45 protein-coding genes and 1 tRNA gene (1 of these 46 running past the window's edge) are annotated in these 57,671 nt (G+C 47.2%); 38 read left to right on the forward strand and 8 right to left on the reverse strand.

Annotation, left to right across the window (positions count from 1 at the left end; genetic code table 11):
• The 6 genes from AC4OGX_RS13655 to AC4OGX_RS13680 form a co-directional block, all read left to right on the forward strand.
• A partial coding sequence (locus tag AC4OGX_RS13655; protein WP_493331306.1) for an EF-Tu C-terminal domain-related protein occupies window positions 1-82 on the forward strand: 82 nt, incomplete at its 5' end.
• A gap of 291 nt (window positions 83-373) precedes the next feature.
• The gene (locus AC4OGX_RS13660; protein ID WP_493331133.1) at window positions 374-2,227 is read left to right on the forward strand and encodes a putative bifunctional diguanylate cyclase/phosphodiesterase; all 1,854 of its coding nucleotides are present in this window, start codon (window positions 374-376) and stop codon (window positions 2,225-2,227) included.
• 410 nt (window positions 2,228-2,637) lie between these two features.
• Window positions 2,638-3,123, forward strand: coding sequence for a helix-turn-helix domain-containing protein (locus tag AC4OGX_RS13665; RefSeq protein WP_493331134.1), 486 nt, complete (start codon window positions 2,638-2,640; stop codon window positions 3,121-3,123).
• 110 nt (window positions 3,124-3,233) lie between these two features.
• The gene (locus AC4OGX_RS13670; protein WP_493331136.1) at window positions 3,234-4,409 is read left to right on the forward strand and encodes an iron-containing alcohol dehydrogenase; all 1,176 of its coding nucleotides are present in this window, start codon (window positions 3,234-3,236) and stop codon (window positions 4,407-4,409) included.
• Between the two features lie 194 nt (window positions 4,410-4,603).
• The gene (gene rpiB / locus AC4OGX_RS13675) at window positions 4,604-5,053 is read left to right on the forward strand and encodes a ribose 5-phosphate isomerase B (protein ID WP_493331137.1); all 450 of its coding nucleotides are present in this window, start codon (window positions 4,604-4,606) and stop codon (window positions 5,051-5,053) included.
• 252 nt (window positions 5,054-5,305) lie between these two features.
• Entirely contained in the window at window positions 5,306-6,067 is a 762-nt protein-coding gene (locus AC4OGX_RS13680; protein WP_493331139.1) for a DeoR/GlpR family DNA-binding transcription regulator, read from the forward strand.
• A 103-nt stretch (window positions 6,068-6,170) separates the two neighbouring features.
• On the opposite strand, the gene AC4OGX_RS13685 is transcribed toward AC4OGX_RS13680, so the two are convergent.
• Complete coding sequence (locus tag AC4OGX_RS13685) at window positions 6,171-6,968, reverse strand: HAD family hydrolase (protein WP_493331140.1); 798 nt, start codon at window positions 6,966-6,968, stop codon at window positions 6,171-6,173.
• 317 nt (window positions 6,969-7,285) lie between these two features.
• On the opposite strand from AC4OGX_RS13685, the gene AC4OGX_RS13690 reads away from it, so the two are divergent.
• Both AC4OGX_RS13690 and glmM read left to right on the forward strand, forming a co-directional pair.
• Complete coding sequence (locus AC4OGX_RS13690; RefSeq protein ID WP_493331141.1) at window positions 7,286-8,689, forward strand: NAD(P)/FAD-dependent oxidoreductase; 1,404 nt, start codon at window positions 7,286-7,288, stop codon at window positions 8,687-8,689.
• Between the two features lie 120 nt (window positions 8,690-8,809).
• Window positions 8,810-10,159, forward strand: coding sequence for a phosphoglucosamine mutase (gene glmM, locus AC4OGX_RS13695; protein WP_493331142.1), 1,350 nt, complete (start codon window positions 8,810-8,812; stop codon window positions 10,157-10,159).
• A 178-nt stretch (window positions 10,160-10,337) separates the two neighbouring features.
• On the opposite strand, the gene AC4OGX_RS13700 is transcribed toward glmM, so the two are convergent.
• The 3 genes from AC4OGX_RS13700 to AC4OGX_RS13710 form a co-directional block, all read right to left on the reverse strand.
• Window positions 10,338-12,920 (reverse strand): PEP/pyruvate-binding domain-containing protein, encoded by a 2,583-nt coding sequence (locus AC4OGX_RS13700; RefSeq protein ID WP_493331143.1) that lies wholly within the window; start codon window positions 12,918-12,920, stop codon window positions 10,338-10,340.
• Window positions 12,921-13,216: 296 nt separating this feature from the next.
• Entirely contained in the window at window positions 13,217-13,981 is a 765-nt protein-coding gene (locus AC4OGX_RS13705) for an N-acetylmuramoyl-L-alanine amidase (protein ID WP_493331144.1), read from the reverse strand.
• A 128-nt stretch (window positions 13,982-14,109) separates the two neighbouring features.
• Window positions 14,110-15,432, reverse strand: a complete 1,323-nt coding sequence (locus AC4OGX_RS13710; RefSeq protein WP_493331145.1) for an HlyC/CorC family transporter — start codon at window positions 15,430-15,432, stop codon at window positions 14,110-14,112.
• Between the two features lie 282 nt (window positions 15,433-15,714).
• On the opposite strand from AC4OGX_RS13710, the gene murB reads away from it, so the two are divergent.
• From murB to AC4OGX_RS13740, 6 genes are all read left to right on the forward strand, one after another.
• Window positions 15,715-16,620, forward strand: a complete 906-nt coding sequence (gene murB / locus AC4OGX_RS13715; RefSeq protein WP_493331146.1) for a UDP-N-acetylmuramate dehydrogenase — start codon at window positions 15,715-15,717, stop codon at window positions 16,618-16,620.
• Between the two features lies 1 nt (window position 16,621).
• Entirely contained in the window at window positions 16,622-17,500 is an 879-nt protein-coding gene (gene rapZ / locus AC4OGX_RS13720) for an RNase adapter RapZ (protein ID WP_493331147.1), read from the forward strand.
• Window positions 17,501-17,514: 14 nt separating this feature from the next.
• On the forward strand, window positions 17,515-18,477 hold the full coding sequence (whiA, locus tag AC4OGX_RS13725; RefSeq protein WP_493331148.1) for a DNA-binding protein WhiA: 963 nt from the start codon (window positions 17,515-17,517) through the stop codon (window positions 18,475-18,477).
• A complete protein-coding gene (locus AC4OGX_RS13730; RefSeq protein WP_493331149.1) occupies window positions 18,470-18,730 on the forward strand; it encodes an HPr family phosphocarrier protein in 261 nt (86 codons plus the stop codon). Before whiA ends, AC4OGX_RS13730 begins: the two co-directional genes overlap by 8 nt.
• A gap of 128 nt (window positions 18,731-18,858) precedes the next feature.
• The gene (locus AC4OGX_RS13735; RefSeq protein WP_493331150.1) at window positions 18,859-19,809 is read left to right on the forward strand and encodes a diacylglycerol/lipid kinase family protein; all 951 of its coding nucleotides are present in this window, start codon (window positions 18,859-18,861) and stop codon (window positions 19,807-19,809) included.
• 291 nt (window positions 19,810-20,100) lie between these two features.
• A tRNA-Glu gene (locus AC4OGX_RS13740) sits at window positions 20,101-20,172 on the forward strand.
• A gap of 161 nt (window positions 20,173-20,333) precedes the next feature.
• On the opposite strand, the gene AC4OGX_RS13745 is transcribed toward AC4OGX_RS13740, so the two are convergent.
• Window positions 20,334-20,918, reverse strand: coding sequence for a TetR/AcrR family transcriptional regulator (locus AC4OGX_RS13745; RefSeq protein WP_493331151.1), 585 nt, complete (start codon window positions 20,916-20,918; stop codon window positions 20,334-20,336).
• Between the two features lie 255 nt (window positions 20,919-21,173).
• On the opposite strand from AC4OGX_RS13745, the gene AC4OGX_RS13750 reads away from it, so the two are divergent.
• The 3 genes from AC4OGX_RS13750 (at window position 21,174) to AC4OGX_RS13760 (ending at window position 26,734) form a co-directional block, all read left to right on the forward strand.
• Window positions 21,174-23,222, forward strand: coding sequence for an FAD-dependent oxidoreductase (locus tag AC4OGX_RS13750; protein ID WP_493331152.1), 2,049 nt, complete (start codon window positions 21,174-21,176; stop codon window positions 23,220-23,222).
• A gap of 222 nt (window positions 23,223-23,444) precedes the next feature.
• Complete coding sequence (fba, locus tag AC4OGX_RS13755; protein WP_493331153.1) at window positions 23,445-24,311, forward strand: class II fructose-1,6-bisphosphate aldolase; 867 nt, start codon at window positions 23,445-23,447, stop codon at window positions 24,309-24,311.
• A gap of 308 nt (window positions 24,312-24,619) precedes the next feature.
• The gene (locus AC4OGX_RS13760) at window positions 24,620-26,734 is read left to right on the forward strand and encodes a glutamine synthetase III family protein (RefSeq protein WP_493331154.1); all 2,115 of its coding nucleotides are present in this window, start codon (window positions 24,620-24,622) and stop codon (window positions 26,732-26,734) included.
• Window positions 26,735-26,848: 114 nt separating this feature from the next.
• Here the strand turns inward: AC4OGX_RS13760 and AC4OGX_RS13765 are convergent, their stop codons facing one another.
• A complete protein-coding gene (locus tag AC4OGX_RS13765) occupies window positions 26,849-28,693 on the reverse strand; it encodes a CocE/NonD family hydrolase (protein ID WP_493331155.1) in 1,845 nt (614 codons plus the stop codon).
• A 512-nt stretch (window positions 28,694-29,205) separates the two neighbouring features.
• Here AC4OGX_RS13765 and AC4OGX_RS13770 point away from each other — a divergent pair.
• The gene (locus tag AC4OGX_RS13770) at window positions 29,206-29,457 is read left to right on the forward strand and encodes a hypothetical protein (protein ID WP_493331156.1); all 252 of its coding nucleotides are present in this window, start codon (window positions 29,206-29,208) and stop codon (window positions 29,455-29,457) included.
• Between the two features lie 37 nt (window positions 29,458-29,494).
• Here AC4OGX_RS13770 and AC4OGX_RS13775 read toward each other — a convergent pair whose 3' ends face one another.
• On the reverse strand, window positions 29,495-30,127 hold the full coding sequence (locus AC4OGX_RS13775) for a Crp/Fnr family transcriptional regulator (RefSeq protein WP_493331157.1): 633 nt from the start codon (window positions 30,125-30,127) through the stop codon (window positions 29,495-29,497).
• A gap of 261 nt (window positions 30,128-30,388) precedes the next feature.
• On the opposite strand from AC4OGX_RS13775, the gene AC4OGX_RS13780 reads away from it, so the two are divergent.
• The 20 genes from AC4OGX_RS13780 (at window position 30,389) to AC4OGX_RS13875 (ending at window position 56,630) form a co-directional block, all read left to right on the forward strand.
• Window positions 30,389-30,562 carry a hypothetical protein gene (locus tag AC4OGX_RS13780; protein ID WP_493331310.1) on the forward strand — a complete coding sequence of 58 codons (174 nt, stop codon included), beginning with the start codon at window positions 30,389-30,391 and terminating at the stop codon, window positions 30,560-30,562.
• A complete protein-coding gene (locus AC4OGX_RS13785; RefSeq protein ID WP_493331307.1) occupies window positions 30,492-31,778 on the forward strand; it encodes an APC family permease in 1,287 nt (428 codons plus the stop codon). Before AC4OGX_RS13780 ends, AC4OGX_RS13785 begins: the two co-directional genes overlap by 71 nt.
• Before the next feature lie 143 nt (window positions 31,779-31,921).
• Complete coding sequence (locus tag AC4OGX_RS13790; RefSeq protein WP_493331158.1) at window positions 31,922-33,742, forward strand: CocE/NonD family hydrolase; 1,821 nt, start codon at window positions 31,922-31,924, stop codon at window positions 33,740-33,742.
• A 292-nt stretch (window positions 33,743-34,034) separates the two neighbouring features.
• The gene (locus tag AC4OGX_RS13795; RefSeq protein WP_493331159.1) at window positions 34,035-35,369 is read left to right on the forward strand and encodes an MATE family efflux transporter; all 1,335 of its coding nucleotides are present in this window, start codon (window positions 34,035-34,037) and stop codon (window positions 35,367-35,369) included.
• A gap of 161 nt (window positions 35,370-35,530) precedes the next feature.
• On the forward strand, window positions 35,531-36,982 hold the full coding sequence (locus tag AC4OGX_RS13800) for an aspartate ammonia-lyase (protein WP_493331160.1): 1,452 nt from the start codon (window positions 35,531-35,533) through the stop codon (window positions 36,980-36,982).
• Between the two features lie 75 nt (window positions 36,983-37,057).
• On the forward strand, window positions 37,058-38,221 hold the full coding sequence (locus AC4OGX_RS13805) for an NAD(P)-dependent malic enzyme (RefSeq protein ID WP_493331161.1): 1,164 nt from the start codon (window positions 37,058-37,060) through the stop codon (window positions 38,219-38,221).
• 134 nt (window positions 38,222-38,355) lie between these two features.
• Entirely contained in the window at window positions 38,356-39,588 is a 1,233-nt protein-coding gene (locus AC4OGX_RS13810; protein WP_493331162.1) for a hypothetical protein, read from the forward strand.
• Between the two features lie 210 nt (window positions 39,589-39,798).
• Window positions 39,799-40,101, forward strand: coding sequence for a metal-sensing transcriptional repressor (locus AC4OGX_RS13815; RefSeq protein ID WP_493331163.1), 303 nt, complete (start codon window positions 39,799-39,801; stop codon window positions 40,099-40,101).
• Between the two features lie 10 nt (window positions 40,102-40,111).
• Window positions 40,112-42,634, forward strand: a complete 2,523-nt coding sequence (locus AC4OGX_RS13820; protein ID WP_493331164.1) for a heavy metal translocating P-type ATPase — start codon at window positions 40,112-40,114, stop codon at window positions 42,632-42,634.
• Window positions 42,635-42,874: 240 nt separating this feature from the next.
• Window positions 42,875-44,431, forward strand: a complete 1,557-nt coding sequence (locus AC4OGX_RS13825) for an ABC-F family ATP-binding cassette domain-containing protein (protein WP_493331165.1) — start codon at window positions 42,875-42,877, stop codon at window positions 44,429-44,431.
• Window positions 44,432-44,467: 36 nt separating this feature from the next.
• A complete protein-coding gene (locus AC4OGX_RS13830; RefSeq protein WP_493331167.1) occupies window positions 44,468-46,171 on the forward strand; it encodes an ABC-ATPase domain-containing protein in 1,704 nt (567 codons plus the stop codon).
• Window positions 46,172-46,201: 30 nt separating this feature from the next.
• Window positions 46,202-47,368, forward strand: a complete 1,167-nt coding sequence (locus tag AC4OGX_RS13835) for an exonuclease SbcCD subunit D (RefSeq protein WP_493331168.1) — start codon at window positions 46,202-46,204, stop codon at window positions 47,366-47,368.
• Entirely contained in the window at window positions 47,365-50,019 is a 2,655-nt protein-coding gene (locus AC4OGX_RS13840) for an AAA family ATPase (protein WP_493331169.1), read from the forward strand. Before AC4OGX_RS13835 ends, AC4OGX_RS13840 begins: the two co-directional genes overlap by 4 nt.
• Window positions 50,020-50,076: 57 nt before the next feature.
• Complete coding sequence (locus AC4OGX_RS13845) at window positions 50,077-50,913, forward strand: SGNH/GDSL hydrolase family protein (protein WP_493331170.1); 837 nt, start codon at window positions 50,077-50,079, stop codon at window positions 50,911-50,913.
• Window positions 50,914-51,151: 238 nt separating this feature from the next.
• Window positions 51,152-52,216: an ABC transporter ATP-binding protein gene (locus AC4OGX_RS13850; protein WP_493331171.1), complete on the forward strand. Its 1,065-nt coding sequence runs from the start codon at window positions 51,152-51,154 to the stop codon at window positions 52,214-52,216.
• Entirely contained in the window at window positions 52,200-53,066 is an 867-nt protein-coding gene (locus AC4OGX_RS13855) for an ABC transporter permease subunit (protein WP_493331172.1), read from the forward strand. The genes AC4OGX_RS13850 and AC4OGX_RS13855 overlap by 17 nt, the downstream gene beginning before the upstream one ends.
• Window positions 53,067-53,078: 12 nt before the next feature.
• Window positions 53,079-54,476: a Gldg family protein gene (locus AC4OGX_RS13860; protein WP_493331174.1), complete on the forward strand. Its 1,398-nt coding sequence runs from the start codon at window positions 53,079-53,081 to the stop codon at window positions 54,474-54,476.
• Between the two features lie 10 nt (window positions 54,477-54,486).
• Window positions 54,487-55,395, forward strand: coding sequence for a DUF4340 domain-containing protein (locus AC4OGX_RS13865; RefSeq protein WP_493331175.1), 909 nt, complete (start codon window positions 54,487-54,489; stop codon window positions 55,393-55,395).
• Between the two features lie 119 nt (window positions 55,396-55,514).
• Complete coding sequence (locus tag AC4OGX_RS13870; RefSeq protein WP_493331176.1) at window positions 55,515-55,922, forward strand: TFIIB-type zinc ribbon-containing protein; 408 nt, start codon at window positions 55,515-55,517, stop codon at window positions 55,920-55,922.
• A gap of 54 nt (window positions 55,923-55,976) precedes the next feature.
• Entirely contained in the window at window positions 55,977-56,630 is a 654-nt protein-coding gene (locus AC4OGX_RS13875) for a J domain-containing protein (RefSeq protein ID WP_493331177.1), read from the forward strand.
• 110 nt (window positions 56,631-56,740) lie between these two features.
• On the opposite strand, the gene AC4OGX_RS13880 is transcribed toward AC4OGX_RS13875, so the two are convergent.
• Window positions 56,741-57,671 carry the 3' portion of a uroporphyrinogen decarboxylase family protein gene (locus tag AC4OGX_RS13880; RefSeq protein WP_493331178.1) on the reverse strand. It continues 86 nt past the right edge of the window, so the window shows 931 of its 1,017 coding nt (coding positions 87-1,017); the start codon falls outside the window, past its right edge; its stop codon occupies window positions 56,741-56,743.

Below are 57,671 nucleotides of genomic sequence, written 5' to 3' on the forward strand. Positions count from 1 at the left end.
TATGGAAGAGGGTCTTGGATTCGCTATCCGTGAAGGTGGACGTACAGTTGGATCAGGAAAGGTTGCTAAGATCATCGAGTAATCGTTGGTTTACAATATCCTAACAATATAAAATACCGCAATCCTTGAGGTAATCAGGGATTGCGGTTTTTTTGTACAAATGCCCCGCCAATTTTTAAAAGTGTATCAGTATCGTATTAAAGCAAAAAGCGTGATTATAGTGCGACTGCGCAAATCCATTATCCGTGGTTTGGGTGGAATTAAGTGGAAGAGTGTGATATAATATTTTCAGAAAAATGCATACTATTTGAGGAAAGGACGGTCTTTCGGATGAATCTGTGTGTGATTGTCAGAAAGCCTTAAGGATACGGGGATGAAGAGAAAGTGGAGGTACGCTCTCCTGGGATTTTTCCTTGGAATGATATTTTTGGTCGGATTTGTATTTCATTCGGTGTACAGTACACAGTCATACGGACGTTTAATTAATTATGTGGGAATCGTTCGGGGAGCTACGCAGCGGCTTGTTAAACTGGAGCTGAACGATATCCAAAGAGACGATCTGATCGTATATCTGGATGAGATCATGGATGGGCTGAACAGTGGCGGAGGAAAATACGAGCTTCTTTTGGTGGATGAAGAGGAGTATCAGGATTGCTTAGCCAAGCTTGACAAGGAGTGGGAAGTGCTTAAGGAAGAGATTTATGCCTACCGCAGCGATCCTTCTACCAAAGAGGCGCTGCTCGAGAGCAGTGAGGTTTATTTTGATCTGGCAAATGATACGGTATTTGCGGCAGAGGGCTTCTCAACACACCGGGTCCGCACGCTGCTGCTCATGACAATCGTACTGACCGGCTGTATCATTGTAATATGGCTTGTATACTTCTGGTCGAACATCAGGAAGATCCTGAACCTTGAGAGTGTGAATCGAAATCTGGAGGATAAGGCGGGAAGGGACATCCTGACGAATGCCTATACAGTAAGCCGTTTTAAAGAGCTTGCACAGAATCTTTTAGATCACTGTGGAGATAAGAAGTATGCGATCTTCTACGCTGACTTTGCCGATTTTAAGTATATCAATGATGTATTCGGTTATGAATGGGGAGATCGGATTCTCAAAGAGTATGCCGCGATCATTGACCGGGAATTAGAAGAAGGTGAGATATTCGGGCGCGTTAATGCAGATAATTTTGTGATCCTGCGCCAGTATACATCAAAAAAAGAAGTTTTAGACCGCCAGAAGAAGGTCGACAGCCAGATTACAGAGTACATGCATCATTCCAACGAAAAGCACGTACTTTCGGTATGCTGCGGAGTCTGCTGTATAGAAGATGCGGTAGAAGATCTTAAGATCGAAGGTTTAATGGACCGGGCCAATTTTGCCAGAAAATCTGTAAAGACTGGAAGATATGATAAGTACCGTTTCTATAATGAGAGTATCCGAAAGAAGCTGTATCTGGAGAAGTCCATTGAAAGCAGCATGGAATCGGCTCTGGAGAATCGGGAATTTCTGGTGTATTACCAGCCCAAGGTGGATCTTGCAACGGATAAGATCGCATGTTCCGAGGCTTTGGTACGCTGGAGGAAACAGGATGGCACGATCATCTCCCCGGGGAGTTTTATCCCTGTTTTTGAGAAGAATTATACCATTCCTCTTTTGGATAGATATGTCTTTGAGGAAGTCTGCAGATGGCTCAGGCATCTTATGGATGAAGGGCATGAGCCGCTGCCGGTATCAGTTAATGTATCAAGGCTCCAGTTTTATAATAGTGATTTTGTTAAGATCTATACGGAAATCCGCGACCGCTACCGGATTCCCGCGAGACTGCTGGAGATCGAGTTTACAGAGACGATTCTGTTCGACAGCTGGGATATCCTGTCCAGGATCGTAGAAGACCTGCATAATGCAGGTTTTTCCTGCTCGATTGATGATTTCGGGAAAGGATATTCTTCCCTGAGTACGGTTCAGAATCTGAATATCGATGTTTTAAAGATCGATGCCACCTTTTTCCCGAATATCGTTGAGAAGGAAAAGGACAGGCTCATGGTCAAAGGGATCATCAACCTGGTCAAACAGTTCGGCGTGATTACAGTGGCAGAGGGTATTGAAAGTATGGATCAGGTGGAGTTTCTTAGAAGTGTCCACTGCGATATGATACAGGGGTATGTATACTACCGTCCAATGCCCCAGGAAGATTATGAAAGGCTGCTGTTTTCTGAGACAGAATAGAAGTAAATATATAGAGCGGATAATAGGCTGCCGCAGAAGGCAGGATTCTTTTAAATAAGAACTTACATTCTTATTACCGTGATGGCTGTAGAAGACGTGGAAAACTACGTGAGGCAGCTGATTAAGAGTACCATAGAAAGAGTGACTGGAGGTTTATCTGACATAGATGCCTTAAGGTCACTTTTTTGCTAATGAGAATGATCGTGAAAAGTTTGTAAGTCCATGCTTTTTACTCTAGATTGAGGTAAAATGAGTATAGAAGAAAACAGTGCAACTGGCAGTTGCGGAGATGCAAATAAGAATTGGTAGTGTGTTTGTGGTGGAGATAGTATATTAAGGATAAAAAAATTGGTTTGAAAAATCTGCGTGAAAGAGCACAAAGCCAAATTGGAAAAGCAGGAGGTGTGAGTATGACGATCGGTGAGAAGATTCAGCGTTGCAGAAAGGCTCAGAGGATGTCTCAGGAAGAGCTGGCAGGGAGACTGGGGGTATCCAGACAGGCAGTTTCCAAATGGGAACTGAATGAGTCCATACCGGACACAGAGAATGTGATTGAGCTGGGACGGATTTTTGGGGTCTCTTTGGATTACCTTCTGAAAGTGGAGATAGAAGAACCGGACTATGAACGTGGGAAAGCTGGCGGTGATCAGATAAAACAGGAATGGGAAACAAAGCTTATAGAGGGGGAAAGGGAGGGAAGGCGACAAGAAAAGTCGGGAAGGTTTCCGGTAATTATTTTTCTTATGGTGTTGACTGCTTTGCCTTTGATGTGGGGATTTTGGGGAGGAGATCTGATTGGCGGATTGGTTATGGCGTTGAATCTTGCTATACTTTGGGGGATGGTGTATCTCGCATTCCTCATTGCCCGAGCGTTGAAGAAGTATATTCAGAGGTAAGAAAGCGGCTTTTGATTGTGGATATCTTGGGTGTGTGATAAAATTTATGTGTATAAGTATTGGAGTAACTGTCATGGTTTATGAGTTCATCAAAGAAAGAAGGAAGATTTATGCAGGGTTTTACGTTTTATAGTCCGACGTATTTTGTTTTCGGGAAAGGGAAAGAAGAGGAAGCGGGGCACTATGTAAAACGTTTTGGCGGCAGCAAGGTGCTGATCCACTATGGCGGTGGCAGTGTGAAGCGTTCAGGACTGCTCGACAGGGTGAAGACGTCTTTGGAGCAGGAAGGTTTAGAATATGTGGAGCTGGGCGGTGTAAGACCTAACCCAAGAAGCGGGCTTGTTTATAAAGGGATTGAACTGTGTAGGAATGAGGGGGTTGATTTTGTACTGGCCGTAGGAGGCGGAAGCACGATTGATTCTTCCAAGGCCATCGCGGCAGGAGCGATCTATGACGGAGATTTCTGGGATTTTTATCAGGGAAAGTTGATCGAGCGGGCATTACCTGTCGGGACGATCCTCACGATCGCGGCAGCCGGCAGCGAAGGATCACCGGATTCTGTGATCACAAAGGAAGAGGGCATGTTTAAGAGAGGCGCCACCGGGGAAGGGATCCGTCCGGCATTTTCTATCTTAAATCCTGAATTGACACAGACACTGCCCGCTTATCAGACGGCGTGCGGGGCAACGGATATCATGGCACATGTATTTGAACGTTATTTTACCAACACAAAAGAAGTGGAGATCACAGACCGGTTTTGCGAGGCGGTCCTTTTGACAATGGTCAAGGAGGTGCCAAAAGTACTTGAAGATCCCAATAATTATGAGGCCCGTGCTAATATTATGTGGGCGGGGATGACTGCTCACAATAATATCTGCGGAGTCGGGCGGGAACAGGACTGGTCCAGCCATGATATAGAGCATGAATTAAGCGCTGTATATGACTGCGCCCACGGAGCCGGACTCGCAGTGGTATTTCCGGCATGGATGCGTTATACTGTGGAACATGCTCCGATGAAATTCGCACAGATCGCAGTCAGGCTGTGGGGATGCCAGATGGATTTTGAAAATCCGATGAATACGGCTCTTGCGGGAATCGATGCGTTTAAGAACTTTCTGCGGTCCATAGGGATGCCGGTATCATTTGCAGAGCTTGGTGCCAAAGAAGAGGACATCCCCGCAATGGCACAGAAGTGCTGTTACGGGGATAACAGAGGAGGCAGTGTTGGTAACTTTGTGAAATTATCTCAGAAGGATGTGGAAAACATCTATCGTCTGGCATTATAATGTGAAAAACGTTAATTGAGCCGGAAATGGAAGGGACAGAGGAGTTGAGTGTCAGCGCAGCAGGCACTGCCGGCACAGGAATAGTGTAAGGCTGTCCTTGACATTTAGAATCTGATGTTGGAAAATGATAAGTAGAGCTTTAATTGAAGTTTTACTTTGATATGTAAGAATGACAGGATGGAGGAGAATATAACATGAAAATCGGTATTGGAAATGACCACTCAGCACTAGAGTTAAAGGCAGAGATCATTGAGTTTTTAAAGGAAAAGGGACATGAGGTCGTAGATTACGGGACAAATTCAACAGAAAGCTGTGATTACCCGGTATATGGGGAGATCGTTGCACACGCGGTTGTGAATAAAGAAGTAGACCAGGGGATTCTGATCTGCGGAACCGGACTGGGGATCTCGCTGGCTGCAAACAAGGTAAAGGGAATTCGTGCGGCAGTGTGCAGCGAGCCATTTACAGCAAAGATGGCGAGACAGCATAATAATTGTAATATCCTGGCATTTGGGGCAAGGGTTGTCGGCGGTGAGCTTGCAAAGATGATCGTTGAGACATGGCTGGATACAGATTTTGAAGGTGGACGCCATCAGAGAAGAGTAGACCTGATCTGTGCGATCGAGGAAAAAGAACAGGATTAATGGAAGACCTATAAAGAAGCATTTCAGAAGCTTTTTGAAAAGAAAATTCCATAAGACGAACAAAATACACAGCCTGAGTGTAGTCTCAGTCTGTGTATTTTTTATAAATTCTAAAAAAATGGAAAAATATGGTAAAATTATCCCTTGTCCGGAGCAAAATGTGCTAAAATATGGGCATAGGAAACCTTTGGGTTTTCTTACATGTGGTGTGTTGATCGGGGTACTTTTCTGAAAATGCATAGGGAGAACGATATGGAGGAACGCAGAAGAAAGATATTACAGGAACTGGAAGAAAAGGGGAAGGTTCGTGTAAATGAATTGAGTGCAGAGCTTGGGTGTTCTGAGGTTACGATCAGGAATGACATCAAATGTATGGAGCGCGCAGGACTTCTGATCCGTACTCATGGCGGTGCTTTAAAGATAGAGGAAACCCCGCAGAAGAAGTATTCCGCTGAGAGTATTTACAGAAATGCTGACAAGAAAAAGGCCATTGCAGCTTGTGCATATGGCACGATCGAAGAACGGGACACGATTATCATCGATGATACTTCCACAGGATTTTACCTGGCGCTGTACATTAAACAGCATCCGGAAAAAAGAATTGCCGTGGTGACGAACTCACTGCTGGTAGGCAATGAGCTTGCAGGTGTAGACCATGTTGAGCTTTATATGGTAGGCGGACCGGTGGGCGGTTATCTGGCCTCAACTGTGGGAGATGAGGCGATTGCCGATATTTCGAGGTTTCATGTGGATAAGGCTTTTATAGGCGTGCATGGGATCAATTTTGATGTGGGGATCACATCAACGGTGTCCACGCAGACTCAGATAAAACAGGCAGAGATGAAGGTGGCTGACAGGGTGATCGTGCTGGCGGACAGCACAAAGTTTGGCGGCGGCTATCTGTCGGTGATCTGCCCGATGGATGAAGTCCAGCAGATCATAACGGATGGTGAGGTAGAAGAAAAGTATATAGAACGGGCCAGACAAGAGAATATCCCGCTTGTCATTGCATAGCAAAAATTCCCCGGCAGCTTAAGATGATGATCTAAGCCGCCGGGGAATTTTTTGTTTTAGTTATGATAAAGCGCTACGAGACTGGTCTTTAAGCATCTACATTTTACGATTCGATCTCTTGGATCAGGTCTTCCAGAACGTCCTCCACGGAGTCGGTCACATAAGTGGAATAATAGGCGATCCCCGGTGCCGCATTGGACATAGAGTAACTGGTTTTGACGAGCTGCAGCATTTCTACATCATTATACTGGTCGCCGAAAGCCATGCATTCCTCTGGCTTTACATGAAGCAGATCCATCAAGCCTTTTAGCGCAGTTCCTTTATTGGAGCCCGGAGCGATAAAATCGATCCAGAGATTCCCGGAGGTGACGACTTTGATTTCGTCCCCGAACATGTTCTGTAAATGTTTCAGATATTTATCGATGATATGTGGACCGTCAGTCATATTGCAGATCGCGATCTTTAAGATAGGACCCTCCACTTTGGTGATATCCTCTACGATCTGGGTTGTGTTCTGCATCACATTGACGATGTGGTTGACGAAGGCCGGATGGTTATCTTCGATAAAGCAGGAATCCTCTCTGGAAACGACAACTTCGAAATGGTTCTGTTTCTTGATTTCTGCAAGTATTCTGGATGCAAGTCCATCGTCAATAGCAGCACGGGAAATAACATTTCCCTTATGAACACAGATCGATCCGTTTTCAGCAATATAGGATATTTCATCCTTGATTTTTTCGAAAACTCTGCGCTGATTATCATATTGTCTGCCGCTTGCAGAAACAAAGTGAATACCTTTTTGTGTTAATTGGTGGATCAATTCGATGGCACGGGGCGTGAGTTCCTGGGCACCGCCCAAAAGGAGCGTGCCGTCTAAATCACTGGCTACTAATTTAATCATAAAAACCTCCAAATTCATACGTGATCCGGCAGGATAAAAATATCCTTATAAACCACGGTCATATTATATTTTGTAAAAAATACGGGGTAGTGTTTTAGACTAGACTCCTTATATCTTACCCCAAAAATAGGGGAATGTATAGCCTTGTACTGTGAAAAATTGTGTGCTAGTATGGGTATTGTGGGAGTTGTGTGGGAATTGCAAGGGGGTCAGACCCCTCTGCAGAGGGGTCTGACCCCCTTGCAATTCCCACACAATTTCCACAATAAAAGTTTCTATAGAATGATCCAGGATTTCAAAGAAAGCTGAGGGATAATATGAATAGGTATGATGTCATTATAATAGGTGCCGGGCCGTCTGGTATTTTCTGCGCATATGAATTGAAGAGGCAGAATCCGGACATTCGTGTATTGATGGTTGAAAAGGGACGCTGCATTGAAGAACGCCAGTGCCCGAAACGAAAGACAAAGGTATGTGTTGGCTGCCAGCCATGCTCCATTACGACAGGATTTGCAGGGGCCGGGGCATTTTCAGATGGAAAATTATCCTTGTCTCCAGATGTGGGAGGAACACTGCCGGAGATCCTCGGATATGAGAAGGCAACTCAGCTGATCCATGAGGCAGACAGTATTTATCTGGAATTCGGTGCCGACAAAAAGGTATATGGCATTGAGGACCAGCAGGCGATCACAGACATCCGCACCAAGGCCATCCGTGCCAACCTAAAGCTGATCGAATGCCCGATCCGTCATCTGGGTACAGAAGAGGGCTATAAGATTTATACCCGTCTGCAGCATCATCTGCTGGATGCGGGAGTGGAGATATTATTTAAGACCATGGTGACTGACATTATTATAGAAGATGGTGTGGCAAAAGGAGTCACTACAGATAAAGGGGATACCTATTATGCCCCGGAGATCGTGGCCGGAGTCGGCAGAGAGGGGTCTGAGTGGTTTTCTCATATCTGCAAGGGACATGAGATCGAGACCAGAAACGGTACCGTAGATGTGGGAGTCCGTGTGGAGGTCCGCGATGAGATCATGAAGGAGCTGAATGAGAAGCTCTACGAGGCTAAATTAGTATACTATACCCCCACGTTTGATGATAAGGTCCGTGTTTTCTGTACGAATCCGTCTGGAGAGGTGGCGACGGAATACTATGAGAACGGACTGGCTGTGGTGAATGGACATGCATACAAATCGAAAGATATGAAGACGAATAATACGAACTTTGCGCTGCTTGTTTCCAAGAACTTTACTGAGCCGTTCAAATCTCCCATCGAATACGGCAAGCAGATCGCTCAGCTTGGAAATATGCTGTGTGACGGTAAGATCCTTCTGCAGAGATACGGTGATTTCCGCAGGGGCCGCCGTACCACAGGAGAACGTCTGATCCGCAATAATATCACTCCGACTTTAAAGGATGCAGTGCCTGGAGATTTATCATTAGTCTTTCCGCACAGGATCATGGTCGCGATCGATGAGATGATCCAGGCATTGGATAAAGTAACCCCGGGAATCGCAAGCGATGAGACACTGTTATATGGCGTAGAGGTAAAATTTTATTCCAATAAGGTTCTGGTAAATGAGGACTTTGAGACCAACGTAAAAGGACTGCGTGCCATGGGGGACGGCGCTTCTGTAACCAGAGGGCTGCAGCAGGCCTCCGCAAACGGACTATGCGTGGCACGTGCAATTGTACGCGATCATGCCTATGCATGACACTTATGACAGATGAAAAAAATTGTTGTATCTTGGGCCTGATGAGAATATAATGTTAATGGATGTTGTATCCTATGCAGCATTGTAACTGAAAACTAGATGATAAGAGGATGAAGACATATGGGTAAATATTTTGGAACAGATGGATTTAGAGGAGAAGCGAATGTTGTCCTGACGGTAGAACATGCCTTTAAAGTCGGACGTTACCTGGGATGGTATTTTGGCCGTGACCACAAAGCAAGGATCGTGATCGGTAAGGATACGAGAAGAAGCAGCTACATGTATGAATATGCGCTGGCTTCCGGACTGACGGCTTCGGGTGCAGATGCATACCTGCTTCATGTAACAACAACTCCAAGTGTGTCATACGTTGTACGCACGGAGGATTTCGACTGCGGCATCATGATTTCTGCAAGCCATAACCCATTCTACGATAATGGTATCAAGGTCATCAACGGACAGGGACATAAGATGGAGGCAGAGGTAGAGGAGAAGATCGAAGCATATATTGATGGTGAGATCGAAGAGCTGCCGCTTGCAACTAAGGAAGATATCGGACGCACGATCGATTATGCTGCGGGAAGAAACCGTTATATCGGCCACCTGATCTCCCTTGCAACCCGTTCCTTTAAGGATATGAGGATCGGCCTTGACTGTGCGAACGGAAGTGCATTCAGTATTGCGAAAAGCGTTTTTGATGCACTGGGAGCGAAGACATATGTGATCAACAATGAGCCTGATGGAACGAATATCAATACGAACTGCGGTTCTACACATATCGAAATATTACAGCAGTATGTAAGGGACAAAAAGTTAGATGTAGGATTTGCATTTGACGGGGATGCGGACAGATGTATTGCGGTAGATAATAATGGGAATGTAGTCGATGGAGACTTGATCCTTTATGTCTGCGGAAAATATCTGATGGAGCAGGGACGCCTTGCCGGCAATACCATCGTCACAACGGTAATGTCTAATCTTGGACTTTACAAGGCCTGTGATAAGATCGGAATGAACTACGAGCAGACAGCTGTAGGTGACAAGTATGTCTACGAGAATATGCTGCAGAACGGTTATGTATTAGGCGGTGAGCAGTCCGGCCACATCATTTTCAGTAAACATGCAAGGACAGGTGACGGGATCCTGACCTCTCTGATGATCATGGAAGTTATCATGGAGAAAAAGCAGACACTGGCTAAGCTGTGTGAAGACGTAAAGATTTATCCGCAGCTTTTGAAAAATGTCCGTGTGACAGATAAGAAGACTGCAAGGGAGAACCCGGCTGTAGTGAAGGCTGTCGAGGATGTGGCTGCTGCACTGGGGAGCGACGGAAGAATCCTTGTGAGAGAGAGCGGGACGGAACCTGTGATCCGTGTGATGGTAGAAGCTTCTTCTGATGAGATCTGTGAGAAATATGTGAATCAGGTCGTCGAGGTGATGGCAGAAGAGAAGCTGATCATCGAAGGTTAGATCCAGCTTCACTGGCTGTCTGAGTCATTGAGGATAGAGTACAGGATAATAAAAGGGGATTACATCCATGCTGGTTAGAGGCATGGTGTAATCCCTTTTCTGATAGCCGTATTTCGCGTTTCTCTGCCCGATAGAGCGTGTTTGGGTGCACGCTGCATACTTTATCGCTGGACTGCATTTAGGTGCAGATAAGGCGCTGTGTGACAATATCGGAGTATATCTCAATATTTTCGTTACTGACATCGATGACATGTATCACATCGGAGTAAATCTCTTCTTCGGTGCTTCCACTGAGTAGTTCTGTTAAAATATTCTTCTGGCTCAATATTTTTTCTTCATTGAAGACCACATCCCGTTCACTTTGGAACAGCGCAATATAGAAGATATTGGATTCTACGATATCCTGGAAGAAATGGCTTCCGTAGGAGAGCTCCGGCATCAGTCCAAGCTTTTCATAAGAAATCTCGCAGATGGCATTCATATTGCACAGGTCCGTGAAGCGTACCGGAACACCCAGGGCAGGAGTAGTCGTCCCCCATCGTCCCGGCCCGGCCAGGACAGCGTGTCTGCCCTTTAAGATGCGGTTGAGAGAGCCGATCTGGTTGGCGATGGCGTACTTCTGCGGTTCGGTCAGGGCCAGGTATGGTTTAATCTTCACAAAGATGAAATAGTGGACAGGGAGGCGTACATTACCACCCATGAAATTCCCTTTGGAAGCAAAATAGCACTGATCCCTGTCTACCCTTTCCGGAAATTCGATCTTCCTGCCAAGGCCCTTTGTCTGCAGCGGGCGGCATTGGAGGAGGCTGATGCGGTAGTGCTCCTCTTTATCAAAGTTACAGGTGAATTCGATGTCCACCGGATAATCATAGGTATGTGATAAAACAGCCAGTACATTTTCCAGTGCCTTCGGAAAATCTGTATGCCGCAGCAGCCTGGTAAAGCTGACGATATCCGGTACATTCCGGCTGCGGTGTCCAGTTTCGCGGAAGTATCTTGCCAGTTCAAAATCCGGTTCCATGAAAAGTCGCACGTTTGTTTTCAGCGGAAGGCCCTTTACCGCCTCTATGGGGATCGTCTGAAATTCATTTTCCTCCAGATCGATCACGTCTACATAGTGCTGTGAAAACTTCCTCTCATCTCCGTAGGCTAACAGAGGAGGACGCTCCGGCTTGTCCAGGGCTACGATACGCGGATAATCAGAGTTGACCCTGTCCACGGCCCGCGTTCCCATGCCGAATACCAGACGGAGCATTCCTTTGGAGGGATCGGTGTTCTTATCCCAGACAAATAGGTTGGAGGAATTGCCCACACCTGCACAGTGGGGGAAGAAGTATTTTCCGTGATAGTCCCCGGAAACTCTCTGTACAAGCAGTGCCATCTGTTCATCCTTATCTGCCAGCCCGCGGTTGAGGCGGTATTCCAGTGCTTCCCGGCTCATGGTGCTGGCATAGACCTTGCGTACCGCATCCAAAAAGGCATCATAGCGCTCTTCCGGTGTGCCCTGGTTTGGGCAGAAGAAGCTGTCATATTTTCCGGCAAAGGCATTTCCAAAATTATCCTCCAGAAGGGAGCTGGAGCGTACAATGATGGGGGATTGTCCATAATATTCCAGCATGACCATGATCTGTTCCTTGATGGTCGTGGGGAAATGTCCGGTTAAGAGGATTTCCCGCAGCTCTTCGGCCGCGGTAAAGTATCCTTCTCCGGTCTTCTGCTGCATACGCAGGCGCCATCCTCCATTCTGCACGATGTAGGTGTAAAAAACGTCTGAACCAATATAATAGGAGTCATGCCGCTCCATATGTTCTTTATAAAAATCGGGATTTTTCGTCTCCAGGATCTTGCGGGCGAGCAGCATCCCTACAGATTTACCGCCGATATAGCCCGTACCGATCTCGCGGCTTCCGATCTGGATCAGATCCTCCAGCCGGAAAAATTCCCTGCTCAGAGAAGCGATACGGGAACGCTTTCCGATCAGGAGGTTCAGCAGGTTTTCCTTGACGTAGGCCTGTTCCTGCAGGGGGGCATTCAGGTATGGTTTTGCCTCCTCAAAGCGGATGTCCCAGTAGTCCAGCTTCTTTGTATGGATCTGCAGCCGGGAGAAGAGCTCTGCAGAACTGGCACTGTCCGTAATACACTCCGAGCCCTCAGGTGTGAGCAGATGGGGCAGGAACATGACGGGGGAGTACCGATGCCAGACTTTGAGCGGGTGCAGGTAATATTGATTGTCAATGCGGTACAGATTTAAAAGGAGCTGGGTAACCTCACGTATCCTGGCGATGGTGTCCTGAGTATGTGCATTGCGGTACAGCGCAAAATAAGTAACATTTTCCCTTTCCCGCAGATAAGGGCATGTGACTTGAAAGAAGTTCCCGGTCATCAGATCAGAGCACCAGTGTTCCTGCAGCTCGCTTAAACAGTCGAATACAAAAAAAGTTCCTTTTTCCTCGGCGGCAATGATCTGGTAGACACGGCTTGTAAAGGATTCAAATCCCATTCCCACATCTAATGTGTGGATCGTAAAATCCGCGTTCTGCTCCTTTAAGGATGCCTCATCCACGAGAGGGGTATGGCATCCGAAATGAAGGTAGACCAGACGCCTGCCCTCTGCCGCGGCCTGTTTTACAAATTGTTCCACCACAAAAGAATAGGCTTCAAAAGAATCTACCTGCCATATGATATTATCTCCGGGATAGAGTGTCTCGATCACTTCGTCGATCCCCTGTAATCCTGTGCTTATATACTCCATACTCTCCATTTTGTTCCTCCGATCCCTGATACGCTGCAAGGTTATGAAATGCCGGAGCATCAGGCCTGCTGACTGTTTTTACGTTGTCACTCCTGTCTCACCAAAAGTATAAGGATGAGACAGAACATGAGTTGTAACAACAGTTTACCACAAATACCGGAAAAATCAAAATACGGCTTCAAAATAAAAAGTATCCTGCGTGATATTTTGGGGTTTCTGTTAAATACACAAATATATGACACAGGATACTTTGATATGCTTAGATGTGAAGCGGCATATTAGGTAAGTAGAAAAAGGGGCAGAATTTACCGGCTGACAATAACGGTAGGGTATCCTGCTCTTTTTAAACGCTGTTCCATGGCAGCAGCGTCATCGAGTGTCTCGAAATTCCCCACCTGAACCCGGAAGAATCTGTCTTCATCCACAATAGAAGCCGGAAAATCCTGTTCCAGCAGCTCATTCAGCAGCCGGTTGGCATAAGTAGGATTGCGGAATGCACCCACCTGGACCCGGTATCCCGGCGGATCGATCACGTCATTCATTTCCAGCGTATCCAGGATCCCGGAAGCGATCGCCTGTGCGATATCATCGAAATTATTATCGAACAGCAGGTTATCCGTATCGGAATTAATAAAGCCTACCTCCACCAGTACGGCAGGCATTCTGGTTCGGCGCAGTACGACCAGATTTGGGCGGGCCTTTACACCGAGATTTACGAAGCCCACAGCCTCCAGCTGTTCATTGATATTTTCCGCCATCTCCAGTTTGATGCCGGAAAGGTCATACACCAGTGATTCCACGCCGGATACGACATTATCGGTGGGGAAGGAGTTCCGGTGTATGGAGATAAAGAAGTCCACGCCTGCATTGTTGGCCTTCATTGCTTTCTGGTAGGGGGACTCATAGACATCGGTGGTCCGTGTATACTGTACATCAATACCGTTATTTTCCAGGATCTCTCCGATAGCCAGTACAAGGCGCAGATTGTCGTCTTTTTCCTGGCGTCCGTTAAAAACGGCTCCGGGATCGCGCCCGCCGTGTCCGGCGTCTAACATGATTGAATAGGGCATAAGTTTCATTCCTTTCAGATTGTTCTACTTTATGATATGTGAAAAGGGGAAAGAAAGTGACTTGTCCTTGGGGTGTAAAAAAATTCCCCGATCGTCTGTATCCTGCGATCAGGGAATGCTGATAAATCTTATGCTTCTTTGGAATCATTCGCCGGATCCTCATCTGATCGGCTGTCTTCCTCTTCATTTGAATCTTTCTCTTCCGGGAGATAGACATGAACGCTTTCTACACGGTTCTTATCCAGCTTTTCAACAACAAGCCGGATTCCATTCTCCTCCGTAACCTCGTCGCCCACTTCAGGCAGCCTGTCGAGGTGTTCGATGATAAATCCGCCGAGGGAATCGTAATCCTCGGATTCCAGTTCCACATCCAGACGGTCATTCACATCATCCAGGCTCATGGAGCCTTCAATAATATATTCATATTCGTTGATCTGCCTGATGAATTCCTCTTCATTCTCATCATACTCATCATGGATCTCACCGACGATCTCCTCCAGGATATCCTCCAGAGTGATCAGTCCGGCGGTCTCACCGTATTCATCCAGAACAATGGCGATATTGAAGGAGGCATCTCTCATCTCTACAAGCAGCTCCGAAATATTCTTGTATTCATAGGTAAAATAAGCTTCACGCAGGATATCCCGCACACTGAAATGTTCTTTGTTATCGAACAAAAGCAGGTCCTTCATGTTGATCGTACCTATCACGTTATCCGTTGTATCTTCATAGACAGGGAGACGTGTGAACTTATCTTCTTTGAAAATATCAATCAGTTCTTTATAGGTACTGTTTACATCGGCAAATGTTACATGCACACGGGGGACCATGACATCCTTGGCGCGCGCATCTCCCAGGTCAAACACATTGTAGATCATCTCTTTTTCTTCCGATTCGATGATCCCGTCCTCGTGGCTGACATCCACGATCGTACGGAGCTCGTCCTCTGTCATGGTGTCATTCTTCGCATTCGGGTCGATCCGGAATAAAAACAGGATCCCGCGGGAAAATACATTAATGATAAAAATAAATGGCGTCATAATAGTCATAAACGGCCGTATCACACGTATATAAGAAAGAGAAAGCTTATCTGAATTCAGGGTAGCGATACTCTTAGGGGTAATCTCACCGAATACCAGGATCGCGACTGTCAACAGTGCGGTTGCGATACTGACCATATATCCGCCAAAGCTGTATGCTAATGTAGCTGCCAGTGATGAAGCGGAGATATTGACGATATTGTTGCCGATCAAAATGGCGCTCAGCATTTTGCGTGAATGTCTTTCTGTCACGTCTAACACAGCCTTCGCGCGCTTGTTGCCGTCCTCTGCAAGGGAACGCATGCGGATCTTGCTGACCGTAGTCAGTGCTGTCTCCGCAGATGAAAAAAATGCAGACAGTAGTAATAATACGATTAATATAACAAATTGTATGGCATCACTCGAGTCCAATTATCTGTTCACTCCTTTATTTCTTTAATTGCTCTGTTGCCAAAAGCATGTACACGAAATAAATATACATCATTTAACAGAAATTTGCAAGTATACCGGGCATTTTCGGCTATTTTCGGGCACATGGCAATGGACTTTTACATGTGCAGCAGGCCGGAGGACAGGACAGAAACTTTGAGAAAGGATGGTATGCAGCGGTGGGCTTCGTATCCCTGGTTGAATTTAAGCCTGGTTTGTTGTATGATTGGGAAAAGAATAGTTCAAAAGAAATGGAGAACATTTATGAGTTTATATGAAGAATTATGTAATGTACTGGGCAGTGAGCAGGTACTTTGTGATGAGGCAATGAGCAGACATACGACATTTCGGATCGGCGGTCCTGCCGATTATTTTGTGATACCCCGCAGTATAGCGGAGATAAAAGAAACGATTGACATATGCAGGAAGGCAGAGATCTCTTACTATATTCTGGGGAATGGCAGCAATCTCCTGGTGGGGGATAAGGGATACCGGGGAGTGGTCATCCAGGTCTATAAGAACCTGAATGATATTTACACGGAAGGAAACCAGATCCATGCTCAGGCAGGTGCGCTGCTCTCAAAGATCGCTGCGGAGGCACTGGGACACGGCCTGAAAGGCTTTGAATTTGCCTCAGGCATTCCGGGAACACTCGGGGGTGCTGTGATGATGAATGCAGGCGCTTATGGCGGAGAGATGAAGCAGGTGCTTTTAAACGCCACGGTATTGATGCCGGATGGGGAGGTGAAGACCCTGGGCGTTGAAGACCTCAAGCTGGGTTACCGGACCAGTATTATTGCAAAGAATGGATATGTAGTCCTTGAGGCGGTGCTTAGCCTTGAACAGGGCGATCCGGAGGCGATCCGCACTTATATGGAGGAATTAAAAGAGAAGCGTGTAACAAAGCAGCCCCTGGAGTACCCAAGTGCAGGAAGTACGTTTAAACGTCCGGAAGGGTATTTTGCAGGAAAGCTGATCGAGGACGCAGGGCTTCGCGGATTCCGTGTGGGGAATGCCCAGGTATCGGAAAAGCATTGTGGCTTTGTCATTAACCGCGGAGGGGCGACAGCGGCAGAAGTTGTCTCTTTGATGGAACAGGTCGCAGACAAGGTGGAGGCCTATGCCGGCGTCAGACTGGAACCGGAAGTGAAAAGGATAGGAGAGTTTTAAGATGAGGTTTGTGATCGTGACCGGAATGTCCGGTGCAGGGAAGTCAACAGCACTTAAAATGCTGGAGGATATGGGCTACTTCTGCGTGGATAACCTGCCGATCCCGCTGATGCCTAAGTTTGCGGAGATGATGTCGACTCCTGACACAGAGGTCACTAATGTGGCTCTGGGGATTGATATCCGGGGCGGCCAGGCATTCCAAAGCCTGGAAAAGAATTTAAGGCAGATCGATGAGATCGGGATACATTATGAAATTCTGTTTCTGGACGCAGGGGATGATATCCTCGTAAAGAGATATAAAGAGACCCGGCGCCAGCACCCATTGGGCGGAGGCGGACATATAGACAGAGGGATCGCAAAAGAACGGGAAAAAATAGCGTTCTTAAAAATGCAGGCAACGTATATACTTGATACAAGTAAGATGCTTACCCGGGAACTGCGTCTGGAATTGGAAAAGATTTTTGTGGAAGGAAAGGATTTTAAAAATCTGTACATTACGGTGATGTCATTCGGGTTCAAATATGGAATCCCACAGGATGCTGATCTGGTGTTTGATGTCCGTTTTCTTCCCAATCCCTATTATATAGAAGAACTGAAACCGAAGACCGGCAATGATGCGGAGGTCCGGGAGTATGTGATGGAGAGTGAGAAGGCCCAGGAGTTTCTTTTGAGGCTGACGGGGATGATCGAATTCCTGATTCCGAATTATATACTGGAAGGAAAAAACCAATTGGTGATCGCGATCGGCTGTACAGGCGGGAAGCACCGTTCTGTCACGCTTGCGAACGCTCTGTATGAATTTCTGGGGAAAAAGGAAAATTATGGGGTGCGTATTGAACACCGTGATATTGGGAAAGATGCAATAACGAAGGCAAAATAGTACAGGAGAGAGCGATGTCATTTTCAGGAAATGTAAGAGAAGAACTTTCAAAGCAGTGGAGTAATGCAAGGCACTGTCAGATCGCTGAATTGGCGGCCCTGATCAGCATGTGCGGTTCGATCGTTATCAATAGCTGCGGGCGCTACAGTGTGAAAATCCATTCGGAAAATTTAGCTGTTGCAAGAAAATGCTTTACATTAATAGAAAAAACATTTAATATAGAAGCTGATATCTCTATCCGAAGGAATATTTTGAAGCAAAGTGTCACTTATGCTGTGGTAGTAAAGAAGCATGAAGATGCTCTGCGTATCCTTCAGGCAACGAAGCTGATAGACGAACATCAGGCAGGATTCGAAGAGGTTCATATCGTGAATCCGCTTGTGGTACAGCAGATCTGCTGCAGACGTGCCTTTATCAGAGGCGCATTCTTAGCAGCCGGATCGATGAGCGACCCGAAGAAGTCCTATCACTTTGAGATCGTCTGTGCATCTTTAAAGATGGCACACCAGATACAGGAATTGATCTGCGGCTTTTCCATGGATGCGAAGATCGTCCAGAGGAAGAAGTCCTATGTCGTGTATCTGAAAGAAGGCTCCCAGATAGTTGATATCCTGAATATTATGGAGGCGCACATTTCGTTAATGGAACTGGAGAATGTCCGTATCCTCAAGGAAATGCGCAACACCGTAAATCGTAAGGTAAATTGTGAGACTGCCAACATCAACAAAACCGTATCTGCTGCGGTTAAGCAGGTAGAGGATATTACATATCTGAGAGATACAATAGGTTTTGAAAAATTGTCCGAAGGGTTGGAGGAAGCAGCGCTTGCCCGCCTTTCCCATCCTGATGCGACATTGAAAGAGTTAGGAGAACTCTTATCCCCGCCCGTCGGAAAGTCTGGAGTGAACCACAGACTTCGCAAGCTGAGCGAGATGGCAGAAAAGGTTAGGCAAAACAAGGAGGAATATTATGATTGAAACACCGGTTGTTGTAAGACAGGAGAAAGGTCTTGATGGAAGACCAATCGCATTGTTAGTACAGGAGGCAAGTCAGTACGCAAGCAAAGTCTATATCCATGTAGGCGAGAAGAAGATCAATGCAAAAAGTATTATGGGAATGATGAGCCTGAACCTTTGTGAGGGGGAAGAGCTGACAGTAGTAACAGATGGTGAGGATGAAAAGAAAGCCGCAGAAGGAATTAAGACCTTTTTTACGAAGGTAGATAAATAAGCGGATAGACTTTATGATAGAATAAAGAGGTGGGAAAAGAGGTTGTACTTTTGTGCGGCCTCTTTTATAATGAAGGGGCATAAGTAAGAAATAAGGAAAGATTTTACATAAAACGGAGGGCGTATGGTATGAAGAAAATGCTGTTTATTTATAACCCCAATGCAGGGACCGGGCTGCTCAAACCAAGGCTTGCAGATGTATTGGATATCTTTGTGAAGGGTGGATATGAGGTAACAGTATATCCCACGCAGTGTTACCATGATGCACTGACCAAAACAGTTTCCTATACAGAGGAATATGATGTGGTTGTATGCAGCGGTGGTGACGGGACTCTTGACGAGGTGGTCACAGGAATGGCCATCAGGAACGAACAGATACCGATCGGATATATCCCGGCCGGAACAACCAATGATTTTGCAAACAGCCTCCATATCTCCAAAGACATGCTGGAGGCGGCAGATACGGCAGCGAATGGAGTTCCCTTCCCATGCGATGTGGGCGTATTTAATGACGATTATTTCGTCTATATTGCAGCGTTCGGCCTGTTCACAGACGTGTCCTATGAGACGAAGCAGAGTATGAAGAATGTCCTTGGACATCTGGCGTATGTGCTGGAGGGAACTAAGCGCATCTTTAATATCCCTTCCTATCATATCAAGGTGACCTATGACGGGGAGACTCTGGAAGACGATTTTGTATTCGGAATGGTGACAAATTCCCGTTCAGTAGGTGGGTTTAAAGGGATCATTGGGAAGAATGTTATATTTGATGACGGCGAGTTTGAAGTTACATTGATCAAGACCCCGAAGAATCCAATTGAGCTAAACGAGATCATTGCATCTCTCGTGATCAAGCAGATCGATTCTAAGCATATGTATTCCTTCCGTTCAGGCAATGTGAAGTTTGAATCCGTGGAGGAGATCCCCTGGACCCTGGACGGTGAGTTTGGCGGTGAACATGATGAGGTCGTGATCCGTAATAAGAAGCAGGGACTTCGGATCATGGTATCACCCAAGGCGATCGAGCGGCTCTCTGTGAAAGGAAGGATCGCAGGGGCGATCGAATTGAAGGAAGATTAGAGGCATTCAGTGAATAGATCTTAAGAAAGTACAGATCTAGGAAGGTGAAGCCGTTCAGGAAATGAAATACAGGCATCTGTCCTTCGCCTATGAGGCGGATCTAAAAGGGCAGGTGCCGTTATATGAAGCAGCCAGGTGAGAGAAGGAAGAAATTGCCTGTGTGATATTGGGGTTATTATGGTGCAGAAAAGGCCTGTCGAAAAAAAGATGAAAAAAGTTGAAAAAAGTACTTGCATTATTAAAAAAGGTATGGTAAGATAAAACTCGCTTGAGAAAAGCGAAAACAATTAAGGCTCCGTGGTCAAGCGGTCAAGACGCTAGCCTCTCACGCTGGAATCAGGGGTTCGATTCCCCTCGGAGTCACTAAGTGAGTACCGGATATCCTAAGTTCAGGATATCCGGTATTTTTGCGCTTCATCGTATTTTACCCGCTCAGCGAATTTGAGCCTGAATACCTGTTTGAAAAAAGTAAAACAGCTCCGAAATTTTCGGAACTGCTCGTTATCACATTTTTATCCTGTCTTTTATTTTCTGTAATACTTAAGGGTCATATCTAATACTCTCTGTGACCGTTCCGATAGAATATAAGATCCCCCATGCAGACACCAGTCATAGATCAGTCCTCTTGTGAGGCTTAAGATATCTTCTGTGATGACAGTAGGATCCCCAGTTAATCTTCCAGAGGCTGTCTCTTCTTTCACAGCGCGAAGAATGGTCTGGTAGAAAAAACGGTCCGGGTTAAGAATATATTTTTCACTGCTGGAGAGCTGATGTTTAAAATATTGGAGTGCAGCCATTGCTCCCATGTTCTCCATGGAACGGGCCTGTTCCAGGATCAGAAAATGAACTGCCTCAATGGGGTCATCGGGATGTCCCTGGTTCCATGCTTCCTCCGACTGTTGGTCAAAGAGGCGGTAGCCCTCGTCAAGGATGTTCTCTTTGCTTTGAAAGTGGTGGTAAAAGGCGCCCACAGATACTTCTGCTTTTTGGCAGATATCCTGGACAGTTACATTTTCATAGGACTGCTGCGCGAAAAGTGTTACTGCACAGGAAAAAATCTTTTGTTTGGTTGCCAGAGCCTGTTTCTGGCGGTTGGTCTGTGGTTTCATCGAATTTCCTCCCTATTTTCTTCCCTATTCTGGCAAAACTGCAGCGGGTAGTTTCGATTCGCAGATGATTCGTGATTCCGTATCTCTAAGCATAACACGCTGTCTTATCTTTTGACAAGAGTCAGGAAGCTGGCATATTTCACAAAATATCATTCGCCGAATTGTATTCTGTGTCAATAGATTTCCACTGTAAATCATGTTATTATTTTAACAGAATAAAAACAGAGCAATCCGAAAGGATGGAAGGAGAGGTCTATGTCTACAAAGTATGAACATTTATTTTCCCCGATCAAGGTTGGAGGAATCGAACTGCCGAACCGCATCGCGATGATGCCGATGGGAGTATTTTCCCCTCGTCTGATGAACCAGAAGACAGCTGCATATACGAAGGACGGTGCAGACTATTATATCGAAAGGGCGAAGGGCGGCACCGGACTGATCATTTCAGGTGTTGTGCCGATCATTCCGATCCCGGTGCGTACGCCTTTATGTTACCCGGAGGAATATGTTAATGAGATGAAGTACCTGATGGACGGTGTTCATGAGTATGGATCCAAGATGTTTGTCCAGCTGACCGCTATGACAGGCCGCGCGGCCCATATCGAGAGTGAGACGGACCGGAAGATCCTGCCTGCTCCTGCGCCGATCCAGAATGTATGGGATCCGACTATCAAGAACCGTGGAATCACAAAGGAGGAGATCCACAAGTATGTGGAGAACTTTGCGGAGGCATCTTACCTTGTGAAGCAGGCAGGCGGCGACGGCGTAGAGATCCATGCCGTTCATGAAGGGTATCTTCTCGACCAGTTTGCCATCGGCTTCTATAACAAACGTACCGATGAGTACGGCGGCTGCCTGGAGAACCGTTTGAGATTTCCGAAGGAGATAGTAGAAGCGATCAAGGCAAAATGCGGGAAAGACTTCCCGGTATCGATCCGTTACAGTGTACGCAGTTATGTGAAGGATTTCAACCGCGGGGCACTTCCGGGAGAAGAGTTCGAAGAGAAGGGACGAGACCTGGAAGAGGGAATTACCGTTGCTAAGATGCTGGAATCGTTTGGCTATGATATGCTCAATTGTGACAACGGCAGTTATGATTCCTGGTTCTGGCCGCATCCTCCGGTTTATATGCCGAAGGCATGTAACTTAAAGGATGTGATGCAGGTCAAGAAGGCAGTCAATATTCCGGTGGTTTGTGCAGGACGTTTTGATGATCCTGATCTGGCTGAGAAGGCCATCGCAGAAGGACAGATCGACATTATGGGAATGGGACGCCCTCTGCTTGCAGATGCAGAGCTTGCGAATAAGTTCCGTGAGGGAAGATTGGATGAGATCCGTCCGTGTATTTCCTGCCATCAGGGCTGTCTGGGACGCATCTTCCAGGGCAAGGACATCAGCTGTGCCGTAAACCCGGTATGCGGGCGCGAGAAGAGCTATGCGCTGACTCAGGCTGAGACGAAGAAAAAGGTCATGGTCATCGGCGGAGGACTGGGCGGTATGGAGGCTGCAAGAGTCTGTGCACTGCGCGGTCATGAGGTCGATCTGTATGAGAAGAGCAATGAGCTGGGCGGAGTATTTATCGCTGCGGCAGCGCCGGATTTCAAAGAGGATGATAAGAACCTTCTGAAATGGTACATCAAGCAGATGAACGATCTGCCGGTCAACATTCATCTGAACACGGAAGTGACAGAGGAGATGACGGCTGGATATGATGAGATCTTCGTGGCAACAGGAGCGAAGGAGAGAAGACTGGATACTCCTGGATTCGATTCAGAAAATGTAACATATGCGGTAGATACGCTCAGAAATATTGAGGTCAAGGGTGACAATGTGATCATCGTAGGCGGCGGCCTGACAGGCTGTGAGATCGCATATAAGCTGGGACAGGAAGGAAAGAAAGTCACGGTCGTGGAGATGACAGAGACGATCCTCAATGCATTTGGACTTTCCGCAGCCAACTATAATATGCTGATGGAGCTGCTTGATTACTATAAAGTTAAAGTGATCAAGAATGCAGTCGTAGAGAGCTATCAGGATGGAGTTGCGACGGTCATCGAGACAGAAAAGAACTATCCGAACGTGGCGAACAGGGCGAAGCGCATGTTTGCGGTTGGTCCTCAGGGCCTGAAGGTAAAACATGAGATCCCGGCTGACCATATCGTCGTATCTGTCGGATATATCCCGAACCAGTCTCTCTATGAGAAGATCAAAGGGGAGCACGTGTATCTGATTGGAGATGCCAAGCAGCCGACGAATATCATGGATGCGATCTGGGCGGCTTATGAGGTGGCAAAAGATCTGTAAAGATCTGTAAAAAAAGAGGGTGCCAGGTACTGTAATGACTTATTTTGCAGGACCCGGCACTATTTTTATTGGAATTTAGTAGCATAGAAAAGATTCTGTCCTTTTAATTGTGACAATTGCGGATTGTCTTTTTTTCGTGGATAGGCTATAATAAAAAAAGATTTTATTAACAAGCATGCCGGACGGTGAACAGCCGTCAGGATAGAAGTGGAGGAAGAAAGTATGTTAGTATCAGCAAAAGAAATGCTTCAGAAAGCAAAAGCTGGCCACTATGCAGTAGGACAGTTCAACATCAACAACCTGGAATGGACAAAAGCTATTTTGACAGCTGCTCAGGAGTGTAACTCTCCGGTCATCTTAGGTGTATCCGAAGGTGCAGGAAAGTATATGACAGGATATAAGACTGTTGTAGGCATGGTGAACGGAATGATGGAAGAGATGAACATTACTGTTCCGGTTGCTCTTCATCTGGATCACGGCAGCTACGAAGGATGCTTAAAGTGCGTGGAAGCAGGATTTTCTTCCATCATGTTTGACGGATCTCACTATCCGATCGAAGAAAACATCGCTAAGACAAAAGAACTTGTAGGAGTTGTAAAAGAGCACGGAATGTCTCTGGAAGCAGAGGTTGGTTCCATCGGCGGTGAGGAAGACGGAGTCATCGGAAAAGGCGAATGTGCAGATCCTAACGAATGCAAGATGATCGCTGACCTCGGAATCGATTTCCTGGCAGCAGGAATCGGCAACATCCACGGAAAATACCCGGCGAACTGGGAAGGCTTAAGCTTCGAGACTCTGGATGCGATCCAGAAGCTGACAGGAGATATGCCGCTCGTACTTCACGGTGGTACAGGTATCCCGGAAGATATGATCAAGAAGGCAATCGATTTAGGAGTTGCTAAGATTAACGTAAATACTGAATGCCAGTTATCATTTGCTGCAGCAACACGTAAGTACATCGAAGCAGGAAAAGACCTGGAAGGAAAAGGATTTGACCCACGTAAATTACTCAAACCAGGCGCAGATGCAATTATAGCTACAGTAAAAGAGAAGATGGAATTATTCGGATCAATAGGAAAAGCTGAATAAGAAATTTATAGATTTTGCTTGCCTTTTTGAACCGATTGAGGTATACTGACAGCGCAGATTCGAACAAAGGCGTTCCAAGAGAGCTTGGAGTGCCTTTTTCATGATACAGGAAATTCCAGAGGAATTTCCTGTATCATGAAAACCCTCCGGGGGATGCACACGCCGCGATAAGGTATATAGCCGCTTTTGCGGCATCGCGGCGGCGTCAAAGCATGCAAGCCTCTCATGAGTGGGGGGCTGGGAAGTTGAAGTGGGCTTGCCCACTTTGTTATGATACAGGATAAGATGCAAAGAGGAAGGAAGGAATTATGAGCACTGAACTTGTGAATGTTGCAGATATTTTTGGAGAAAACGTATTTAACGACACCGTGATGCAGGAACGTTTGCCGAAAAAGATCTACAAGAACTTGAAGAAGACGATTGAGGAAGGTAAAGAACTGGATCTTGAAACAGCCGATGTCATCGCCCACGAGATGAAGGAATGGGCGATCGAGAAGGGAGCCACACATTACACGCACTGGTTCCAGCCGCTGACAGGTGTTACGGCAGAGAAGCATGACTCTTTCATTTCAGCTCCACTCCCAAGCGGTAAAGTGCTGATGAGTTTTTCCGGTAAAGAATTAATCAAGGGCGAGCCGGATGCGTCTTCGTTCCCGTCCGGCGGGCTGCGCGCTACCTTTGAGGCGAGAGGGTATACGGCATGGGACTGTACCTCACCTGCGTTTGTAAGGAAAGATGCGGCAGGGGCAACACTCTGTATCCCTACGGCATTCTGCTCCTATAAAGGGGAAGCGCTGGATCAGAAGACTCCGCTTCTTAGGTCCATGGAGGCCGTTGGCGCACAGTCTCTCAGACTTCTTCGTCTGTTTGGCAATACGACCTCGAAAAAGGTGACACCATCCGTAGGACCGGAGCAGGAGTATTTCCTGGTGGATGCGGAGAAGTTTAAGCAGAGAAAGGACCTGATCTACACGGGACGTACCTTATTTGGCGCGATGCCTCCGAAGGGACAGGAGCTGGATGATCACTACTTTGGTACGATCCGCCAGAGGATCGCTGCTTTTATGAAGGATGTCAATGAAGAGCTGTGGAAGGTCGGCGTTTCTTCCAAGACCCAGCATAATGAGGTGGCTCCGGCACAGCACGAGCTGGCACCGATCTATGCTGAGGCGAACATTGCGGTCGACCACAACCATCTGGTGATGCAGACATTGAAGAGAGTTGCCAGCCAGCACGGTATGAAGTGCCTGCTTCACGAGAAGCCGTTTGCAGGCGTGAATGGTTCCGGTAAGCACAACAACTGGTCTTTGACGACGGATGACGGGATCAACATGCTGGAACCGGGGAAGACTCCTCACGAGAATACCCAGTTCCTTCTTGTACTGACCTGTATCTTAAAGGCAGTCAACAGACATGCAGACCTGCTGCGTGAATCCGCAGCAGATCCGGGAAATGACCACAGATTAGGGGCAAACGAGGCTCCTCCGGCAATCATTTCCGTGTTCTTAGGCGAGCAGCTTGAGGATGTATTGGAGCAGCTGATCAGCACCGGTGAGGCAACACACAGCCTCAAGGGCGGTAAGCTGGAGACAGGTGTTAAGACACTGCCTGATCTTGCAAAGGATGCCACAGACCGCAACAGGACTTCCCCGTTTGCATTTACCGGGAATAAGTTTGAGTTCCGTATGGTCGGTTCCCGCGACTCTGTTGCAGCGCCGAATGTGGTGATCAATACGATCGTGGCAGAAGCATTTGCAGAGGCGTGCGAGGTATTGGAAAAGGCTGACGATTTCGATCTGGCAGTTCATGACCTGATCAAGGAATATGCGATCGAGAACCAGCGGATCGTATTTAACGGTGACGGATACTCCGAGGACTGGGTGGAAGAGGCAAAGAGAAGAGGGCTTCCGAACATCAAGTCCATGGTGGAAGCCATTCCGGCCATGACGACAGACAAAGCAGTGGAGCTGTTTGAGAAGTTCAATGTCTTTACAAAGGCAGAGCTGGAATCCCGTGCAGAGATCCAGTATGAGTCCTACGCAAAGGCGATCAATATTGAAGCCCGTACCATGATCGACATGGCGAGCAAGCAGATCATTCCTGCGATCATGCGGTATACCAAGACTCTGGCAGATACCGTGATCTCAGTCAGAGAGGCAGGAGCGGATACGTCCGTCCAGTCAGAACTGTTAGCAGAGGTTTCCGGTCTGCTAGTGGAGACGAAGAATGCGCTGAACGTACTGATCCAGGTGACAGAGGCCGCAGCAGAGAAGGAAGAAGGAGAGGTTCAGGCGAACTATTATTACTCCGATGTCGTGCCTGCAATGGAAAACCTGCGTGCGCCTGTGGATAAACTGGAGATGATCGTGGATAAGGATGTATGGCCGATGCCTTCCTATGGTGATCTGATCTTTGAGGTGTAATTGAAACCAAAAGGGATCGTAAAGGACAGATGAACAGCATAGAACAGAAAGGGCCTCCTGATGGCAGTCAGGGGGCCCTTTCCTTTGAAAGAAGGAATTATATAAGGTAAGAGATTAATGGGTATTTCCTCTTCCGCTTCCGCCTACTACGATATCATCATCACAGATCGGCTGTAACCATAATTCTGGTGGTGTCGTAGGAATATAAGGCATAAGAAGATAGGAAGGATGGTCCTTATCTCTGTAAATCTTGTAGTTGATCGTCTTAACACTTGGGATCGGTCCAAGGTGGTCCATCTTGGCCTGCCAAGCGCCGCTCTGTGGCTCGAAGTTATCCATAGCCTTGATCTCAAGCTCAATAGCAGTGCCAGGTGCAAATACCATACCGATCGGATTGATCTCGATCACGTATTCTTTAATCTCACCCGGAACAACAGGTACTTTCTTGGTATAATCATGTACCGGACGTCCGATCTGGCTCTTTTCTTCATCAAGCGGATAGCATGCCTTTAAGGATCCTGAACGGGAAACAGGCATTCTTGTTCCGCCGGCTGTGATCTGCCATACTTTTGTAATAAAGTTAGCATTGTCACTGTCGATAGAAGCCCACAGATGCAGCTCGATCGGTCCTGTGAATTCTGTAGGACGGCTGAAGCGGTCTGTACGGTAAGTAAGCTTCTCTACCTCTGTTGTAATGAACGGAGGACGGTGTGTAAAGCTGTCCGGTGCCAGATTGCCTTCTACTACAGGCTCCCAGCGCAGATTGCCGAATGTATGCAGATATAATTTCTTCCAATGTGTTCTTTCTAGCGGGTACTCGTATTCATAACGATAACCAGCGCCCAGAATATTCATCTTCATCGGAGGCTCGTCAACGATACCGGTGTCAACACCCTTCATCCAGTAATCATACCAGCGGAGCATTTCTTCATTCATGAAACGGTATGGAAGTTCCATTCCGTTGTAGCCTTCCATAACGCCGCAGCGTTTGTATACGTTGAGTTCCTTGCTGTTCATTGCATTGAATACAGGAGCTGACCAACGTCCCTGAGGAGCCCATCCGCACTTGAAGTATACAGGAACCTTAACCTGGTCATATTTGTACTTCATAGAACGTGGACGCCAGAAATCATCCTCCTGTGGATGAAGCAGGTAATCCAGATAGAAGGTATGGTACTTCGGCGGCCATACATTGAACATCTTGTTGAAATAGGTGTTCATACCGATATCCGGGTCTTTCTGTACCTCTTCGATCAGATCTTTCATCTCTTCTTCAGACATCATCTTACTCGTCCAGGTGGTTGGGTTGTTAGCCGGGCAGAGTTCCCAGTACATGTTCATATATGTATCTGCAACACCGCCATAATATCCATGCTGATAATAGTCATCTGTATAGCTTAATGGCATGATACATACCAGGTGTGGAGGCTGAAGTGCTGCAACAAGTGTCTGGATGATTCCAAAATATGAGTATCCAAGTAATGCAACCTTCTCTGTACTCCATTTACAGTCTGTTCCTGCCCATTCTACATAGTCATATACGTCTTCCTGCTCCTGCGGATTATAAACACCGAGGTACTCGCCCTCACTTCTTCCGATTCCGCGTCCGTCAGGAATAATAAATGTATAACCTCTCTCTACAAAGAAATCGATGTCGCCGGCTTCCAGGCTGTGGTCAAAATAGTTGGAAGATCCCGGAAGTGCTCCGTGGCGCATTCTCTGCATCTTCTTTCCATATGCGGAATAAGCGATCAGAGAAGGAGCTGATTCTAATTCTGCCGGATGGTAAACATCAACATAAGTTTTTGTGCCGTCTCTTAAAACAACTTCTACGTCTTCTTCAAGTTTAACAGTATAGATCGGTTTTGAAAGCTTGTCGAGGTTTTTTGTATATCGTCTGTCCCAATAAACCGGTACCTTCTCCAAACCTGTTACTTCGCAAAATTCTTCTTGGTTCATAAATCGTACCTCCTACGTTTTTGATAGGCTAAGTATAATCAAAAAAAATATATCTGTCTGTCTATAAAGTGACACAAGAAGAAAAATCTGACAAATAAAGGGGGGGAAGGGCGTCCGCCCCGGAGAATCCGCCCATATCCTGCCTGCCGGGGGCGGGCGGAGGATGGGGAAGCGGCTAAATAAAAGTTTGAAGGAAATGGCGGGGAGCGCGGACACTCGGAAAAAATCCGGATGATTTTTTCCTGCGGGTCCGCTTAAACTTTGGACTGGTGGTCCAAAGTTTACCCCTTATTTCCTTCAAACTTTTATTGAAGCCGCTTATCCCATCCTCCTTAACGCCCCCGGCAGGCAGGATATGGGCGGATGCTCCGGGGCTGCGTGCTTCAAAGCGGGAAAAAATTAGCGGGAGGGTGCAGCAGGGAGGTGATGAGGGAGAGAGAATCGAGGAAGGGAAGGGTGTTGAGAAAGTGATACTTTTTTGGACGGGGGATGCATATCTTTAGATAGACTTGATGGAGAGCGCGGAGTGTCGGGGAAGAATTTTGGGACAGCGGGAAGAAGAGAAAAAGGAGAGAGAAAAGAAGGGGGGAGTGAGAGAGCGGATAGAAAGGGATGAGGAATTAAGGCTGTGTATAGAAGGGGAGGAGATCAGGAAGTGGAAGGAGGAAGATGAGGAGGTAAAAGAGGGAAGAGGAGGAAATAAGAGGAGGCAGAAGGAGAGGGATCGGAAAATGCAAGGAAGATCCGGAAACGAGGGGTGGTAGAAGAAAGGGAGCCGAGGAGGCCCCGGGTCCCTTCCTTTTAGTCTCCGATCTCGCTGTTGAGGATGATATCCAAAAGTTTGTTGAAGTTAAGGACGGACAGCTTGCCGCGCTCAGTGGAGATGATTCCATCCTTGCGCCAGTCGCTTAAGATCTTAGCGGCGGTCTGGCGGGCCATGCCGGATGAGAAGGCAAGGGCGCTCTGCGTGATACGGATGTTCATGCTTTTCTGTTTGCTGTTGGTGGTCAGGTTGACGATGGTGGACGCCAGACGGCCGGGAGCGTCTAAGTACATGGCATTGACCATGTGCTGCGCAGAGTTCAGCAGGCGGTCGATCAGTTCCTGGATAATGACTTTGCAGACACAGGTATTGCCCCAGACAGTCTCCAGAAAGTAGTTCTTAGGGATGGAGATGAGCTGGCAGTCTTCCAGGGTCAGGGCAGTGTTGGGATAGGGTTCGTTGGTGAGCATTCCCATCTCCCCGAAGTATTCTCCGTCGCTTCTGACCTTTACGATAATATCGGCACTGGTGCCGTAAAATACGGATTCCATGATGTAGCCGGATTTGATAATATATAAATGATTGGACGATTCATCTTTTCTGTAGATAGTCGCACCTTTTTTCTTGTGTGTGATCCGACAGTGGGTCGAAAGCTCGATAAGTTGTTTCACGGGGAGATTTTCGAATAGCGCTGTGGATTTCAGGGCCTGGAAAATAGCCTGTTCTTCTTTGCTTAGGTCTTGGAGTCTGGTAGTTTTGTCCATATTGGCAGCAGTCCTTTCTTTAATTATGTCCTAAAGAGATTTTAACATAATGCACAAAAAAAGAAAAGAAATAACTCAAAATAGGTTAAATGTCACATACATGACACTCCAAGCGTCAGAAATTGGGTATAGTAAACTAAAAATAACAGAAAGAAAAGAGGTAAGTAGATGAAAAAACAGAAAATGAATTTGTTGTCCTGTATCTTAATGGGTATCGGAAGTATCATAGGTGCCAGCGTATTTGCCACAACACCTATCGCCATTAAGATTATTGGGGGGGAATGGGATTGTTATCGGTTTCATCTGTGCGGCGCTGTTCGTATTCTTACGCAGTATCCCTGAGATGTTACTGGTATCAGCATTACCTGCCAACGGCGGTTCCTACATGTACCTGACCAGATTGGTTCATCCGATTATGGGAGCATGGGACGCATTCAATGAGTTGGTTGTAGGTGTTATGAAGATAGCGACCATGGCATTGACGTTTTCTACATACTTTTGCATGTTAGTACCGGCATGTCCAGAAAAAGCTGCAGCGGTTGTCTGCATTATTATCTTCACCATTATTTCCTGCTTCGGAATCAAGCTTTCATCCACAGTACAGAACGTCTGTGTAGCAATTCTTCTTGTTGCATTAGGTGTTTATATCTTTGGCGGATGGGGAGCAACAGTTGTTTCCTTCGGAGAAGTGATCTCCACTACGTTCCAGCTCGGCGCACTTTGGGCTGCAATGGGAATCATGCACGGAAGTCTGATCGGTGCTAACGTACTTTACTATTCAGCAGAGGAAATCGAGAACCCTGGTAAGAACGTTCCGATCGCATACCTTGTCAGCACACTTGCAACAGCTGTTATCTACGCAGCAGTAGCATATGTAACGGTAGGTGTTATGCCGAACTTCTACGAGATCGATAACCTTGCAACTGTTGCAGGCAAGTTCATGGGACCGGCAATGCTGATGTTCTTCGTTGCAGGCGGAGCACTGCTTGCAGTTGTAACCAGTATCAACTCAGCAATGATGATGTTCTCCAGAATCAACTTTGCAGCAGCCAGAGACGGACTGTTCCCGAGTAAGATCTGTGAGTCCAACAAGCATGGTGCACCGGCAGTTTCCCTTTGGGTGAACTCCATTATCGCGATCGTAGCGATCGTTGCAGGATTTAATCTGGATGACGTTGTAAAGATCACAACGATTCCTGGATTGTTATTACTTCCGATCACATTTTTCAGTATCTTTATGCTGCCGAGGAAATTCCCTCACGCATATAAGAATGCATATATCAAGACGCCTCATGTCCTCAACTGTGTACTGACGGTTGCAGCCGGCGTAATGTGTGTCGTACTTGGAAGCTATGTATTGTTCCAGATGTCTCCGAAGAACTGGATCACAATGGTCGTATTCTATGTCTGCGCTATCATCTACACCTTGATCCGCCGTAAATACGTCATGGATAAGAAGGGATTTGATATCTTCAAGAAGATGAAAGAGCCTTACGAGCCATGGTATGAGATGGAGAAAAATGCAAAGGCTGAGATGGATGCCGCAGCTGCAAAATAACGGTTTTCGGTATAGTCTGTCTTCCCGGGCGACAAAAAATTGTCTCCTCAGGTGACATAGAAAATTTCAAAAATGGTGTGTACATGACAACGGTACACACCATTTTTTGTTATGATATTTACATGAAAAGGAGGTACGAAACTATGAAAAAAAGAATTACAGAAGTTCTTGGGATTGATAACCTGCCAAATTACTGGGACAAACGATATGTGAAGAATTTGGATAAACTGTCAAGACCTAAGTATGAAGTAGAACTGCATGAGGATGTATGGATGACTTTGAGGGATGGAGTACGCCTCTGTGTAGATGTATATCTCCCAAAGGGAGCGGGCCCGGTTCCGGCTCTTGTCAGCTGGTCTGCTTACAGTAAAGAGATGCAGGGAATTAAGAGAGGTGCGATTCCGCCGGAGTCTCTTTTATTCGACCACAGCCTGGAAGCAGGAGATATTGAATATTTTGTAAAGAGAGGGTATGCGTATATCATTCCAGATCCAAGAGGAATCGGTAAGAGCGAAGGAACCTTCTACGGTGTATATAATCCTCAGGAGCATGAGGATATCTATGATATGATCGAGTGGGCAGCAGGAGAAGACTGGTGTGACAGCAATGTAGGTATGATCGGATATTCCTATTTCGGAATCTGCCAGATCCTTGCAGCAGCACAGCAGCCGCCTCATTTGAAATGTATCATGCCTTGCTCATTTGTTGATGATTACTATCAGCATGGATATTACGGCGGTGTTCCGTCCACATATATGAGTATTTACTGGGAGCTCTGCCCATCGAATCAGCCAATGCCTTGGTCTGTGAAGATGTATGGGGAAGACAAAGTAAAAGAGATGATGAAAGAGCGTCTTCAGGACCCGGATATTGCAGTGAACTCTTATTTCACCAAGATCCTGACAACCTGGCCGCCGACATACCACACCTTCTATCTGGATTACCTGCTTCATCCATTGGATGATGAGTACTGGAAACAGCGCAGTGCAAACCAGATGTATGATAAAGTAAAGGTTCCTGTATACCTGCACTGTGCATGGTCACCGCTTGGAAGATGGAGTGCTCCGATCTTCTCAGCTATGAATGATGACAGACTGGCAGCTCCGAAGCGTCTCGGCGTTCTGGAAGGCTATGACGGACTGGAGCTTCCATACCGCGCACTGAATGAAGAGTGCTTAAGATGGTATGATCACTGGATGAAGGGCGTGGATACAGGAATTATGGATGAGCCTCCATATAAGTTCTGTGTCATTAACTCAGGAACACGTTACGAGAACGAGTGGCCGCTGGCAAGAACAGAGTGGCAGAAGATGTACTTACGTTCCTTCAACCGTCTGCGTTGGGACAGAGAGCCGGATAAGGATCTGCCGCCGGATGGATTTACCCACCTGCCGCCGTCTATTTCAACAGATGTTAACAAGCTTGTATATAAGTCCTCCAGATTCCCACAGGCTAAGGAGATCACGGGACCGATCGAGTTACATCTCTGGGCTTCTATCGATGCTGAGGATGCGAACTTTGTATGCAGCCTGTTTGATGTGCTGCCGGATGGAACAAGAATGCCGCTGCTGCGTTACGGCGCTTTAAGAGCTTCTCATCCATTGAATGAGGAGAAGTCAACGATTGGTGCACCGGTACATGACAACAGCGTATCTATCCCTGTTACACCGGGTGAGATCCGTGAGTATGTGATCGAGATGAATCCAACATCCATGATTATCCCGGCAGGACACTGGATCGAGCTGGAGATCACAAGCCAGTGCCCGAATGCTTGTCATACAGAGAGCTGGACAGGTAAAGTCGGCAATATGAATGTCATTCCGACCAATACAACAACTTCTTATAAGATCTACAGAGATAATAACCATCCTTCTTATCTGCTGCTGCCGGTCATTCCTTATACAGATCCGGAACAGTGGGTACAGCCTTTCGAGAACTGGGATGAGATCGAGGTAGAAGATTAGTCTTTACTTGCAGCCGGGGGGAATACGCTGACAAATGATATACATGCCCGGGCAGAAAGTCTGCATAGATCTAAAAGACCCTGCCAGGACTTGGGATTCTTAAAAACTAAAATGGGAAAAATAGAGGCATCAGCCTTTGTTTTTCCCGTTTTTTGTTTTTAGAAACTGCAGACGCTGCCTCAATCGTTTTATTTTTGGGGTAGACTTTTGATGGATATGGGGCTTATAATAGACACTTGTGTTGTAGGTTTTGGATCTACTTATAATAGGAAGTGTTTGGGAGGTTTTGGATATGAAGGATATGACGATGGGAAAGCCGGCCCGGATCATCGGAGGCTTTGCCCTGCCTATGCTGCTGGGGGATGTGTTTCAGCAGCTTTATAGTATTGTGGACTCGGTGGTGGTCGGACGGTTTGTGGGAGCGGATGCCCTGGCGGCTGTGGGCGGTTCCTTTCCGGTGACTTTTATTTTGAATGCGGTGATGATCGGTCTGACGATCGGTGCCTCGGTGCTTTTATCCCAGCTGTTCGGAGGCAGGAATATGGAAGAGTTCCACCGGGCGCTCTATACCATGATCATTGGGATGGGAGTGCTGGCAGTGATCCTGACGGGAGTGAGCCAGGGGCTTGCGGTTCCCCTGCTTCGGCTGATCGGGACCCCGGATCATATTATGGCGGGAAGTACCTTGTATCTGCGGATCGTGTTTGGCGGTCTGGTGTTGACGTTTGCTTATAATGTATGTACAGCGATTTTCAGATCCATCGGAGATTCGAAGACCCCGCTTTATTTTTTGATTATTGCTTCTATATTAAATATCGTGCTGGATCTTTTATTTGTAGTAGTTTTCCACATGGGGATTGCCGGAGTGGCTGTGGCTACCATCATGGCCCAGGGAATTTCTGCACTATTATGTGTACTGTATATCAGGAGGAAAGCAAAGATCCTAAAGATGTCCAGGGAGGAACGTGTTTTCGACAGGCAGATGCTCAAGAGGATCTTAAAGCTGGGAATTCCGGCTATGTTTCAACAGGTTTCCGTTTCCGTCAGTGTGATGTGTGTACAGGGGATGGTCAATCTCTTCGGAACGGCGGCAATGGCGGGCTATGCGGCGGCCGGAAAGGTGGAATCGCTGGCGATGATGCCGATGTTTGATCTGGGATCTGCATTGTCTACATTTGTAGCACAGAACATCGGGGCAGGAGATGAAAAAAGAGCCAGACAGGGTGTCCATGCAGGCTTTGGGCTGGCGGCGGCTGTCTGTGGAGGCATCGGGCTTCTCATCTTTATTTTCCGGTATCAGCTGATTGGGATTTTCCTGAAAGGGGATGTGGATCCCCTTGTGGTCGAATTCGGAGTAGGTTATCTGGGAGCGATCGCGCTCTTTTACCTGATCAATGCTTTCTATAATAATTTAAGCGGCGCACTCAGGGGAGCCGGAGATGCATTTTATTCCATGGCGGCTACGATCATTGCGCTTGTGGTGAGAGTGGCATCCTCTTATCTGATGCTTAAGTATACAGATCTTGGGATGGCATCCATCTGGTGGGGGCTTCCGATTTCCTGGAGCACGGGATTGGTCCTTTGTTTTATCCGGTATATCAGCGGAAAGTGGAAAACAAAAGTCTAGCCCATTGTCCGAAAAATAATATGTCCGCGCCCCTATATTGCGTGCATATAAATAAATGGTTATGAGCGATATATAAATATATGTCTTTGATTATAAAACCTTTCAGACTTATAATGTGCCTGTAAAAAGAAATTGGCAGCAAAGTCTGGGAGGTTTTTGTTATGGTAATGAAAAAAAATATAGATGGAATGGAATGCAGGACGGAGAAGGATTCGATCGGTTCAAAGGATATACCTGAGGACGTCTACTATGGCGTACAGTCTTTAAGGGCAGCTGAGAATTTCCGTATCACGGGTCTGTCCATGCATCCAGAGGTAATTAACAGTCTGGCTCAGATCAAGAAAGCGGCAGCGATCACAAACTGTGAGATCGGACTTTTAGATAAACATATTGCAGAAGCGATCGTGAAAGCCTGTGATGAGATCGTGGAAGGGAAGCTTCATGAGGAATTTATCGTAGACCCGATCCAGGGCGGTGCAGGGACTTCTATCAATATGAATGCAAACGAAGTGATTGCAAACCGTGCGATCGAGATCCTGGGCGGGCAGAAAGGGGATTACTCCATCGTACATCCGAATGACCATGTAAACTGCGGCCAGTCAACAAATGATGTGATTCCGACGGCAGGCAAGATGACCTCCTTAAAACTATTGAAAAATGCGAAAAAGGAACTGGAAAGGCTGCATAAAGCATTTTGTGAGAAAGGCGAGGAATTCGACTCCATTATAAAAATGGGAAGGACACAGATGCAGGATGCAGTGCCGATCCGCCTGGGGCAGGAGTTTAAGGCATATTCGGTAGCGATCCAGCGTGATATCAACCGTATGGAAAAGGCACAGGAGGAGATGCGTACTCTGAATATGGGCGGTACAGCAATCGGAACAGGGATCAATGCAGATGAGGCATATTTGAAACGGATCGTTCCGAACCTGGCACAGATCAGCGGCATGGAGTTCGTGCAGGCCTACGACCTGATCGATGCGACACAGAACTTAGATCCATTTGTAGCAGTATCCGGTGCAGTGAAGGCCTGTGCAGTGACGCTTTCCAAGATCGCCAATGATTTTAGACTGATGTCCTCCGGTCCAAGGTGTGGATTTGGGGAGATCAATCTTCCGGCAAAACAAAACGGATCCTCTATCATGCCGGGAAAAGTCAATCCGGTTATCCCGGAGGTGGTGAACCAGGTTGCATTTAATATCATTGGAAATGACGTGACGATCACGATGGCAGCAGAGGCCGGGCAGCTGGAATTAAACGCATTTGAACCGATCGTCTTTTATTGTCTGTTCCAGTCCATCGATACTCTGGCTTATGCGGTGGAGACATTTGTGGATAACTGTGTCAAAGGGATCACGGCAAATAAAGAACGCTGTAAGGAGCTGGTTGACAACAGTGTGGGAATTGTCACGGCGATCTGTCCGCATGTCGGCTATGCGAAAGCAGCCTCTCTGGCAAAAACTGCTATCAGGACCGGCGTGCCGGTCAGAAAGCTGATCCTGGATGAAGGGCTTTTGAATGAGGAAGAGCTGGAAGAAATCCTGGATGTAAAGAATATGACAGAACCGGGAATTTCAGGAAAAGAGCTGCTGCTGAAAAAGCTGGAGGCATAAAAGGATCTGCTGTAAATAGAGTACATAAGGAAAATGCAAAGTAAATCAAAAAGTAAATATAAAGAGGTGCGGGTTATGGATTATGGAAAAGAAGCAATCAGGATGCATGAAGAGTTTCACGGAAAGATCGAAGTGTGCAGCAAGGTGCCGCTCAAGACACGGGAGGACTTAAGCACAGCGTATACGCCGGGAGTTGCCAGTCCATGCATGGAGATCCACAAGGATGAGAAGAAAGCATACGCTTACACTGCAAAAGGAAATCTGGTCGCGGTAGTTTCCGATGGGACAGCGGTCCTGGGACTGGGAGATATCGGGCCGAAGGCTGCGATGCCGGTCATGGAGGGGAAGGCGATCCTGTTCAAGGAATTTGGCGGCGTGGATGCATTTCCGATCTGCCTGGATACGAAGGATACAGAGGAGATCATCGAGACAGTGAAGCGGATCGCCCCGTGTTTTGGAGGGATCAATCTGGAAGATATCTGCTCCCCGAAGTGCTTTGAGATCGAGCAGCGGCTGGAAAAGGAGCTGGATATCCCTGTTTTCCATGATGACCAGCATGGAACTGCGATCGTGACAACGGCAGCGCTGATGAATGCGTTAAAGGTAGTAGGAAAGAAGATCGATGAGATCAAGGTCGTTTTAAATGGTCCGGGAAGTGCAGGTACGGCAATTGCAAAAATGATGCTCCATGCGGGAGTGAAGCATATGACCATCTGTGACCTGGAGGGAATCCTCGCAGAAGGCTGCCCATTTGCAGTAGGGCATAAGCTGGAGCTTGCCAGGCTCACGAATCCGGAAGGGGTGACAGGAACCTTGAAGGATGCGATCGTTGGGGCCGATGTATTTGTCGGCGTTTCTGCGGGAAATATCCTGACAAAGGAAATGGTAGCTGCAATGGCACCGGATCCGATCGTATTTGCCATGGCAAACCCGACACCGGAGATCACCTATGAGGATGCTGTGGAGGCTGGCGTGAAGGTAATGGGAACGGGACGCTCCGATTATCCGAATCAGATCAATAATGTACTCGCATTCCCGGGATTATTCAGAGGGGCGCTGGATGCAGGTGCCAGAGACATTACCTATGATATGAAGCTGGCTGCGGCGAGGGCCATTGCATCCTTAGTCAGTGAGGAAGAATTAAAGCCGGACTATATCATCCCGTCTCCGTTTGATAAGCGGGTAGCTGCAAAGGTCGCAGAAGAAGTAGCAAAATGTGCACATGTGTCAGTTTTCTGACAGTAAAAATATCACCGTTCCTTTATACTTTGTAGTAGAAAGTTACGATTCACAGAGGGCTGTGCCGGCGGCTTTTACGCAGGCACATAAGCTGCAGCTCGTAACAATAGAAAGATAAAGGACGGTGTTTTTTTATGGGGGCTGAATATACATGGGCATTTGACAGAAGTTTTCTTGTGTTTTTGGTGATCGCATTCGTATCCCTGACGATCGCGGCAAAGCTGAGATCTATGATCCCGATGCCGCTGATCTATGGAGTCTTGTTTGCCATCGGGTTTGGGACGGGGATCCTTCCGACGGATATGCTGTTATCTGCGAATATGATCGCGGTCGGAACGATCGCGTTTAACGTGCTGGTCATCCATTCAGGGACGATGATCAACTTCAAGATGCTTAAAGCCAAGAAAAATGAGGCATTCATCTGTATCGCGGCGTCTCTCATACTGGTGGTGATCGTGGGATTTGGCCTCACTCCGATCCTGGGGAAGGGTCTGGCTTTTCTGTCACCGGGATCTGTGATCGGCGGAGGGGCTTCCTGTGCAATCGCATCCAGGTGGGTCCTGGATAAAAATCCGGCGATTTCCGTTTTCCCATGGCTGGTATTTATGTTCCAGGGGCTGTTTAGTGTTCCTGTTGTAACCTGGGCCCTGAAGCGGGAGAGCAGAGCGTTGTCTAAAGAGTTCAGGGCGCGTGACGCAGGAAATGGACAGGAGAAGCCGGCAGAAATGCAAAAGCCGGGAGCTATGGGAGGCAATCCAAACGTCCAGCAGTCAGGGAAGGTTCCTTTCTGTGAGAGGATCCCTGCTAAGTATAAGAATACAGCGTATTATCTTGGGATTATCATGATCGTTACGGTGATTAATAATCTGCTGCAGGGGACGGTGCTGGCAGGTATGAATATTAATCCGAATATTACAGCCCTGTTGTTTGGATGCATACTGGGAAGCCTTGGTCTTATGGACAAGGCGCCGCTTTTCAAGGCAGATTCTTATGGCCTTCTGCTGCTGGGACTGATGGGATTGATGGCAAATACGATTGCAAAATGTCCATGGCAGGGCCTGGTAGCTTTTATCCCGCCGCTGCTTTTGGTGTTTGTCGTATCCACGGTCGTCCTGGTACTCTGCGGTGTTGTGGGAGCCAAGATCTGCGGGTTCCGTCCGGAACGGGGAATCGCACTGACCATGAACTGTATGATGGGATTTCCGGTCAATGATATGTTGACGAATCAGGCGGCGGCGATCGGAGAGAGTGAAGCCGAAAAAGGGTATATTAAGAGCCAGATCGGACCGGTGCTTGGGATTGGCACAATGCTCATATCAAATGCGGTATCGGTGCTGATCGTCAGCTTGATGGTGATATTTGTGTAGTGAGCAGAAAGGAAAAAAAGAAGAGGCTGATGAGTGAGGAGATTGTTTTTAGAGAATGATTTCCTTCGCTCATCAGTCTCTTTTTTCTATCAGCAATTCTAAAACCTTTCTTATAGGAGGCGGCAGAAAATAGAGGTATTAAAAACTTTTGCTTGCAATATACCCCACCAGGGTATATAATGAGCTCATAAGTAAAGGAGGTACTGTATTATGGAAGAGAGGAAGGAATGCTGTCATAAGACAAAGGAGCGTTCTGACAAGGAATATAAGGATCTGGTCAATCGTCTGAACCGTATCGAAGGACAGGTGCGTGGTATTAAAAAGATGGTTGAGAGTAATACTTATTGTACGGATATTTTAATTCAGGTTTCAGCGGTCAATGCGGCTTTGAATAGTTTTAATAAAGTTCTTCTGGCAAACCACATCAGGACTTGTGTTGCGGAGGATATTAAGAATGGGAAGGACGAGACCATTGACGAACTGGTGGTAACTTTACAGAAATTAATGAGATAGGAGGCATATAATGGAGCAATATTCAGTAACGGGAATGAGCTGTGCAGCATGCAGTGCCCGTGTAGAAAAGGCTGTTTCTAAAGTGCCGGGAGTGTCCTCGTGTTCTGTCAGTCTGCTGACGAACTCTATGGGGATAGAAGGAACGGCTTCCCCGGCAGATATCATTGCTGCCGTCGAGGAAGCAGGTTACGGTGCTTCTCCGAAAGATTCGGGCACAAGTAAGAAGAAAACGGCGGGTACATTGGAGAATGATCTCTTAAAAGACAGGGAAACGCCTGTTTTAAGGAAAAGGCTGATCGCATCTCTTTGTTTTTTGATCCCGCTGATGTATTTTTCAATGGGACATATGATGTGGAACTGGCCTGTGCCGGGATGGCTTGAGGGGAATCATGTGGCTATGGGGCTGATACAGCTGTTATTTACGACTGCAGTCATGGTCATTAACCAGAAGTTTTTTATCAGCGGTTTAAAGAGCCTGTGGCATAGGGCACCGAATATGGATACTCTGGTGGCATTAGGAGCAGGAGCTTCTTATGGTTATAGCACTTATGCGCTATTTGCGATGACAGATGCGCAGCTGCACCAGGATATGGCAGGTGTTATGACTTATATGCATGAATTTTACTTTGAGTCAGCGGCGATGATCCTGACCCTGATCACAGTAGGGAAGATGCTGGAGGCCCGCTCTAAGGGAAAGACAACGGATGCGCTCAAGAGCTTGATGAAGCTTGCGCCGAAGAATGCAGTGATTCTTCGAGACGGGATCGAGACAGAAGTTTCCGTTGAAGAGGTTAGGAAAGGTGATATTTTTGTCGTAAGGCCGGGAGAGAACATACCCGTAGACGGTATGGTTATCGAGGGAAGCAGTGCAGTCAACGAATCCGCGCTCACAGGAGAGAGTATTCCTGTGGACAAGGTACCGGGTGATACGGTATCGGCGGCTACATTGAATCACTCGGGCTTTTTGAAATGCGAGGCTACTAGAGTGGGAGAGGATACCACGCTTTCCCAGATCATTCAGATGGTCAGTGATGCGGCGGCTACAAAGGCCCCCATCGCCAAGGTGGCAGATAAGGTTTCCGGTGTTTTCGTACCGGTTGTGATCGTGATTTCGATCGTGACGGTCCTCGTCTGGCTGTTTGCCGGACAGAGTGTGGGATTTGCTCTCGCGAGAGGGATCTCCGTACTTGTTATCAGCTGCCCATGCGCCTTGGGACTTGCCACACCGGTTGCGATTATGGTCGGGAATGGAATGGGCGCGAAGCACGGGATCATGTTTAAGACAGCGGTATCACTGGAAGAGGCCGGAAAGGTGCAGATCGTGGCCCTGGATAAAACAGGAACGATTACCAGCGGTGAGCCGAAGGTCACAGATATGATACCGGCAGAAGGGATCTCAGAAGAAGAGCTTCTTGCCATGGCCTACGCACTGGAAAAGAAAAGTGAACATCCTTTGGCTCACGCTGTTTTACAGCGTGTTCAGGAGCTGGGGCTTAGTTTCCTTGAGGAAGCAGTTGATTTTCAGGCAGTTCCCGGGAACGGGCTGTCCGGTAAGCTGGGTGAGGATGCTTTGGCAGGCGGCAATCTGAAATTTATCAGTGGAAACGCAGAGGTTTCGGATAAAATGAAACAGGATGCACAGCGTCTTGCAGAGGAAGGAAAGACACCGCTGTTTTTCAGCCGTAACGGACAGCTGACAGGAATCATCGCGGTGGCGGATGTCATCAAAGAGGATAGTCCGAAGGCGGTAAAGGAGCTGCAGAACATGGGGATCCATGTGGTCATGCTGACCGGGGATAATGAAAGAACAGCTAAAGCGATCGGACAGCAGGCCGGTGTGGACGAGGTGATTGCCGGAGTGCTGCCGGATGGAAAAGAAAGTGTGATCAGATCCCTGAAGCGTAAGGGGAAGACTGCCATGGTCGGAGACGGGATCAATGACGCTCCGGCACTCACGAGGGCGGATATCGGGATCGCCATCGGTGCGGGTACGGATATTGCGATCGATGCAGCAGATGTTGTGCTGATGAAGAGCCGTCTGAGTGATGTTCCGGCCGCGATCCGTTTAAGCCGTGCAACACTCAGGAATATTCATGAGAACTTGTTCTGGGCATTTTTCTATAATGTGATCGGGATTCCTCTGGCAGCGGGAGTATGGTTTCCGCTTCTGGGGTGGAAGTTAAATCCGATGTTCGGGGCGGCGGCAATGAGTTTGTCCAGCTTTTGTGTAGTGACCAATGCACTGCGGCTTAATTTCTTTAAGATGCATGATGCAAAAAGGGATAAAAAAATCAAAACAAAAAAGAAACAGGAGGAAACAGTAATGGAGAAAACAATGAAAATCGAGGGTATGATGTGTGGACACTGCGAGGCCCGTGTGAAGAAGTGCCTGGAGTCTCTTGCAGAGGTTGATTCGGCAGTTGTCAGCCATGAGGCAGGAACAGCAGTGGTAACTCTGAATGCAGAGCTTGCCGATGATGTGCTGAAAAAGACAGTGGAAGACCAGGACTATCAGGTGCTGGAGATTCAATAGTTTCCCATTTTTCTATCTTCTGGCATAATAATAGGACTGTTACAGAATAGCGGAGTATCAGCTATTCTGTAACAGTCCTTTCTCTATTTGGGCCGAGGCCGGCCTCTGCCTTAAGGTGGCCGGCCCGGGGGCTGTACTGGATTCGGAAAATTAGTTTCCCTGCATGAATCATATGTGATAAAATAGGGGCAGACAACGTAAGTAGAATACAAAAAAGATAAATATTAAAGGAGACCAGCTATGAGTATTTTAAATGTTGAACATCTTTCTTACGGTTTTGGGGACCGTGCTATTTTTCAGGATGTTTCCTTCCGTTTACTGCGTGGGGAGCACATCGGACTGATCGGAGCGAATGGAGAGGGAAAGTCCACATTTTTTAATATTGTGACAGGAAAATTGACGCCGGATGAGGGGAAGGTAGAATGGGCAAAGGATGTCCGTGTAGGGTACTTGGACCAGCACACGGTGTTGAAAAAGGGGATGACAATCGAGGATGTCTTAAAGTCAGCGTTCTCTTATCTTTTTGAATTGGAAGAGAAGATGAATGGGATCTGTGAACGGCTGGGAGAAGTGGATGAGGAGACCATGGCCCAGCTTATGGAAGAATTGGGGACGATACAGGATACACTGACGTTACATGATTTTTATATTATAGATGCGAAGGTTGAGGAGGTTGCACGGGCACTGGGGCTTTTGGACCTGGGACTGGATAAGGATGTGACTGATTTAAGCGGGGGACAGAGGACGAGGATCCTGCTTGGCAAGCTTCTGCTGGAAAAGCCGGATATCCTGCTTTTGGATGAGCCTACCAACTATTTGGATGAGGAGCACATTAACTGGCTGAAGCGGTATCTGACCGAGTATGAAAACGCATTTATCCTGATATCTCACGACATCCCGTTTTTAGATGAAGTCGTTAATATCATTTATCATATGGAGAATCAGGAGTTGAACCGCTATGTCGGAAACTATGAGGATTTCCAGAGAGTTTATGAGGTCAAAAAGGCACAGCTTGAGGCAGCGTATAAGAAACAGCAGCAGGAGATCAGCCAGCTCAAGGATTTTGTGGCCCGTAATAAAGCGAGGGTCTCTACCAGAAATATGGCGATGTCACGGCAGAAGAAGCTGGATAAGATGGATGTGATCGAGCTGGCAGCGGAGCGCCCTAAGCCGGAATTCCATTTTAAAAAAGGAAGGACACCGGGAAGATATATTTTTGAGACAAAGGATTTTGTGATCGGGTATGAGGAACCACTGTCCAAACCGTTGAATATCTCATTAGAACGTGGACAGAAGGTTGCACTGACGGGGGCAAACGGAATCGGAAAGACTACCCTGATCAGAAGTATCATGGGTCTTGTGGAACCGATCAGTGGAAAATGTGAGCTGGGTGAGAATCTGGCGATCGGTTATTTTGAGCAGGAGACGAAAGGGGAAAATAAATCCACTTGTATCGAGGAGCTTTGGAGTGAGTTCCCATCGTTTACGCAGTATGAGGTGCGCTCGGCTCTGGCAAAATGCGGTTTGACTACAAAGCATATCGAAAGTCAGGTAAGGGTGCTGAGCGGTGGAGAACAGGCCAAGGTGCGCCTTTGTAAGCTGATCAATAGAGAGACGAATGTATTGATGCTTGACGAGCCGACAAATCATCTGGATGTGGATGCAAAGGAGGCTTTGAAAAAAGCCCTTCTGGAATATCAGGGAACCTTGCTTTTAATCTGCCATGAGCCGGAGTTTTATCAGGACATTGTTCAGGAGGTCTGGGATTGTTCCAAATGGACGACCAAGCTGGTATAAAAATCAAGTAATAATAGAAGGAAAGGAAGCTAGAAAATGCAGACATCAACAGAGTTAAAGAATTTATTGAACAGGATCGACCACAAGAGCTATCCTGCTTATAAAGATACGAAAGGAGTGTATCAGTTTCCGGGATACCAGCTCTCTATCGACCATGTACAGGGAGATCCTTTTGCGTCTCCGTCTAAGCTGAGTATTCATATGAAGGGGGCGTCCTCTGGTTTTCCGAAGGAATTATATGAAACTGACCACAGAAGGATCGCACTCCAGGATTATCTGACAAGGCAGTTTGGCCGGGCTGTGGAACGCTATGCCTTTAAAGCGAAGGGCTCAGGAAAGAGCGGGCTGATCGCGATCAGCAGGTGCTGCCAGGAGGTGCTGGAGAGGACAGCCTGCCAGATCGATCCAAAAAGCGGGAACCTTGTGCTCAGACTGGAAGCGGGATTTCCGGCAAATGGGAGAACGATCAATGCCAGGGAATTAATGAAGATATTATTTGAATTTCTTCCGGAGAGTGTGAAAAACTCTCTTTATTACAAGAATAGTGATAAAAAGAGGATCCAGCAGACCGTTTTTCTGGCGGATGACCAGCAGTATATCCGTGAGCAGCTTCCGAAGATGGGACTGACTGCTTTTGTTGCGGATGGTTCTATTCTTCCGAGAGAGTCCGGGATCTCATCGCGGCCCATGAAGAGTGCAGTTGCATTTACCTCGCCGGAGGAGCTCAAAGTGACCATGGAGCTGCCTCATAAGGGGACGGTGACCGGAATGGGCATCCCCAAGGGGATCACCCTGATTGTGGGCGGCGGCTACCACGGAAAGTCTACGCTGTTAAAGGCGCTTGAGCTGGGAGTTTACGATCATATTTCCGGGGACGGAAGAGAGTATGTGATTACAGATGATACGGCCATGAAGATCCGTGCGGAGGACGGCAGAAGCATCAAGAAGACAGATATTTCTATGTTTATCAATGATCTGCCCAATGGAAAGGAAACCAGGGGCTTCTATACAGAGGATGCCAGCGGCAGTACCTCCCAGGCGGCAAATGTGATCGAAGGTATGGAGGCAGGAGCAAAGCTGCTATTGATAGACGAGGATACCAGTGCCACCAATTTTATGATACGGGATGAACTGATGCAGCGAGTGATCCACAGGGACATGGAGCCGATCACGCCTTTTATTGAGCGGATCCGGGAGCTGTATGAAACATATGGTATCTCCACGATTATCGTTGCAGGAAGCTCAGGGGCATATTTTCATATTGCGGACAGAATCATTCAGATGGACCGGTATGAGCCGCGTGATATTACCGGCCTGGCGAAGAAAGAGGCGGAAGGCTTCCCGGTATTAAGCGGGCCGGAGCAAAAGGCAGAGGATCCGGTCTTTTTGAGATGTCCGGCCGCAAATAATGCATTTCGCGGAAATGACAGGATCAAGATGAAGACATTGGGAAAAGAGGCGGTACAGATCAACCGCGAGTCCATAGATCTGCGCTATGTGGAGCAGCTTGTGGACAGTGAGCAGGTATCGGCACTTGGATATTGTGTGAAATATGCGGAAAAGCATCTCCTGGATGGGAGGAAGAGTATACAGACAGTTGTGGATGAACTGGAGAATAAGATCTTGAGGGACGGGCTGGCTGGTTTATGTGAAAGCAGTTCGAATGTTGCGGCTCTTGCGGTGCCGAGAAAGCAGGAGATCCATGCCTGTCTGGACAGATACAGGGGGCTGAAGCTTTAAAGAGTATTTTGAGGAGAGAAAGGGGATCATATGAGATTTTTTCATTTATCGGATCTGCATATAGGAAAACAGCTGCATCATTACAGCCTGATCGAGGATCAGAAGCATATTCTGAATGAAGTCACCGCTTATGCACAGGAGCTTTCCCCGGACGCGGTGGTGATCGCGGGGGATATATATGATAAGTCCGTTCCATCGGCGGAGGCAGTAACGCTGTTTGATGAATTCCTGACCAAACTGGCAGACCTCCGTCCCCAGGTACCGGTCCTCATCATCAGCGGTAATCACGATTCTGCGCAGCGTCTGGATTATGCCAGCCGGATTCTGGGGCGGCAGAATATTTATATTGCCGGCAGTGTCCCTTCGAAAAAAGAGGAACACTTGAAAAAAATCACTTTAACAGACGAATTCGGGGAGGTCGACTTTTATCTGCTCCCATTTATGAAACCCGGTTATATACGTGGGATGGCTGAGAGCGAAGAAGACATCCCTGCTAGTTACAGCCGGGCAGTGCATTTTGTTTTGGGGCGGGAGAAGTTTGACACATCGAAGAGAAATGTATTAGTTTCCCATCAGTTTTATACAGGAAGCGGCAGCACGCCGGATACCTGCGATTCGGAACTTTTTTCTGTGGGAGGGATCGATAACGTGGAGATCGGGCCGCTTACGCAGTTTGATTATGTAGCACTCGGGCACCTGCACGGGGCACAAAAGGTGCAGATACCAGAGATCCGTTACTGTGGAACACTCCTCAAATATTCGGTAAGTGAGGCAGGACATACGAAATCCCTGCATCTGGTGACATTAGGAAGAAAGGGAGAAGCGGCAAAAATCGAGTTTCTGCCGTTACATCCGCTGCGCGATGTGCGCACTATCCGCGGGGAGCTGAAAGAGATCATAGAAAGTGCAGGGAAAGAGAACCGGGATGATTATGTCAGCGTGACCTTGACGGACGAGACAGACCCTTATCGGCCCAAAGAACAGCTTGAGAAGGTATATTCCCATATTTTAGAGATCAGGATGGACAATACGAGAACAAGAAGGCGTCTGGAGGAATTTGACGACGAGGTGGAGATCGCGGATCCACTAACAGTCTTCAATGACTTCTATCAGGAGATCCAGGGGCGTGCCTTGTCAGAGGAAGAGCGCGGATACCTGCAGCAGACCTTAGAAAGAGTGAGGGGGGGAATAGCATGAGACCAGTGAAACTGACGATGTCTGCATTCGGTTCTTATGCAGGCGTGGAGGAGATTGATTTTACAAAAATGCAGCAGGGGCTGTTCCTCGTGACCGGAGATACAGGGGCAGGGAAAACGACCATCTTCGATGCCATTGCCTATGCGCTCTATGACCGGACGAGCGGAGGAAGCCGGGATGGAAATATGATGCGCAGCCAGTATGCGTCGGAGGATACCGATACCTTTGTGGAGTTTGTATTTTCCTATCGGGGAGAGGTGTACTCGGTGAAGAGAAATCCTGAGTATATGCGGAAAGGGAAACGAAATTACGCAGATGGTTCGCCAAGGCTTGTAAAAGAGCCGGCTAAGGTTCGTCTGATCCTGCCGGATGGAAGTGAATTTCAGGGAAAGAAAAGAGAAGTCGATCATAAAATAGAAGAGATCATCGGACTGGATGTGGATCAGTTTACCCAGATCGCGATGATCGCCCAGGGGGATTTTCTCAGGCTGCTGCATGCAGAATCCAGGGAGCGTAAGAGAATCTTTTCAAGGATCTTCCAGACAAGGATCTACTGGCAGATTCAGGAGGAACTTAAAGAGCAGGCCAAGCAGCTTTATATCCGTCTGGAGGATAATACCAAAGACTGCCTGCGGGAAATGGAGCGTGTGGAGCCTTTCGAAGGGAGGAAAGAGGCCGGGGACTGGAAAGAATATCTGGGCCGGAAGCTTCCTCCTCCCAAGGAGGTAGTGGATACCTTAAAGGAGATCTGCCGTCAGGGAAAAGGAATGGAGAGTGACGCAGAAAAGGAAGCTGCCCGGCTGCAGAAACAGGCGGAGGAGTTCAATGCTGTGATTCAAAGCAAAGAAGAGACCAACAGATTGTTTCTCCAAAGAGCGAAGGTACTGGAACAAAAGGCGTGTCTGGAGGCAGAGCGGGAGGCCGTCGAGTGCGAACGCAGTGAGGTGGAAAAAGGCGGCCGTGCGGAGAAGGTGTCTGTCAAGGAGGAGCGCTGCGAGAGGACCAGGTCAGAAAAGGAGCGTTTAAAGCAGCAGATCGATGATACGAAAGCGTGGCTTGATAAGGAGAAGAAAAGAGCGGCAGAAAAGGAGACAGAATGGAAAGCTGCGGCGGATGAACTGCAGAAGACAGAGCCGCTTTTGCAGAAACAGATTCTCAGACTGCGGGATATCCTGCCCAGGTACGAGCGGATAGAGCAGCTTGAGAAGGCTTATTCTAAAAATCTGGAGCAGATGCAAAGGGTGCTGGAAGAGTGCCGTCTTGCTTCCGAGGATTACGAAGAAAAATATCAGCGCTTTTTCGAAGAGCAGGCCGGAATTTTGGCCAGGGAACTAAGAGACGGAAGTCCATGTCCGGTCTGCGGTTCCAGAGAGCATCCCCATAAGGCGGAAACTTCCGGGGGAGCCCCGGATCAGAAATCCGTGGAAGAGGCGAAGGAAAAGCGGGATAAGAAGGAAAAAGAACGCTCACAGATCCAGGGAGCGTTTCAGGAGTCAAAAAGTAATCTGGAATCCGAAAAAAATCTTCTAAAGGAAGCTGTTTATGAGATCCTGGGAGGCGGAGAGATCAAAAAAGATAAGGTCCGTGAAAAGCTCAGGCAGTGTCAGGAAAGGCTTAGTAGTTTAAAAGCAGACTACCAGGAAAGAGAAAAGCAGTTCCGTGAGCTGACGGAAGAGTTAAAGCGGCGGAGCGGGCTTTTGGAGAGTCAGGAAGTACAGTTTTTGGAACTGAGTGAGAGACAGAAGGAGGAGGAGAAGGCTTTTCGTCAGGAATTAAAAACGCAGAAATTTGAATCAGAAGAATCCTATGGACAGGCAAAAGTGTGGATCAAGGGCAGAGAAGCGAAGGAAAGGCATTTGAAACAGTATGATGCCCAGAAAGTTGAGGTGAAGACCCGGCTGGAGATGCTCGAACAGCAGACTGCAGGAAGACAGCAGACGGATGTGACCCGGGAGAAGGAAAAATTAGCAGAGATCCAGAGCATGCAGAAGGAACAGCGCTCCTATTGGTTAAGGCTTCACAGCCAAAACCAGAAAAATAAAGAGGCGGGGGAAAAGCTTGGCCGGTATTTTGAAGCAAGAGGGGAACTGACCTCGCAGTATGAGATGGTTAACAATTTGAGCAGGACCGCGAATGGTACTTTGAGCGGAAGTGTGAAGCTGGACTTTGAAACCTACGTGCAGCGCAAATATTTTAAACAGATCATCCGTGCGGCTAACCGGAGGCTGTGCAGGATGACCGCCAATGAGTTCATCCTGCAGTGTCGTGAGATCAAAGATTTAAGCAGCCAGGGGCAGGCCGGGCTGGATTTGGATGTGTATCATCTGGTCAATGACTCGGTGAGGGATGTCAAAACCCTTTCCGGCGGTGAATCCTTTATGGCTTCTCTGGCAATGGCCTTGGGACTGGCGGATATCGTACAGAATACTGCCGGAGCGATCAGCCTTGAGACCATGTTTGTGGATGAGGGCTTCGGCTCCTTAGATGATGAGGCCAGAGAACGCGCGATCCAGATCCTGAAGGAGCTGGCAGGGGAAAAAGGGCTGGTTGGGATCATTTCCCATGTGAACGAACTGAAAGAACAGATAGAGTGGAAGCTGGCGGTAATGAAGACAGAACATGGCAGCTATACACAGTGGGTATTAGATTAGACAAAAATGGAAGTGAGACAGGTGAAAAGATACCTTAGAGTATTAGCAGGCTTATTATTGATAGTACTTCTTGGAATGCAGCAGGTCCTCCCGGTCAGGGCCTTCGATGAAATGATCACCTGTACGGTCCTGGGAGACAGCATCGCAAAGGGATATTCCACGGACAAGGTGAAGCCCATCAAGTGCTATGGAAGAATCGTAACGGAACAGATTTCAGAAGAATATGGAATCTGGTTTGATTATCGTAATTTTGCGAAAAACGGCCTTGATACCAAGGGGCTGAACGAACAGATCTTATCCAGGGATACCGTCAAGTGGAGCTTGAATAAATCGGACGTGATCCTGCTGACTATGGGCTCTAATGACCTGCTGAATGAATTGAAACGTGAGGCGCAGAAGATCCTGGAGTCTGATACAAAATTCAGGAGTGCCTCCCAGGCAGTGGGGGAATTGAAGGATGGGGTAAAGAAAAATCCCCTGATCGTATTTAAGATCATTGATGCGCTGAGCAGCTGGGATTATGGCAGCTTCGAAGGCCAGTGGATCAAGGCTATGGATACGATTACCCAGCAGAAGAAGGATGGTGCACAGATCATCGTGACGAATATCTACAATCCGATATCGAATGTGGAAATGCCCGGGACATTGAATAAAGTGGTAGAGAATATCATTAAGAATATGAACAGCATCATAGAAAAGCGGGCAGAGGAATATGGCTATGAGGTCGTGGATCTGTTTCAGTCTAATGTCGCGGCATTTGTACAGGGAGACGGACTGCATCCCAGTCAGGAAGGACAGGAGATGATCGCCCAGATGGTGTATAGATTGATCCGGGATCCGCTCAGACAAGGGAAAACCGGCGATGCCGGACAGAAGAGGAAAACAGATCAATAACAGAAGCAGAGCCGGGAGGGGGGACAAGTACACAGAAACTACAAGACAATATCACATTTGTAACACAAAAACTTCACAAAGTTCTGATACCGTATTTTCTATGTGAAACAGCTTTGTTTCATCTGGCAGCGGCACCGGGGCATGCATCCGTACTTAGGCAGGATAACCGGATATCCCCGGTAGAGGCGCCTGGGTGCACTGCCTGCAAAAAGTACATAGAACACAGGGAGGTAAGGACTTGATAGAGGTTAAGAATTTGGTAAAAAAATATGGAAATCATTTAGCCATAGATCACCTGGATTTCAAGATTGAAAAGGGAAAGATCTATGGCTTTTTGGGTCCAAATGGAGCAGGAAAGTCAACAACGATGAATATTATGACAGGCTATCTGGGGGCCACGCAGGGAGAAGTCATTATCAATGGCCATGACATCTTGAAAGAACCTGAGAAAGCCAAAAAGGACATTGGATATCTGCCGGAGATCCCTCCGTTATATACGGAGATGACGGTATGGGAATACCTGGAATTTGCGGCTGAGTTAAAGGGGATTTCCAGGGATATCAGGGGGACCTCCATAGAAGAGGTGATGAAGCTTACCAAGCTTATTGAGGTCAGGGACCGTCTGATCCGCAACCTTTCCAAGGGCTATAAGCAGAGGGTAGGACTGGCGCAGGCAGTCCTTGGTTTCCCGGACATCATTATCCTGGATGAGCCGACTGTTGGGCTGGATCCAAAGCAGATCATCGAGATCAGGGAGCTGATCCGCAATCTGGCTAAGAAGCACACAGTCATTTTAAGTTCTCATATCCTCGCCGAGGTCAGGGAGGTGTGCGATTATATCATGATTATTTCGGAGGGGAAGCTGGTAGCCAGCGATACGCCGGAGAATCTGGAGCATTTGATGGATGGTTCTGAAACCATAGAGATCGAGGCGAAGGCAGGGGCTGCCCGGATACGGCAGATTCTAAAGGCGGTTCCGGAGGCTGATATAGTCAAGACCGAGGAACGTGCAGATGGGATCACGGCTGCGGTAATAGGAACAAAAGAGCATCAAGATATCCGCGGGAAGATATTCTTTGCATTTGCAGAGGAAAAATGTCCCTTGTTCACGCTTAAGTCGAACCGTGCCAGCCTGGAAGAGATCTTCCTGGAGCTGACTCAGGGAGAGGGCACATCACCTCATCCGGAAGCAGGCCATACGAAAGAGGAGGTCTTATCGATCGTAGAAGAGGCACTCAAGGGGAACGGGGAAGCTGTTGAAGAGGATGAAAAGGAGGATGAGACAAATGCTGGCAATTTATAAAAGAGAACTTAGGTCTTATTTCCAATCCATGATCGGATGTGTGTTTGTAGCATTTTTAGTAGCCTTTACCGGGATCTATTTTATGGCGTATAACCTGAATGCAGGATATCCGTATTTTTCCTATACGCTGTCGGGTTCACTGATCGTATTTCTCGTGGGAATCCCGCTGATCACAATGAAAAGCTTCTCCGAAGAACGCAGGAATAAGACGGATCAGCTCCTTCTTACTGCTCCGGTGGGAATCGGAAAGGTAGTTCTGGGAAAATACCTGGCGATGGTATCGGTACTTGCTGTCCCGAATCTGATCTTTTGTCTGTTTCCCCTGATCATCAAGCTCCAGGGGACGGCCTATTTAAAGGTGGATTACATTTCGATCGGCGTTTTCTTCCTGCTGGGCTGCGTTTACATTGCGATCGGAATGTTTCTCTCCTCCCTCACAGAGAGCCAGATCATTGCATTTATCACGACATTCGGCGTCTTGCTCGTGCTGTATCTGTGGGACGGAATCCTGTCATTTCTCCCAAGCTCAGCGATCAGTGGAATGGTGGGGATCCTTATCCTGATCACGGCTGTGGCGGCTTATATCCAGCAGATGACGGGGAACTGGATCTTAAGCGGCGGCCTGGAACTGATCGGGGCTGCAGCCTTGATTATAACCTATATTTTAAAATCCAGTCTGTTTGAAAATGTTCTGACTAAGTTTTTGGGAAATCTCGCACTTGCAAATGTTTTTACGGATATTACATCAAAAAGCATTGTGGATGTCAGCGGCATTATTCTGTATCTGTCTATCGTGATCGTATTTATTTTCCTGACAGTACAGGCCATTCAGAAAAGACGTTGGAGTTAGGAGGACTGGGACGTGCAGAAAATAAAGAATGTATTTAAAACAACGGGAACGAAGAATGGAACATACAGCGTAGGGCTGACAGTTCTGGTAATTGCAATTGTAGTAGTGGCAAATCTTATTTTTGGTCAGATTCCGGAAAAGTACCGGAATATAGATGTCAGCAGCACCAGGATTTATGATATTACGGATACAAGCAAAGAATTGTTAAAGGGCCTGGATCATAAGGTAAAATTTACCGTGCTGGCTGTCAAAGAGAGTACCGATGACAGGATCAAGACATTTTTAAGTAAATACACAGCTTTGTCTAAGGATATTTCTGTGGAATGGATCGATCCGGTGCTCCATCCGTCCGCACTCAGTGAGTACGATACCAAAGAAAACACGATCGTTGTATCCTGCGGCGATACAGGAAAAAGTACAACCGTCTCTTTTGATGATATGATCGTGAAGGATACCTCTTCCTATTATTATACAGGAAGTGTGTCTGAATCTGAGTTCGATGGGGAAGGGCAGCTTACCAGTGCCGTGAATTATGTAGTCAATGATGTAAATAAAAATATTTATAGAACAGCAGGACATGGGGAGGCAGCATTATCCGGCTCTGTGTCAGATCTGATGGATAAAAATAATTACCAGGTGAAGGAATTAAATCTTGTGATGAATGCGGCGGTTCCTGATGACTGCGATCTTCTCATGATGTATGCGCCTTCTAAAGACCTGACAGAGGACGAGAAAACTGCGGTTTTGGATTATCTTTCAAAAGGCGGTAAGATGATGATCCTGCTTGGCGATACAGGCTCATCACAGCTTCCCAATATCGCAGCTATTATGAAAGAGTATGGAATGGAGGAAGCGCCGGGCTATATTGCGGATACATCCAGATGCTATCAGGGAAATTATTATTATATCTTCCCGATCCTTTCTGTATCCGGGGATATGGCAAAGGGGATGAGTTCTCAGATGGTACTACTTACCAATGCCCATGGGATGAATCTGGTGGACCCTGCAAGAGATACGATCACGACAACCCCGTTTATGTCCACATCTGATTCGGCATATGCTGTGACTGAGAAGGACCAGGTCCAGGGAAGCTATGTACTCGGTGCATCGGCTGTGGAGACAGAAAGTGATTCGAAGGAAAGCCGGCTGACCGTGATCTCAGCGGGAAGCCTGATCGATGCACAGATCACAGACACTTTTACACAGCTCGAGAATACTACCCTGTTTATGAATGCGGTGAGCAGTAACTTTGAGGGGACTTTGAATATCTCCATTGAGCCAAAGAGTCTTGCAGTAGAGTATAATACAGTGCAGCATGCAGGATTGTTCAGTCTTTTGGTTATTTTTGGGATTCCGCTTGCGATACTGATTTCTGGATTTGTGGTATGGTTCAGAAGAAGAAAGGCATAAGGAGGGGCATATGGGACAGAAAAAAAGAAATTCTATTGTTTGTCTGCTGATTCTCCTTTTGATCCTGGCAGCGGCATATTTTGCCCTGCAGTCGTGGAATAAAAGTAAAGAGGAAACAAAGCAGGCCCGGGCGGAGGCAGAACAGATCTATATTACAGATATTGATAAGATCACAGGAGTCCAATATGATATGGGCAGCGGGAAGATGGCATTTCAAAAAAAGAAAGATACATGGTATTATGCCCCGGATATGGATTTTCCTCTGGCACAGTCGTATCCGGAACAGATAGCAAAAGATTTCAGTCATTTGAAAGCAGAGCGTGAATTAAAGGACGGAGATTCTTTGAAGGATTATGGGCTGGAAGATCCGGCTTATACGGTGGTGCTGACGGATTCGGACGGAGAAGAAACGACTCTTTACTATGGAGGTGCTGTGGGGGATTCCTATTATGTAACAGTGGGAGATACAGGCAGAGTCTATACGGTCAGCAGCACTTCAGTCTCTGAGCTGCCTGCTTCACTGGAAGAGGTGGCACAGCTCGATACCTATCCGGTCATCGGCAGCGGAAATCTTAAGAAGGTAACGATTATGAAGGATGGACAGACAACGACTTATGATTCTGAGAATGATGAGAATTCCAAGGATATTGCAGCTGCTGCGGGAGGGCTGGGAGCAGTCACGCTGGAGAAGGCAGCAGATTATTCAGCAGAGGACCAGGATCTTGCAGGGTATGGGCTGGATGAAGAAAGCAGAATCACGGTCGAGGCAGTCTATACCTCAAACAAAAAAGAGAAGACCCTGACCCTATATATAGGGAAAAAGGATGATGACGGAAACAGATATGTGATGATGAATGATTCCAGGATCGTGTATCTGATCTCGGATGAGGTATGTCAAAATATCCTAAATGAAAAATAATTTTATACTTATTTAATAAGAGTTTTCTTGACAATCTGTAGAAAACGGAGGACAATATCTTTCATGTAAGTGAAGCGTCTTTGGGTTTACCAGAGCGCAGATAAAGAGAGGTCAGTATAATGAGAGAAAAATTCATGAGGTTCATGCAGGGGCGTTACGGGATCGACAGCTATTCAAAGTTTTTGCTTATTTTGGGATTGGTCGTTGTATTCTTATCCTCTATTTTTGCAGGAAAGACAGTGGGTACGATTTGTTACTTATTAGGATGGGTCCTGATCATTTACTGCTATTTCAGGATGTTTTCCAGGAATGTGACAAAGCGGTATGCAGAGAATCAGACATATCTGGCAAAGACCTATAAGATACGCTGCTTTTTCCAAAAGCAGAAGAATATGTGGGCGCAGAGAAAGGCATACCATATTTATAAATGTCCCAGCTGCGGACAGAAGATCCGGATCCCGAAGGGGAAAGGGAAGATAGAGGTTCGTTGTCCGAAATGCAGTACCACATTTATAAAGAAAAGCTAGTACAGCTGTGTGCTGTATTAAATCAGAGAAGCTAAGTGAGGGTATAAAGGGAAGATGATAGATCCTTATAAGGTGTTGGGGGTGTCTTTTGATGCCACTGATGATGAGATAAAGAAAGCATACCGTACATTAAGCAGGAAGTATCACCCGGATGCGAATATCAATAATCCACTGAAAGAAGAAGCAGAAGCGAAGTTCAAGGAAGTACAGCAGGCTTACCAGCAGATCATGGATGAGCGGGAAAGAGGATATTCAGGTTCCTCAGGCGGCTTTGGCCCCCAGCAGGGCACTGCAGGAAATAGCGAGTCAGATATCCACCTGCGGGCGGCGGCTAACTACATACAGAGCGGACATTATAAGGAAGCCTTAAATGTTCTGGATGGAATCAGGGAACGGGGCGCCTTGTGGTATTTTTACAGTGCGTCAGCAAATTCCGGTATGGGGAATAATGTGACAGCATTGGAGCATGCAAGGGAAGCCGTGCGGCTGGAACCGGATAATATGCAGTATCAGATGATGCTCAGCCGTCTTCAAGGCACGGGCGGCTGGTATCAGCAGAGACAAAGCGTCTATGGATATCCTGTAATGGGCAGAAATGATTTATGTATGAAGCTTTGTATTGCCAATGTTGTCTGTAATCTCTGCTGCGGCAGTGGAATCTGCTGTAACGGCGGCGGATATGGCGGCGGTTTCGGAGGGTATGTATAGAAGAGCCAGAAGCATGTGATGTGGGGATACCCTCTGCTGCTTTAAGAAAAATAAGACCAGGTAAGGAGGTCCGTATTGGATATCCTTACCTGGTCTTACTATTTTCGGGCTTAAGCATCTGCCTGGTAATATTCGTTAACTGCTTCGAAGAAGGCGTCAATATTTTCCCATTTAGAGAGGGGAGGGATATCACATCCGGAAGAGATCACGAAGTTTGGATATCTGCAGCACTTCTCCATGATTTCTTTCGTGGCAGCCTTCACGGATTCTACCGTACCATTTCTGAACTGTCCTGCCGGGTCAACATTCCCTGCGGCGATGATATCTGCCGGGATGTGCGGCATCATTTCAGCCATGTCGATGGCGTTGCCGAAATGCAGGAACAATGAGCCTGTTGCGATGATGGAATCGATCTGCTGGATCGTACAGTTTCCGCAGTTATGGTAAACGATGATGAATTCGTCATCCTGAACAGCATCTACGATCTGTTTTACATAATTTGCTGAAAATTCCTCTGCCAATGCCGGGGAAAGCAGTCCGGCAAGCGGTTCTGCAAGAACGATCCCGTTTGCTTTGGCGCGCTTGTATTCGTTGCAGTAGTTGATGATAAATTTGGTGACCTTTTCGAGAACGGTATGTACCATGTCAGGTTCTTCGTAGCAGTAGATCATTGCTTCAGATACATCCATCAATCTTCCGGCAAGTGAGAAGGGGCCGATGGCTCCGGCAAGGATCGGCCTGTCGGTGATCAGTCCGGCAGCTTTTTCGATTGCTTCAATATAGATGGAGGTACGTCCGGCACCGATCTCGGGGATCTCAAGTGCATCAGCATCTTCTTCGGAGTTGACAACACTTCCTATCACAGTTGGGACCTCCTCATCGGATACACGAATGACAGAACCAAAGCATTCAGCCTCAACGGACAGATCCATCAGACTGACAGAAGCAGCCGCGTCAGTATTTTCTGCGATGATCTGCATGCCGCGGGCCTGGAGCTCACTGCTGGAGATCAGATCTTTTACGGTAATACCCATTTTTTGA

It is taken from the genome of Faecalicatena sp., assembly GCF_058819085.1.

Excerpts from the sequence above, each read along its gene's own strand:
- AC4OGX_RS13660 (WP_493331133.1), top strand. The coding sequence starts at position 374 with ATGAAGAGAAAGTGGAGGTACGCTCTCCTGGGATTTTTCCTTGGAATG.
- AC4OGX_RS13665 (WP_493331134.1), top strand. The coding sequence starts at position 2,638 with ATGACGATCGGTGAGAAGATTCAGCGTTGCAGAAAGGCTCAGAGGATG.
- AC4OGX_RS13670 (WP_493331136.1), top strand. The coding sequence starts at position 3,234 with ATGCAGGGTTTTACGTTTTATAGTCCGACGTATTTTGTTTTCGGGAAA.
- rpiB (WP_493331137.1), top strand. The coding sequence starts at position 4,604 with ATGAAAATCGGTATTGGAAATGACCACTCAGCACTAGAGTTAAAGGCA.
- AC4OGX_RS13680 (WP_493331139.1), top strand. The coding sequence starts at position 5,306 with ATGGAGGAACGCAGAAGAAAGATATTACAGGAACTGGAAGAAAAGGGG.
- AC4OGX_RS13685 (WP_493331140.1), bottom strand. The coding sequence starts at position 6,968 with ATGATTAAATTAGTAGCCAGTGATTTAGACGGCACGCTCCTTTTGGGC.
- AC4OGX_RS13690 (WP_493331141.1), top strand. The coding sequence starts at position 7,286 with ATGAATAGGTATGATGTCATTATAATAGGTGCCGGGCCGTCTGGTATT.
- glmM (WP_493331142.1), top strand. The coding sequence starts at position 8,810 with ATGGGTAAATATTTTGGAACAGATGGATTTAGAGGAGAAGCGAATGTT.
- AC4OGX_RS13700 (WP_493331143.1), bottom strand. The coding sequence starts at position 12,920 with ATGGAGAGTATGGAGTATATAAGCACAGGATTACAGGGGATCGACGAA.
- AC4OGX_RS13705 (WP_493331144.1), bottom strand. The coding sequence starts at position 13,981 with ATGCCCTATTCAATCATGTTAGACGCCGGACACGGCGGGCGCGATCCC.
- murB (WP_493331146.1), top strand. The coding sequence starts at position 15,715 with ATGAGTTTATATGAAGAATTATGTAATGTACTGGGCAGTGAGCAGGTA.
- rapZ (WP_493331147.1), top strand. The coding sequence starts at position 16,622 with ATGAGGTTTGTGATCGTGACCGGAATGTCCGGTGCAGGGAAGTCAACA.
- whiA (WP_493331148.1), top strand. The coding sequence starts at position 17,515 with ATGTCATTTTCAGGAAATGTAAGAGAAGAACTTTCAAAGCAGTGGAGT.
- AC4OGX_RS13730 (WP_493331149.1), top strand. The coding sequence starts at position 18,470 with ATGATTGAAACACCGGTTGTTGTAAGACAGGAGAAAGGTCTTGATGGA.
- AC4OGX_RS13735 (WP_493331150.1), top strand. The coding sequence starts at position 18,859 with ATGAAGAAAATGCTGTTTATTTATAACCCCAATGCAGGGACCGGGCTG.
- AC4OGX_RS13745 (WP_493331151.1), bottom strand. The coding sequence starts at position 20,918 with ATGAAACCACAGACCAACCGCCAGAAACAGGCTCTGGCAACCAAACAA.
- AC4OGX_RS13750 (WP_493331152.1), top strand. The coding sequence starts at position 21,174 with ATGTCTACAAAGTATGAACATTTATTTTCCCCGATCAAGGTTGGAGGA.
- fba (WP_493331153.1), top strand. The coding sequence starts at position 23,445 with ATGTTAGTATCAGCAAAAGAAATGCTTCAGAAAGCAAAAGCTGGCCAC.
- AC4OGX_RS13760 (WP_493331154.1), top strand. The coding sequence starts at position 24,620 with ATGAGCACTGAACTTGTGAATGTTGCAGATATTTTTGGAGAAAACGTA.
- AC4OGX_RS13765 (WP_493331155.1), bottom strand. The coding sequence starts at position 28,693 with ATGAACCAAGAAGAATTTTGCGAAGTAACAGGTTTGGAGAAGGTACCG.
- AC4OGX_RS13770 (WP_493331156.1), top strand. The coding sequence starts at position 29,206 with ATGGAGAGCGCGGAGTGTCGGGGAAGAATTTTGGGACAGCGGGAAGAA.
- AC4OGX_RS13780 (WP_493331310.1), top strand. The coding sequence starts at position 30,389 with ATGAAAAAACAGAAAATGAATTTGTTGTCCTGTATCTTAATGGGTATC.
- AC4OGX_RS13790 (WP_493331158.1), top strand. The coding sequence starts at position 31,922 with ATGAAAAAAAGAATTACAGAAGTTCTTGGGATTGATAACCTGCCAAAT.
- AC4OGX_RS13795 (WP_493331159.1), top strand. The coding sequence starts at position 34,035 with ATGAAGGATATGACGATGGGAAAGCCGGCCCGGATCATCGGAGGCTTT.
- AC4OGX_RS13800 (WP_493331160.1), top strand. The coding sequence starts at position 35,531 with ATGGTAATGAAAAAAAATATAGATGGAATGGAATGCAGGACGGAGAAG.
- AC4OGX_RS13805 (WP_493331161.1), top strand. The coding sequence starts at position 37,058 with ATGGATTATGGAAAAGAAGCAATCAGGATGCATGAAGAGTTTCACGGA.
- AC4OGX_RS13810 (WP_493331162.1), top strand. The coding sequence starts at position 38,356 with ATGGGGGCTGAATATACATGGGCATTTGACAGAAGTTTTCTTGTGTTT.
- AC4OGX_RS13815 (WP_493331163.1), top strand. The coding sequence starts at position 39,799 with ATGGAAGAGAGGAAGGAATGCTGTCATAAGACAAAGGAGCGTTCTGAC.
- AC4OGX_RS13820 (WP_493331164.1), top strand. The coding sequence starts at position 40,112 with ATGGAGCAATATTCAGTAACGGGAATGAGCTGTGCAGCATGCAGTGCC.
- AC4OGX_RS13825 (WP_493331165.1), top strand. The coding sequence starts at position 42,875 with ATGAGTATTTTAAATGTTGAACATCTTTCTTACGGTTTTGGGGACCGT.
- AC4OGX_RS13830 (WP_493331167.1), top strand. The coding sequence starts at position 44,468 with ATGCAGACATCAACAGAGTTAAAGAATTTATTGAACAGGATCGACCAC.
- AC4OGX_RS13835 (WP_493331168.1), top strand. The coding sequence starts at position 46,202 with ATGAGATTTTTTCATTTATCGGATCTGCATATAGGAAAACAGCTGCAT.
- AC4OGX_RS13840 (WP_493331169.1), top strand. The coding sequence starts at position 47,365 with ATGAGACCAGTGAAACTGACGATGTCTGCATTCGGTTCTTATGCAGGC.
- AC4OGX_RS13855 (WP_493331172.1), top strand. The coding sequence starts at position 52,200 with ATGCTGGCAATTTATAAAAGAGAACTTAGGTCTTATTTCCAATCCATG.
- AC4OGX_RS13865 (WP_493331175.1), top strand. The coding sequence starts at position 54,487 with ATGGGACAGAAAAAAAGAAATTCTATTGTTTGTCTGCTGATTCTCCTT.
- AC4OGX_RS13870 (WP_493331176.1), top strand. The coding sequence starts at position 55,515 with ATGAGAGAAAAATTCATGAGGTTCATGCAGGGGCGTTACGGGATCGAC.
- AC4OGX_RS13875 (WP_493331177.1), top strand. The coding sequence starts at position 55,977 with ATGATAGATCCTTATAAGGTGTTGGGGGTGTCTTTTGATGCCACTGAT.